Source organism: Halomicrococcus gelatinilyticus, assembly GCA_024227995.1.
GTDB lineage: Archaea > Halobacteriota > Halobacteria > Halobacteriales > Haladaptataceae > Halomicrococcus > Halomicrococcus gelatinilyticus.
Window position 1 is genome coordinate 1,538,043 of record CP100465.1, and the last position, 55,676, is coordinate 1,593,718.

Below are 55,676 nucleotides of genomic sequence, written 5' to 3' on the forward strand. Positions count from 1 at the left end.
GGGCTCTCCGAGAGTGCTAGCTCTTGATTCCTTTATAAGCAAGTATTTTCCTGGTCGTCGATTACGAGGGCTTGAGAGGTTCTACCGCCGGACCTTGCAGCATAATGGGTGTGTGCGCGAGTATATGGGGAGTAATCACGTTCGGCTTGGCTTCTACTGGTTCAATCTCAGCAATCGGGTCTATATGGAGGTCTATTGTGAGAGAGGAGAGGCCGTTCTCCACGAGTCGAGATTGGGACTCTATCGTTAGCATAGCTGTGCGAGAATGCCCGCACTTGCCGCCCGTGCAGGGGCCCGTCGATTGCCTGCGCGCTCAGTTTGCGCCATGGCTTGCTCCTCACAGCCGCGAGACGTACTGGCAGTAGGCGCTGGTAGGAGTGCTGTGCGACAATAAGCAATGAGTGCAACCCTGATTCGAATTGCTCCTCAGAAGCCAGTGAGGGAATATCCCCTCGACTAGCTCAACTCATCCATCATGAGCGATTGCGACCGCAATGGCCGCCGAGGTGTAATCGAGCCCGATATTGAGTGCACGCCTCGGACTCAAGGGCGCTCTATGAAGCGCAGACTGAGCAGATGGAATGAAAAGCACAGGGCCCTCGTGCAGTCGGTGAGAACTCAGGGAACGTCCCGAATTACATCTGGGGCCTATGGTTCTCATTCCGTTTATTTCTATGAGTGTTAAAGTGATAAAAGATGTGCAGAATCCATGAAAAAGAGCCTCGGATTTTGGCCGAAGAGAGAAGAATATTCTGAGTTAGTGATTCTGCTCCCGGAATCCGATTCTGATTTGGCACTTGTTTTCATCAAATTCTGCACAGGTTTTATTCATTTAACTGCGCTATGAAGAAATGCAGCAATGAAGCTCACACAGCTCAAGGGCGTTGGCCCTGAGAAGGCCGAGAAGCTCCGCGACGCGGGCTTCAACATGGTCGAGGATATCGCAGTGGCAAATATCAACGTTCTAGATGAGGTTTCCGGTGTTGATGCGAAGAAAATTCTGATGGAGGCGCACCGCCTCGCTCCGGAGTATAAGGACAGGCAGACAAAGCAGAATATCAAGCGTCCCTATATCTGTAGAGATTGCGGATATCGGTCTCCTACCAAGGCCGGGCTCACTCGCCATCAACAAGAAGGGGATGATGAGTGCATCTACAAGAATTGGGGGCGGTCTCGGGATAGTCGCGAGAAGAAGGCGAAGTACGCCAGGGGCTACTAACTCATGAGTGACGATATCGATAATCTGGATGAGTGGGAGCCGGAGGAAATGCGGCAGAGTGCGGCAGAGTGGAAGGATGAAGGCTGGGACGAATTAGCGGAGAATCTGATGGCGAAGGCCAACCAGGTCGAGGAACTGCAAGAATCTCGCACGGAGACCTCTGAGAAGGAAACGACGGAAATTGAGGAGCTTCGTGAACAGGCTGAGCATCTTGAAGAATTGGGATGGGACACGCAGGCTGAGGAAGTTCGGGCAGCGATTCACGACGCCACTGATGAGAGTGAGGAATCTGAAACTGAAGAGTTAGAATCTCTCAAAGAGCAGGCCGAGCATCTTGACGCACTTGGATGGGAGGATGCAGCGGAAGAGGTTCGTGCAGAGATTGACGAACTCCGAGAATGAAGTCATACGTCATTCCAGGCATCACGAAACGTGAGTACACTAGCCTCAATGTGGAGGGCTTTAGAACCGTTCAGGACGTCGGTGAGGCGGAGTCATGGCAGGAGATTGCCGATGCTCTCCCTGAAGGAGCAAGAGAACGAGAACGGTCTGAACTCGTATATCGGCGGGGTCAGGACCTTCACGAGATACTCCAAGAGGCTGAACGGGAAGTTGAGGAGTTTGACGAATCCGGTGCCATGAAGGAGCGCGTGAAAATAGAACGCGTAGGGGTCCGATTACTAGACGAAGGCTGGGAGGAGGCAGCCTGTTACCTATTCGGGAAAGCGGAGGCCACCGATGGAACTGATTGACCTGCCCTCTCTCGCCGAGCAGGACGTGAGTGTGCTGATGGAAGAGGGATATAACTCGCTTGGCGCACTTGTCGCCGCAGAGCCCGCTATCATGGCTGGCCGGACACACCTGTCAGTCGGAGAGGCAGTGGACATCCGAGAAGATGCGGCGCAACTGCTGAGTGACGGCTACGATATCATGCAGGAACACGGGGTCGATGCTGAAGGCTCGATGTCGACCGAGCAGTTGGAGCTATTCGAGGACGAGCTTCGGGCTCGAGGATGGGAGAGTGCCGCGGATAGAGTACGGGCTGAAATCGAATCTCGAAATGGTCCGCAAGTGAAGTTCTGAAATGCTCACGGACCTTCCGAGCGTGGACGACGAGGACGCAGTCGCTCTCAAAGAAGCCGGCTATGGGGATTTCACTGATATTGTGAGAGCAGAGGCCGAGACGTTCGTTGAAGAGGCCCCATTCCCGCCACAGAAGGCCGCAACCATCGGAATCGAGGCCCGAGAGTACTATGAGGACATCGTGTATCTGCGAGATCTCTACCAGGACTCGGACAGGCTGGAGTCGTTTCCCGCTGATTTGAACGGGATGCAGTCTCAGAGCCCGATGCGACCACAACAGGACGAGACAGAAGATATACCGAGCGCTAAAGAGATGCGGCAGTGGATGTTCTGGCTATATGCGAACGACTGGGAGGATGCAGCCCTCCGATTGCAGGCCGAGCTTGATGCCTATTACGACTATTCGATGAGCAAGTCCATCACGGCGCTCTAACGACTGCCGGTCTCATATTGACGACCCGCCTGATTGGCTGTGCACGGACTGGAGCGACTGTTCAGCGGGCTCCTCATCCAACCATGCTGAATCGCTCACCTCGACCTGACCGAGCGCATAGAGACGACTCCACCGTGCGCCCCATGAGACTCCCAATATCGCATTTCAGAGTCTGAGAGGCCGAAAAATACGAGTCGTTGATTCCACCTATCCGTAGACGGTTTACTAATGATTTTGAGGAATAGAAAGCCTGAGATGGCTATTAGGGGCCTAGGGAAATATATTAAATACCCAGAATCTAGATTTGCCTCTCTTTCTACTATAGGAGAGAATCACCCTCACGAGCGTTTGCAGTCAATCCTTAAGATATTCCAGCATGAATTAAAGATAAATGGAGAGCACTGAGCTAACATTATACGGCCATAATAGGGAAGGAATCATATCCATCATGGGTGACATCTTAGATGATTGCCGGGAACAAGGGGTGGAATTTGATGGGCCAATCACACCACCAACGGTCAAGACGGCAGAAGCTGAGGAATACTATGAAGACCGAAAAGAAGAGATCGACGTCCCAGATTGGATAAGAGACGTAGAATTAGACGAAGACATTCTAGCTGCACTGGGGGACTCACAGCAAACAATCCATGCCCGAATTATACGAATCTACGGCAATTCCAGCATCGTGAAAGAGACCGCTTTCCGTGAGCCTCCGGCTGGAGTTTCTATAGAAATTCACATAGACATACAAACAGGCTATAGTGCAGGCAGTAGTCCCCCGTATACCTACGACCCAAGTAAAGATCACGTCACAGACATTTGATAAAGGTTCTAAACTGCTGACTTTGCTACGGCTGATGTCCTCAACGTACTCTAATGTCAAGTGAGGTAATGGGGAGAAGAGCCATGTGCCACCACGGCTCTGATTACTGTTTGGGTAGACTACAGAACCAGAAATAGACACTCATATTGCAGTAGAAGTCCTATGAACCGGTTTAATCGAGTATCAGCACAAGGCATTAAGGGTGCAAGCGATTATCAATTCTCATGAGTTCGCATTGGTCGAGCATTGGCGTAAAACCAGATACGAAAGAGGAACTCGATGAAGTGAAGCCGCGGGGCGTGAATTGGGATAGATTCGCGCGAGATATGCTTGAGGCCTGGAAGAAAGAACAACAAGAGAGCTAACGAACATGATGCATCGAAAAGCTCGGAATGATGATGTGCGGACCCATGTTGGTGGCATGGGCCTGCCGAGCCCCAATTTCTGCCGAATGACTTCAGTCTATCATGAACCGAAGCCAGCGCAATTCAATATCAGAGTCTCAACCTCATAAAGCCAGTGCAGGGTCTGGAAACGATGATTTCCAAAGGTTCCGCGACCGACTGGAGAGCGTCACGGAAGGAACTCATCCGCTCGTTGATATCGAGAACGGAACGAAAGAGAGCTATCAGCAACATCAATACGAAGAAAATCGACTGACATGGAGCGAGGTCGAGGGGAACTGCGCGATTATGCCCGTAAACAATCTCGCATTCGTTGACGTGGATGAACCGGACGAAGTTCCGGACGTGATTCGGGCTCTGCCAGAAACCCTTCGAGTCGATTCGCCTCACGGTGGATACCACCTATATTTTCGCTGCAACGGTGAGCTTGAGAATAGCAAGTTCGACTGGGGAGAAGTCCGAGTCGATACGTGGTACGTGATGGCGCCAGGGTCAGTGATAGACCACGACGGATACTGCGGGGATGATTGCTCTCACTCCGGTGAGAGTCGTTATGAGCTGTCGCAAGATAGAGAGCCTGCAAGAATCACCCCAGAGCAATTACCAGACCCGACGGCCAGTGAGACAGCCCAGAGCGTACAGCAGGAGGAAGTCGAGTTTGATTCCGTTGATGTAGATTTCCACATCAAAAGCCGGATTGAAAAGGCCAAAAATGCGAAGCACGGCGAACAATTCACGGCGCTCTGGGAAGGTCGATACCGAGATGCCGGTTACAGTGACCGTTCGACCGCTGAAGCAGATCTCCTGTGCCGGCTAGCCTTCTGGTTGGAGAAGGACGAAAAAGCGATGGCCTGCGCGATGGATATCGCGTGCAGTGAGCATCCACGGACCGACGGGATGAGTCCCCGCAAGTGGCTTGAACGAGACGGAGTCTATCGGGAAACCTCCTTAAAATCCGCCACTGCTACCGTAGATAACGAGTATTCAGGGTCCACATCCGGGACCTATCGGCCAACGGTGAGCAAACTCACGAAGGATGCAGTGTTCGAGGCATTGATGGACCTGAAAGCAGCAACCTCAACGGAAATCGCCGAACATGACGCCACGGACCGAAGCAAGCGCCAAATACAGAACGCGCTAAAGGAATACGACGAGCAAGACGTCATCGACTGGACGAAAGATGGCCGCCAAGTCTACTATTATATCGCGGACTGCGAAGAGTTCATCCCAGACGGCCAGCGAGCAGAACTCGGGCTCTGACGTGCAGCAAAAACCGCAAACCAATGCCCCACGTGATTATGGTTTCGTGAATTAATCAAACTGATATATTCTCTGGGTCTGGTGCGTTTCTGTTCTCTACTGGCTTCCCCATCCCTTACGCCCACGTGATTATGATTTCGTGAATTAATCGAACTGATAAGTGGCTCTGGGCATCATTATATTTCGGCCCTAAATGCTGAGAGCAATGAATTTATAATAAGCTATTACTAATCCCTACATATGTCAAACCGGATTGATAGAGTGTCACGACGGCGTTACCTCCTCGGAGCTGGAACAGCCATTGCCACTGGTCTTGCAGGCTGCACAGGAGACAACTCTGAGGGGAAAACAACGGATGGCGACAATACGACGACGCCCTCATCGTCGGGATCTACTGACACAACCAATAATAACTCCTCAAAGAAGGCCAACTTCAAAATAGTATCCATCAATGCTCCAGAAGAAGTGGAAGTCGGGCAAACGTTCGACTACCAGGTCAAGGTGAAAAACACGGGTGGGGCAGACGGAACATGGACAGAAACCCTGAGCGCCAAAATTGGAGACTCCTCGTGGGGCAAGGTTGATGATATCAAGATGGACGTGCCGGCTGGCGAGACCAAGACATGGAAGAGTGACAAAGGTGACATCCCCTACCAGACAGTTGTCACTTATCGGCTAGAAAACGCCCAGAAGGAATTCAAAGTCCAGGCCGTCTCTGCTTCGCTCAACTACGGTGAGGGTTTCAAAGCCCCCAACGGGATGGCAGTTACAGTCAAAGATGTCGAGATGAAGTCGTATTATGAATATAAGGGCTACGACGGCAGTACAAAAGAAAAGCGTGCTAGCGACGACAAACAATGGGCGTTTGTGCAGCTACGTTCAAAGAATAAGGGCGATGAGCCGGTCTTTGCTCCGATGAAGTCGGATATCTCCATCATTGTAGACAACCGGCAATTCGACTACAAAATCATCAATAAAGAGGACGGCATCTACGAAGGCAACGAGATCTCACCAGGCATTGTCCGTGAGGGTTGGATTGCCTATGAGGTCCCCAGCAACCTATCAAAGAGCGATATTGAGGTGGCATGGACAGGCGAAGATTTCAACGGGAGTTGGACAGTTCGCTGGTCGTCTGCATAACTGTAGGCTACTAAGGGCGTTTTCTGGTATCTGATTTTGTCTATAATGTTTTAATAGCACAGCTGTCGAGGAGAAGTCGTACATTCTGACTACGAACCTGCTGATTCTGTTGAAACGCTGTGAGCGGGCTCTGAGGCAGTTGTTGTAGAAAGTGGCACCCATTGCAGATCTCCGCCGAGGAATTAGTAGGCGAGCCCGCTCCAGTCACCTTACGAGACGACCAGGAGACTTCCGGTGCTGAAAATCGAGCTAGCGGTTCAGAAAATGGCTATAGACGGTCTGACTCCAGCAAGTCCTGAACAACCTGTTTTTGGGAGTCATCAATTAGGTATCTGAATGCTCGAAGTGCTTTTTCTCCTTCCTCAGTGGTTATAACAATCTTATTTCGGCCATCTTGCTCTATAGTTATGTAACCACGCTCTTCCATCGGGTCAAGTATCTCATTATCGAGGACACGGTACTTCCCCTTATCATCAATATCCATCTCCGTTACAAAAGGCATATTGAGATGTTCTCCAACATGGATGAGCTTTCCTTTTGAAGATTTCAATCCATGCCATATCATCTGGTCGATAACATACAGCATCTGAATCTGCTGCTGTTCCGGAGCATCAATTGGATACTGAGGTAACTCCTCCACAGACTCAATATCGCTGGGGTGATTACCGTCGTAGTCCCTAGCCCGGACATAATACGGGGTGGCGTCAATCGCCATGCACGCAATCATTCCTGCAATGGCAGTAACTTTGCTTCCAGTCGAGACGTTCACGTAGACCTCATCATCCTCAAATTCCGTGATGAATTCAGCAATGAGCCCCAACGAATCGTAGAGGTCGAAGATATCACAAGAGTCTCGCACGACTTGAATCGAGTGGTTAGCCAACTGTTCGATTATCCTCTCAGCTCTTTCTTCATCTTCTGGTCCATCCTCACTGTGACCGATAAGCACGACTTTGTCTGCCTTGTATTCAATCGCACTCTTGTAGATACGCTCTTCCTCGTATCCGACTGGCATGATATGGACTCGGTCGGGTACGTCTAAATCCATATTCACAGAAATACACTCGATAGTAATAAAATTACACGACTATATGGTAGTGCGCCAGTACCATACTATCCCTCTATCAATTCAGTTCAGTCATTCTCATTAGTCCGTTACCTTTTAGTTCCAGTAGGTACAATACTCTAACAACAAGGGAGGTACTCCGAGCTAAGGCAGGTAGAAAGCGTGAAAATGCGGCCCGCAAACTGTGCTGGAACACTGGTGACGCGGGCCTCGGTCGAACGCCCTACGGACACCCCTTGGCCGCCGGGGATTAGGGGTCCCCGGGAAGGGCGTCTAGGGCTCAGTCGGATATTCTGGGCTACTAGTGAAATAACTTGTCCTTCTTTTCGCGCGGCCACCTCGAACCATATGAGTTCGAAATCTGAGACAACAACTGAACCTGACCATACGCCGTGGGATGAACTCACCGCGGCCCGACAGCGAGTAGCACTGACTATCGCCTACGTCCACGGACCGACGACCTTCAACCGTCCCGATCTCCGGGACGACGTGAAGGACTCCTCTGCCATCGAGGACGTCGTCGACAAGGACCGGGTACTCACATCGCTGAAGTACACCCGACTCCTGAACGCCCTCGAGGAGCACGGTTATCTCATCAAGGAGTTCCAGGGCGGAACGAATCCCGTCATCCTGGACGTCGAGTACGACTCGGACCGCGACACGCGCAATGCGGCTCCGTGGGGTGACGACAGTGCCCTTCACACACTCGTCGACCAGGTGTGTGACCGCGAGGGCATCACGCGTGACCTTCTCGACGAAGTCGACAACGAGTACGACTTCAACGAGGTCAAGGACAAGGTGAACAGCGAAGTCGGCCGATTCGTTCTCCGGCCTTACGCTGACCCCAGCAAGTACCGGTTCACCAAGGAGACGTACAGTCTCGTCCGGGCCAAGGCGGAGAAGAAGGCCGACAGCGACGAGTAGGCTCTCGTAGCCTACTTCGGCAAAGTTCCATTCTACGCGCGTGAGCGGGCTCTCCTACTGATTCTGTTGATGGTGGCACCCGATGCATATCACGACACAGAAATTGGGCTCTCCATACAGGTGGGGCACCCCTCGCGGCTGTGAGTACGGATGGAGAGTCCAGATCCTGCTTGAGCGAATTGGGCTGGAAGAAGTTACTTCACTTTCTCCGTTTCAATGCTATCCCTCAATCTCCCGGTTCGAACTGGCGCGAAGTCTTTCGCTTCATCCCGTACCTCCATTGCTATCTCCTGGATACCATCATCGAGATTATCCGCATCACCGAGTATCCGTTGGATTTCACCGCTCTGCGAAATACGTTGAACGGCAGGCCTCATGTATGGTTGCGGAGGGTGATGGCTCGTTCCAAATTCCTGGTAGATAGCATAGTGTACCTCGGTCTTGACGGCCCAGACGACCTCTCCGTTGGGAAGACTGCTCTCCCACTCCTCCAGCTCATTCTGGAGCCCCTTCATTCCGCGAATCTCTAGGTCGAAATCCATAGTCGAATTAATAGTCCATATTGAGACTGCGAAGCTCTGTGACTAAGCCACGGGCCGCCTCCTGGCCTTCTCGCTGACCATTCGCGTAGACGGTTACACTCCCGACAACTGGAGCATTGCGACCACTGCGACCGCGACCGCCACTCCGGTCAACCTCTGCCTTTGGAACAATCTCCTCGCCAGCGTGCACTTGAGCAAGACCGGTTTCTTCAATCAGGCCACCCGTATCTAGCTGCGGAATATCCAACGTCTGGCCTCCAAGCGTCGCTGATGGGACGTTCATTGTACCGCCACCAATCGTCTGGCCCGCAATGGTTACGGATGGGAGGTCGATGCTCTGCCCGCCAAGCTCGGCCTCCGGGATTTCGAGCTTGTTCGGCATGATTTTGTTGAACTTGTCGATGATGGCGTTGGCCGTATCTGAGGCAAGCTTCTTGCCAGCACTCACCAGGTCGTTGACAGCGTCGTTCTTGATGTAATCGACTACCTCCCCGAACATCTCGGGAATGAACGAATTGCCAATGAGCCAATCGTAGACAGCCTTGAACGGCGCTTTGATGGCCTTAATCACGACGTCGATAGCGCCGCCAATCATCCTGGCCGCGTCGTTCTTCAACCAACTCTCGATTCGGCCGATGGTTCTCTCGACGAACCCAGCGATTCCGTTCCAGGCCTCCTCCCAATCTCCACTGATGAGATCGAGAGTGACATTGATGGCCGTGAGAATGGCATCGAGTGTGGTCGTCAATATCAGCTCGATAGTGCCGAGGACGCCATCGAGGATGCGGATTAGGTCATCACCGAATAGCTTCCATGCTCCCTGCACCGTATCGAGGAACGGCTTGATGATGAAACTCCAAATCGTGTTGAAGGCCTGGCGAGCGGAGGCCACGATGCCATCATTCCCGGTCATGTGCTGCCGCCAAATCTTAGATATCTCTTTGGCGAAGGACCGGATGTTCTTCCCAATCGCTCCAGTGAGCCGGTTGATGATATTCTTGATAGTGGTCCAGGTCTGCTTGGCCTCCGTTTCCATCTGAGCAATATTCGAGGCGAACTTCGTGCTCGCGGTTTTCGACTTATCGATGATTTGGCGCTCAATCGCGCCCATTGCGGTTTTGACGTTCTTCTCCGTCTGATTGAACGCAGTCCGGGCTGTTCGCTTGATGCTGGTGAGCGTCGGTTTGAGGTCCGTTTGTAACTGCTGGAAGCCGCTCGTCACTGCGCCAGTAATCTTGTTGGTGGCTCGCTTGAGCGTGGGCTTGGCCGAGGTGAACGTCTGCCTGACCTTCTGAAACGCTGTCTTCGTCGTGTCCCGGATACCGAACAGATTCTTCTTCCACGCTGTCCCGAGTGACCCAGCGAGCCCGATAAGCGTGGTAATCGTGCCACCGGTGACGAGACCAGCGACAGCAAGCCCGAGAGCCTTGAGCGCAGTCTTGGCATCCTTCATATCCCGCGCGGACATCCCAAACTGCTCACCGAGCTTCTTGATTTTCGCCTTGAACGCCGGCAGTTTCTTATTGAGACGGAGCACCCACTGCACCATCTCATCCAGCAAGCGAACGACGTCAGTGAGGAAGGGGAGCAGTGTCTCTGAAATCTTGGTTCCGAGCTTGACGATTTTCGGAGCGAGATTCACAAGTGACGTCGCTAAATCCTTGATATCGGGATAGAGCGTCTTGACTGTCTGTTTAACGAGCCGGAACGCGCCTGGTGCATTCTTCTCAATCCACCGCACGCCGGCCATGAGTTCTGGGAGGACTTTGCGGCCGATGGTCCCCATTTCGCGGGCGATGGCCGGAATCCACTTCATCGCCTTCTGACCCAGTGTCACCATTGCCTGCTCGAACTTCTGTGTCGGTCCGATAGCGCTCAGTGTTCGCTTCACTAATCGTGGGAAGGCGCGAATGCCAGCCAATAGCTCCGGCACGAATCGCGACCCGAACGCTGCGGCTGCATTCAGAGTCTTGGTCTTGGCTTCAGAGAGAGCCGAATTGAGCTTGCCCTGTCTCTTGGCAGCGAGTGCAGCAGTCGTACCAACGAGCGCCATCGGAGCCACCACTGCTCCTAGTGCGGCGGCCATCCCTCCGAGCGCTACGCCAATCGAGGCGAGACTGGCTCCGAGTGCTCCCGCTCCGATAGCGGCAGCGCCAGCCGCAGTACCAAAGCCTGTGACGCCAGCAGTCGCTGGGCCTGCACTGACACCGATTCTCGTGAAGGCTCGGGAGGTCTGGTCGAGTTCGCTCTCTAACTCATTCACGTCCCGACTCGTGCCACTCACGGAGGCTCCGAACGCCTCCAGTTTCCCGATAGCGCTCCCAGTGCTGATGCCCCGGAGCGTTCTCCCCATGCTCCTGAGCTTGTCCTCCGTCGATTCGACCTTCCGCTGGACTGATTTGAGCGAGGATTTGAGGCTGGTTGCGTTGCCGCCAATCCGGACTTCGAGGCCCTGTGTCGTGCCACCGCCCAAGACTGACGCCATATCACGTCACCTCATGAGTGACTCCCCGGGAGCCATCACCGGGGAGCGTGACTATTCGTTTTTGTTGTTCAATGTGTGCGTGCGTGTCTTCAGCCATACGTGCGCTATTCTCTCGATATTTTTCTTTATCTTTCAGGCCAAATTAAGGATGTGCCGCCTGATGCTCGCGGTTTTCGAGGTCTCGGGGTTCAGGATGAACGAGCTACTCAGGCGTCTGTGAGGTGACCCAGCAGTATCGTGAGTGCGCTCCTCGGTCAGGGATGCTGCATGGCTCGTCTCGAAAGAAAAGCAGTATGAGAACCTGCTAGCGCGTAGTGGTTCGCTACCAGTCTAACGCACTGTTATGGGTTTTAGCAGGTGAGCTTGGGAACACAGGTTTGAAAGGGTCGTTGCGAAGGAATTGACCCTCGTCCTGGTTTGCTTTCAAGTAGCCGCGCGTTTGTTCGGTGAATGCTGCTAACGATTTCCGTTCTGGCGGGTAGGTATAATTCTACTCGTTCTCATCGAAATATTCAGCAGTGAGACTAATTAGATGTTGCGCAGTATTTGCAATTTCGGCCTCGTCACGCTCGTTTGCCGCTCTCATAATCTCACTGAGCACCGACCGCATACAAATCTCGTACTCATCATCGACGGAGTACTTCTCCGGCTGAACAGGCGGAATCCCCGATACGAGGGAATTCGGGTCGATTAGTAGGTCTGGTTCAACCTGCACTTCTATTGTGTCGCTATTGTGGCAGTCCATATTATATTCTTTTCCTGTGCCATCGTTTTTCTCGGGGCTTACGCCCGTATACGGCAAAATCGGATTTAGCCGTTTAAGCATGACGCCCAATTGATATACGATTTCACAAAAGAGAACTACCGTATACCTCAACAGAAAGTGAACACTAGGCCTCAACCCGAGAAAGAATCATTACAGCAGTAGATGTATCAGCGACTACCAGTCACACTCACGACACCGTTCAACACCACTACCACCATGATGCTTTTGCCCACTGATTGCCCGCCTAATCTCGGTTACTCCTTCGAGACGCATGACATGGTATCCCGAATCACTCTCTCTTAGCTTATGACCAATTTTACAGCTTTTTTCGGCGGGCTCAGCAATATGCCACCGTCCATTTCTATCCTGACGCGCTTCAGCATGAGCCATATTGTCATCAATGAGATTCATCTTTGTAAGTGTTAATGCGATAACAGAGTTAGAATATGGGTCAGGATTAGAGGGAGACGGTCCCGGAACGGTCAACAGAAAATTGGGGCTGGGTCTGAGTTGGTCAGTCCCGCGTATTTTTCAGCCCTTCAACAACGATTTTAAAAAATCATCCTCAGCTTCTGAGGAGGCGGAGAGGCGTCGTGAGGAGGCGTGGGGAGGTCGCAACCCGTGCGCACCCAGGCAATCCCTGAGTCCGACGACCGGGAAGAGAGCCCGCTGGCAGCTCAGAACGGACAGTATGCATGATGACTCTCCTTTCACTGCCCCTCTATGGCTGGAAATAGAGGAGATCTCACTATCTCTGCTGTCGCCGTCGAGAGGCCATAGAATATTACTCCTGCTATAGCGCCCCTGATTATAGGAGATAGGGGATATTGCCAGCTACCCTAATATCCTCCTAATAGAGCCCCTATTGAGACGGCCCATATAGAGCCCGACTATAGGGATGAAAGGAAAACCGCGGCCTAGAATTTGGCGTACTCCTGCTTCACGTCCTCATCCACGAGGCGGAGATATTGCTCGGTGACGTCCACCGACTTGTGGCCGAGGTTCTTTGAGAGCACTTTGATATTGATGCCCTGTTTGAGCGCGTGGACGGCATGGCCGTGACGAATCGAATGCGCAGTGACTGCTCGTCGCTCCTCCCCCTTCGCATCCGTATAGAGCGTACTCTGAATGCCTGCGTTGGAGGCGGCCTTGCGCACAATCCGACCGACCTGGCGACCGCGGATATGCGCCACCTTCCGGGAGACGAAGAGGTATTCAGAATCAGCCGCCGTCAGAAATCGGGCTCGCTCTCCCCCATCCAGATACGCGCGAAGGAGTGAATCGAGAGAAGGCTGATAGAACACTGTCCGCCACTCCTGGGTTTTCGGGGCCCAAATTCGGATGCTGCGATTGTCGCGGTCGATATTCTCCAGCTTGATAGTAGCGGCCTCGGAGCGCCGGACGCCTGTCTGCCATAAGAGCCGTATCAGCAACTCATTCCGGACCTTTGGCCCGGGGACATTCGCCGCCATCTCCTCGACCTGCTCTTTCGTGACGTAGCTGATGTCCGCCTTGTCGTGCTTTTTCGTGGACCGCGTGTTCGTATAATCAGAGCGCTCCAGCTCTGCCATCGGATTCGCGTCAATCTCATCCCACTGTTCGAGGAAATCGTAGAGCAGATTGATGGAGGTGATGCGGCGACGCACTGTATTATCGCTCAACTCAGCACTGGCCTGGCGAAGATACCGATGAACATTGCGCGGCGAAGCCTCCAGCACATCGATATCCTGCTCCTGCAGCCACTCCTCGTATTTGCCGAGGTCCGATTTCCGCACTTTGTACGTGTTCGTCGAGTTCGCAGCCTGCACATCTTCCAGAAATTCCTCGATATGGGGATTCATCGCCTCTCACACCTCCTTGTAGAAGCGTTGTTCATCGCCGAATTCGATGACCTGCACGCGATTCATGGACGTTTGAAGGTGCGTGAGGGCGTCGTGAATCCGATACTCCCCCACATCAAGAGCCTGGGCGATATCTGCCACGCGCCCGGACTGCGCCCGCCGTTCCGGCGGAATCTCCTCGCCTTTCAACGACTGGTGTTCGGCTTCGAGAATCTCCTCTTCAGATTCGGGGAGAAGGGCGAACACATCGTTGGCCAACTCTTCCGTCTCCTTATCGACCGCGACTTCCTGTTCGATGGCCTGAAGTCTGGTATCGAGGTCGCTGAGGCGCGTAGTGAGTTCTTGCAGTTGGTCGGTGATATCGCTGAGTTGATTGGCAACATCCTCCTGTCCCGAGCCCGCTGCCGGGTCGTCGTCCCGTGCGATTTCTTTTTCGACGGCGTATCGAATGAGGTCCGAGAGGCTGCGGTGATGATTGTTGGCGTAGCGCTTCCACTTCGACTTTTGGTCCGCACTGGTTTTCAGAATCACTTGCTTCCGATTACCGCTCATCTTGCCCAACCCCATCAAGAGATTAGAGCGTAAGCGATATAAACCTATTATAAGTATGTTTAAGCAGATGGACCGCATCTCCGCGCTTCGGAACGTCGAGGACGCGCTCGCAGACTTCGAGTCGGGCGAGGCGGGACTGGCCGAGACCGAAGAGCGCGTGCTGGCGGTGCTGCGCACATACGCGACCGAGTTCGAGAGCGACGGCGACCTCTCGGCCTACCGCGCGAACGGCGACGAGGCCGCCGACGGCGTCGTCGTCGTCGCCGAGAGCGAGGACGGTGCACGGCGCCGCGTCCGCGAGCTGCTCGACGCCGACGACCTCGAGTTCGAAATCGAGAGTGTGTGAAATCTGTCAGTACGGCCGACATGGAAAAATAAATAAACTTGGTGCCGAAAAAGAGGGAACAGAGAACAGTGCGTAACCGTACCAATGACGGGACCGACGCCCCCGAACCGTCCCCAGGTTATGGTGTCAATAATAATGGTGGAAGGCCGATGACATCCACGGGATGGCCCGGGACGGTACACGCGGCGAGCGAACGCGGACTCATCGAGGACGACCGCCGATGACCGACGTCGCGGACCTCGACGACTCGTCGATACTGCTGCTGTCGCCACCGATGCAGTCAGCGACCGACGAGACGTGTCTCGACCTCCTCGCGCAGGACGACCCCGAGCGCGAGAACGTCCTCTGGGTCACGTTCACCCGCTCGCCCGACAGCTGCATCCAGGACTGGCAGGGACACGTCGGCGACCATCCGGCGAACCTGCGGTTCATCAGCGTCGGCGACACCCTCCGGTCCGCGGCCGGTACCACCACCACGGGGACGTCCGCCAACGCCGTCATCGAGACGCTCTCGAATCCCGGGGACCTGACCGGCCTCGGGATCCAGATCAGCGAGGTCCTCCAGCAGTGGCAGGACAACGACAACAGGACCGTCGCCTGCTTCCACTCCCTCACCTCACTGCTACAGTACGCCGACGTCCAGACGGTGTACAAGTTCCTCCACGTGCTCACGGGGCGGTTCAACACCGCCGGCGTCACCGCCCACTTCCACCTCGACCCCGACGCCCACGACGACCAGACCATCAACACGCTCACGTCGCTGTTCGACGCGGTCGCCGAGTTCGACGACGGCGAGTGGAACGTCCGCACCCGCTGAGTTAATTTTAAATTCTGTACGCGAAGAACTAACGGCGTGCTGCTGGTCATCACCTACTCCCAGTCCGCACGGCAGACGCTGCGGAACGTCTGCAACGCCCACGGGGAGCACGTCGTCCGGCGTCTCGGTCGCGCGGCGCTGCTGGAGTCGACCGAGTTCGGGGCGTTCCTCGCGCTGCGCCTCCGCGCGAAGCACGACGACGTCCAGATAGAGCGCACGGTGCCGTTCAACGAGTTCCGCGACGTCCCGGAGTCGGTCAGGGAAGCCGCGAAGGCCTACGAGAACCGCGAACAGGCTAGCACGCCGTACGCGAGGTTCGCAGCGGGAACCGACCACCCGTCCCCCGACGAGATGCGCGACGTCGAGCTATGAAGGTGCAGCTCGCGGGCGTGCAGTACGACGGCCGGGCCGTAGACCTGACCGACCGCGGCCTGTCCCCGTCCGCCGTCGCCGCAGCGGTGCGGGAGGAGGGGGCAGGCGGCGTAGACCTCACCGTCCGCTGTCCGGACCCGGGCCCGGTCCACGACCGGGTGGGCGTCGTCACGCCGAACGCGACCGTCTCGGTGCGGGCCGCGCTGGCGGCAGCGGCCCGGTCGCGCGGCCTGTCCGCACCCCAGGACGACGAGATAGCGGCGACGGCGAATCGCATCGCAGCCGTCGACGTGCCGGACGTATCGCTGCAGGAGGCCCGGCGGCGCGTCGCGGAGGCAGAGGGGGACGAGACGGAGCTACGCGAGCGCGTCGCGGCGTTACGGGGGCGTGTACAGGCGCTCCGCGAGACGGGGACGGACCCCGCCGACGCGGAGGCGGAACTGGCGACGGCGACCCGGCAGCTCTCGGAGGCGGAGACCGAGCGCATCGCAGCCGAGCAGGCGCTCGAACGGGCGCGCGACCGCGCCGAGACGGCACACGACCGCAGGGAGGAGCGACTGCGCCTCCGGGACCGGAAGGCGAACCTCGAACGCGCAGCGCGCGACCACCTCGCGCGGCAGGTCCACGCCGAGTTCCGCGACGCGGTGGCGGCCGTCCCCGGCGAGGGGAGCGCCGGGACGCGGCCGGGCGAGTTCGAGGGCGACGACGCGACGGCGGCGCTGGCGGTCGCTCGCGTGGCAGACGTCGACGCGCCGCTCGTGCTCGCGGTGGACCGCTTCGCGTCGGCGACCGCGGCCGCCGACCGTCTCGACGTGCCCGTACTCCACGTTTAAGAAGGAAGCCGGGACCACGCCCGGACATGGTGACGCTTCGCTGGTCCGCGGAGTCCAGGAGCGGACCGCACGGGACCGTGACGCTCGTCGAACTGGTCGTCGCAAACCCGGGCGAGACGGCGATCCGGGTGCGGATCGGCAACCGACTCGACGGCCCGGTCTGGCCGCCGCGGACCGACGGCGTGCCCGAGGCTGGCTGGGACGACGGCGGGTTCGAGGGCGTCGTCGACGGCGGCGACCGCCGCTCGCTCGGGTACGCGAGCCCCGGAGACAGCGACGGTCCGCCCGTCGAGGTCGTCTGGACCGAGCGCGCCGGAACGCCACCGGAGGACCGGGCGAGCAGCGACATGCCGGGCGGTGCCGGACTCGACCCGGAGGACGTCGCCATCGACACTGAACCCACCGCACGCGGTGCGATTCGCACGCTCGACGACCCGCGACCGCCCGGCGACGCGGTGCCGCTGCCGACAGACGAACCGTCGGGAGGAGGTTCGAGGGAGGACGACGAGGTGGGCGACCACGACGGCGGGCGGACAGGGCCGGACGACGGTCCGGCCCTACCAGCCGCGGACGAGAACGACGCCGGACGTGTGGACGACGCCGGACGCCTGGACGACGAGAGCGTTCCGGAGACGGGAGAGGACGACCCGACGGCGGCCGAAGCCTTCGACGCGGAAGTCGCTGAGGACGACGACCTGCCGGACCCGGTCGCCGCGTGGCTCGACGCGGTCGAGGAGCGGGTCGAGCGCCGCGAGGCGCTGGCAGACGCGGAATCGCTTGCGGCCGCGACCGAGGCGGTCGCGGGCGAAGGGGGACTGACGGCGACCGAGACGCTGCTCGCCGAAACCGGCGACGACCGCGCCGCGCTCCGCGCGTTCGAAGCGCGCGCCGCCGACCTGCGCGAGCGGGCCGACGCCGAGGTTCCGATCGACGCGTACCGGAGGCTGGCGTGATCGTCGCGGTCGCGGGCGGGAAAGGCGGCGTCGGGAAGTCGACGATGGCGCTGAACCTCGGCGCCGAACTCGACGCCGTCGTCGTTGACGCCGACCTCGCGATGGCGGACCTTCCCGCGGGTCGCGGCCCGGACCTCCACGACGTGCTCGCCGGGCGCGCCGAACCGGTCGAGGCCGTGCAGCAGGTGGGACCGGTCGCGCTGCTCCCTTGCGGCCGGACGCTCGCCGGCGCACGCGCCTGCGACCTCACCGAGTTCGAGTCGACGCTGGCCGCGGTGGCCGCCGAGCACGAACGCGTCGTGGTCGACTGTCCGGCGGGGCTGGCGGCGGACGTGGGGCTCTCCCTCGTCGCGGCGGACGCGTGCGTCCTCGTGACGACGCCGCGCCGGTTCGCGCTGGCCGACGCGGTCCGGACGCGAGCGCTCGCGCGTCGCTTCGACGCGGGACTGGCGTGCGTCGGACTCAACCGCGTCGGCGACGACCCGCCGACGGCCAGCGTTCGACGGACGCTCGGTGCGCCGGTCGTCCCGGTACCGGAGTCGGGGACGGTGGCGCGGGCCCAGCGGAGCGGACGGCCGGTCGCGTCGCTCGCGCCGGAGAGCACGGCGGCAGAACGGTTCGGAGAGCTCGCGCGGACGGTTCAGTCCTGCAGGTCGTAGTAGGTCGAGCGCAGGGTCACGGGCGTGACGTCGGCGACGTCGGCCGCCTCGCGCTGCGTGAGGTCGTGGTTGCGCTCGCGGGCGGCCGCGTAGAGACACGCCGCCGCCACGCCGCCGGGGTTGCGACCGGCGACGACGTTCCGGTCCTCCGCCTCGCCGACGAGTTCGCGCGCACGTCGCTCGGCCGCGACGGGGAGGTCGAGTTCGCTGGCGAACCGCGGGAGGTACTCGCGGGGGTCGATGGGACCGGTCGGCAGCCCGAGGTCGCGGTTCAGCGCGTCGTAGGCGGCCTTCAGTTCGTCACGGTCGGCACGGGAGCGCTCGACCACCTCCGCGAGCGTGCGCGAGACGGCGGCGGTCCGGCAGGTCGCGTACACGGTCGCGGCGGCGAACCCCTCGAGCGAACGCCCGCGGAGCAGGTCCTCCGACTGGGCGGACTCGAACAGCACGCACGCCCGGTCGCGGACGTTCTCCGGCAACTGGAGCGCGCCGACGAGGCGCCGTATCTCGGTGAAGGCGTAGACGCGGTTCCGTTCGGCCTTCGAGGAGATGCGCGCGCGGTCGTGCTGGCGGCGCATTCGAGCCACGCGGCGACGCTTGCGGCCGGTCAGGCGGGTGCTGCGCTTGCCGTACCCGATCTCGGTCGTCAGGCCGCGGTCGTGGCGCGAGCGCGTGAGCGGCGCGCCGGTGCGCTTGCGGTCGGCGTCGTCGCCGTCGAACGACCGCCATTCAGGGCCGCGGTCGATTCGGTCCTCCGCGACGACGAGGCCGCACTCGGTGCAGACGGTCTCGGCGTCGCGCGTCCGCAACTGACCGCGGCATTCGGGGCACGTCTCGGCTGTCGAATGTGTCTGGCTCATCACAGTCGGAACTTCTCCCGATATGGTATTTAAACGAGCGCCGGAACGCCGATGATGACCGCTCTCGACGCCGACTAACGTACCGGTTACCGGTACGTTGGAGACGGCAGCGGGTTATCATTCGCGATACCAATATGTAACGTTAAAGGTAGTCCGGGTGAAATCACCGATATGGCGCTGTCCGACATCGCGGCGGGGCTGGAGGTGACGACCAGCCAGCGCGACCGCGGCGTTGCGACCGTGGACGACACGGCTCGCAGCCTCCGGGAGCGACTGCAACCGTTCGAAGGCGACCTGCCCTGCGACGCCGCGGCCGCTGCGACGGTGCTCGAGTCGTTCACCGCGGGCGCGTCGGTCGGCGACGCCGGCCGGGACGCCGGGGTCGCGGCCGTCACGGCGGCGAAGACGCTCCACCTGCTCGGCGTCGACGGCGTCTCGCCGCTCGGGCCGACGGCGCACGACGTGGTTCGGGACTGGCTCGCGGCCGACCTCTCGCGCTCGGACGCGAAGGCGCTGACCGGTGCCTCCGAGACGGAGTTCGCGCTGGCGACGTTCGTCGAGACCCACGACCCGCTCGACGGCGCGCCGGAGGCGGTCGAGGGCGTGCTCTCGCCGGCCGGCGATGCGACCGTCCGGAAGCGCGACGAACTGGGGGAGACGATGAGCGACGTCAGCGACTTACTGTGAGTCTCGTCTCACAGGCCATCGCTCACGGCGTGACTGAGCGACGTCAGCGACTTGCTGTGAGTCTCGTCTCACAGGCAATGGGCTGGCACCGGGTCGTGAACTTTCAGAACGAAACCGACAGGAGAGGGAGCGTGACGAAGGCGACCTTTTCGCGCGCCGAGGTTTAAGGTCGTGCCGCCGCTACGTACCCCCATGAGAAGCTTCAAGATCGGGAGCGCGTTCGGCATCCCGATAAAACTCGATCTGACGTTTCTGCTCATCCTCCCGGTGTTCGCGTGGATCATCGGCAGCCAGGTCGGCGAGTGGGTGACCATCCTCAACGACCTGTGGGGCGTCGGGCTGACGGTCGGCCCGCTCACGCAGGGGTCGATGCCGTGGGTCCTCGGCGCGGTGGCGGCCGTGGGCCTGTTCGTCGGCGTCGTCCTCCACGAGCTCGGGCACTCGCTCGTGGCGATGCGCTTCGGCTTCCCCATCGACTCCATCACGCTCTGGATCTTCGGCGGCATCGCGAGCCTGTCCGACCAGCCGGAGGACTGGCTCGAGGAGTTCCTCATCGCCATCGCCGGGCCGGCGGTCAGCATCGCCCTCGGCGTGCTGTCGTTCGCCGCGCTGTACGTCGTCCCGGCGGGCATGGAGGCGGTGCGGTTCGTCGTGGGCTATCTCGCGCTGATGAACATCGTGCTGGCGGCGTTCAACCTCCTGCCCGGGTTCCCGATGGACGGCGGCCGGGTCCTGCGGGCGCTGCTGGCGCGCACCCGCCCGTTCGCACAGGCCACCCAGACCGCGGCGGAGGTCGGCAAGCTGTTCGCGCTGCTGCTCGGCCTCTTCGGGCTGCTCCAGTTCAACATCATCCTCATCGGCATCGCCTTCTTCATCTACATCGGCGCGACCAGCGAGGCCCAGCAGACGGTGCTCGCGGCGACGTTCCGCGACGTCCAGGTCCGGGACGTGATGACGTCCGCTGCGGACCTGAAGACGGTAGAGCGCGACGACTCAGTCGCCGACCTGCTCGACCGGATGCTCAAGGAGCGCCACACGGGCTACCCGGTGGTCGAGGACGGCGCCCTCGTCGGCATCGTGACCCTCGACGACGCGCGCGAGGTGCCGACCGTCGAGCGCGACGCCTACCGCGTCGAGGACGTGATGTCGGACGAGGTGACGACCATCCCCGCCGACAGCGCGGCGATGGACGCCTTCGAACGCCTCCAGCAGAACGACATCGGCCGGATGCCGGTCGTCGACGCGAACGGCGACCTGGCGGGCATCATCTCACGGACCGACCTGATGACCGCGTTCAACATCATCCAGAGCAGCGGGCGACTGGAGGAGGAGATCACGACCGACCAACGGCAGCCGATGTGAGCGCGTACGACCGGCCGCGACGCGGCGGCGGTCAGGCTCCGGTTCGAAGGCTGCGTCGCCGTCGCGGGAAGCGAGTTAGGAAGATTCTTCCCGCTCGCTCACGGACGTCACTCCATGAGCACGTTTACTGTTCGCGGAAGCTTCCAGGGCCGAGACGGCTGGGAGCAGTTCGAGAAGGACGTCGAGGCGGAGAACGAGAACGTCGCCGAGGAGCGCACGTTCGCCGACTTCGGCAGCAAGCACGGCCTCAAGCGCACCCAGGTCGAGATCGAGGAGGTCGAGGGACGATGATGGGTGGCGGCAACCAGCAGATGCAGCAGCTCCAGCAGGAACTCCAGGAGCTCGAGGAGCAGAAACAGCAGCTCGAAGAGGAGGTCGAGGAGCTGAAGGCCGAGAAGAGCGACATGGACGACGCCATCGAGGCCATCGAGACGCTCGACACCGGGTCGGTCGTGCAGGTGCCGCTCGGCGGCGGCGCGTACGTCCGCGCGGAAGTGCAGGACATCGACGAGGTCGTCGTCGAACTGGGCGGGGGCTACGCGGCCGAACGCGACCAGCAGGGTGCCGTCGAGTCGATGGAGACCCGCAAGGACGCCGTCGACGAGCGCATCGACGAGCTCCAGTCCGAGATCAGCGACGTCGAGGAGGAGAGCAGCGAACTGGAGCAGGAAGCGCGCCAGATGCAGCAACAGCAGATGCAACAGCAGATGCAGCAGATGCAGCAGCAGGAAGACGACAGCGAGTAATCGCCGATGTTCGACAGTCTGAAGGACAAGATCAGCGGGTTCCGGGAGGACGTCGAGGAGACGACCGAGGAGAAGGCCGAGGAGGCCGCCGACGAGGCGGCCGAGGAGGCCGCCGACGAGGCAGCCGACGCCGAGACTGTCGACGTGGGGGCGTCCGGGACGGCCGAGAGCGAACCGGAACCCGCCGAACCGGAACCCGTCGAAGACGAGGACGACGCCGGGACGTCGAACAACAACGGCTTCACGAGCAAGGCGAAGTCGTTCGTCCGCGGCGAGATCGTCATCGAGGAGCAGGACCTCGAGGACCCGCTCTGGGAACTGGAGATGGCGCTGCTGGAGAGCGACGTCGAGATGAGCGTCGCCGACGAGATTCTCGAGGGCATCCGCGAGGACCTCGTCGGAGCGACGCGGTCGTTCAGCGCCGACACGGCGGACGTCGTCGAGGAGGCGCTGCACGACTCGCTGCTGTCGGTCATCAGCGTCGGCCAGTTCGACTTCGACCAGCGGGTCGCGGCGGCCGACAAGCCGCTGGTCATCATCTTCACCGGCATCAACGGCGTCGGGAAGACGACGACCATCGCGAAGCTCTCGCAGTACCTCGAAGAGCGCGGCTACTCCTCGGTGATGGCCAACGGCGACACCTACCGCGCAGGGGCCAACGAGCAGATCCGCGAGCACGCCGACAACCTCGACCGCAAGCTCATCAGCCACGAGCAGGGCGGCGACCCCGCGGCGGTCATCTACGACGCCGTCGAGTACGCGGAGGCCAACGACGTCGACGTGGTGCTCGGCGACACGGCGGGCCGGCTGCACACCAGCGAGGACCTGATGGACCAGCTGGGGAAGATCGAGCGCGTCGTCGGGCCGGACATGACCCTGTTCGTCGACGAGGCGGTCGCCGGCCAGGACGCCGTCCAGCGCGCCCGGGAGTTCAACGACGCCGCCGAGATCGACGGGGCCGTCCTGACGAAGGCCGACGCCGACTCGCAGGGCGGCGCCGCCATCTCCATCGCGCACGTCACGGGCAAGCCCATCCTCTTCCTCGGCACCGGCCAGGGGTACGACGACATCGAGCGGTTCGACCCCGAGCGCCTCGTCGGACGGCTGGTCGGCGACGAGGAGTGACGGCGGGCGACCGCTCGCGCCGACGACCTTTCTCGTCGTGCAACCCTCGTTCGCGGCGCTCGCTCACCTCGATTTCGACCGGCAGTGGCGACGTCGACTGGAAAAGGGTTTAAACGAGTACGGAGCCAAGAACGGACAACGATGGTACTCGACAATCTCGGCAGTTCTCTTCGCGGGTCGCTCGACAAGCTGAGCGGCAAGTCGCGCGTCAGCGAGGAGGACGTCGAGGAGATCGTCAAGGAGATCCAGCGGTCGCTGCTCCAGGCCGACGTCGACGTCAGCCTGGTGATGGACCTCTCCGACTCCATCGAGGAGCGAGCGCTGGAGGAGGAACCGCCGGGCGGGACGACGGCCCGCGACCACGTCCTGAGCATCGTCTACGAGGAACTGGTCGACCTCGTGGGCGAATCGACCGAACTACCGCTGGAGAGCCAGACCATCCTGCTCGCCGGTCTCCAGGGGTCCGGGAAGACGACCACCGCCGCCAAGATGGCGTGGTGGTTCTCGAAGAAGGGGCTTCGCCCCGCGGTCGTCCAGACCGACACCTTCCGGCCGGGCGCGTACGACCAGGCCAAGGAGATGGCCAGCAGGGCCGAGGTGGAGTTCTACGGCGACCCGGACAACGACGACCCCGTCGACATCGCCCGGAAGGGACTGGCGGAGACCAGCGAGGCCGACGTGCACATCGTCGACACCGCGGGTCGCCACGCGCTCGAGGACGACCTCATCGACGAGATCGAGGAGATAGAGCGCGCCGTCGACCCCGACCGGAACCTGCTCGTGCTCGACGCCGCCATCGGGCAAGGCGCGAAAGACCAGGCCCAGCAGTTCGACGAGTCCATCGGCATCGACGGCGTGGTCATCACGAAGCTCGACGGGACGGCGAAAGGTGGCGGCGCGCTCACCGCCGTCAACGAGACGGACTCGTCCATCGCCTTCCTCGGGAGTGGCGAGACGGTCCAGGACGTCGAGCGCTTCGAGCCGAACGGCTTCATCTCCCGGCTGCTGGGGATGGGCGATCTGAAGCAGCTGACCGAGCGCGTCGAGCGCGCGATGGAGGAGACCCAGGGCGAGGAGGAGGACTGGGACCCCGAGGACATGCTGCAGGGGTCGTTCACCCTGAAGGACATGCGCCACCAGATGAACGCGATGAACAAGATGGGGCCGCTCGACCAGGTGATGGACATGATTCCCGGCATGGGCGGCGGGATGATGGACGAGCTACCGGACGACGCGATGGACGTCACGAAAGACCGGATGCGCTCGTTCGAGGTCATCATGGACTCGATGACGGAAGCCGAACTGGAGAATCCGCGCGCCATCGGCGCGAGCCAGGTCGAGCGCATCGCCCGCGGCAGCGGCACGAGCGAGGAGCGGGTGCGCGAACTGCTCGAACAGCACAAGATGATGGCCCAGACGCTCAAGCAGTTCCAGGGCATGGGCCAGGGCGGCGACATGGAGCGGATGATGAAGAAGATGCAGGGCGGTGGCGGCGGTGGCGGCGGCATGGGCGGCATGGGACCGTTCGGATAGCTGGCCTGCGAACCACCGACGCTGGCTTCGCGGACGACCCCGCCTGCGAACCACCCACACGCGGCTTTTTTGTCCCACGCACGTAACCACCACGGTAGATGTCGGTCCGTGACGTCGCCGTCGAGGCGTACCGCGAGGCGCTGCCCGCACTGGCCGCGAGCGTCGTCGGCGGCCTGTTCGCGGGCGTCGTCCTCGGCGGGATGCGCGCGGAACTGCGGGCGGTGCCGGGGCTGCTGGTCCTGGTTCCCGCCCTGCTAGCCACGCGCGGGAACGTCTACGGGTCGCTCGGCGCGCGACTCGCCTCGGGCCTCCACCAGGGGCTGGTCGAACCCCGAGTCGGCGTGACCGACGAGCGCGTGCGGGCGGCCATCGCCGCCGCCATCGCCAACGGCCTCCTCGCCAGCCTCTTCGCGGCGACGGTCGCCTACCTCGTCCTCCGGACGCTACCGGGAGCGGTCGCACCGCTCCCGACGCTGATCGCGATCGCGCTGCTTGCCGGAATCATGTCGGGCGTCGCACTGTCCATCGCGGTGGTCGTCGTGGTGTTCGTCGGGTACCGGCGCGGCCAGAATCCGGACACCCTGGTCGGGCCGGTGGTGACGACGACGGGCGACGTGTTCGGTATCGCTTTCCTGCTGCTCGCGGTCCGCATCGTACTGACGCTCGGGGGCGGCTGAATGCCGACGCCCTGGACCGTCCGCGACATCACGCGGGCGATGCTCCCCGTCCTGCTCGCGCTCACGGTCGTCGAGATCGGAAGCGGTCTCGTCCTCGGGTCGTTCGAGGCCGAACTGCTGCGGTACCCCTCGTTGCTCGCGCTCGTCCCGGTCACCATCGGCACCGCGGGCAACCTCGGGAGCGTGCTCGCGGCGCGACTCTCGACGGCGTTCCACCTCGGCATCCTGTCGTTCGAGCGCGGCGACGAACTGCTCGCGGGCAACGCCGTCGCGACCGTCGCGCTGTCGCTGACCGTCTTCCCGGTCGTCGGTGCCGGCGCGTGGGCGCTCACGTCGCTGACCGTCGGCACAGTGCTCCCGTTCTCGACGGTCGTGCTCGTCGCGCTCGCCAGCGGCGTCGTACTGGGGTTCGTCGCCATCGCGGTGACGCTGGTCGCGACGTACGCGGCATACCGGTTCGAACTCGACCCGGACGACGTCGTCATCCCGGTCGTGACCAACGTCTGCGACGTGCTGGGCGTGCTCGTCCTCTTCGGTACCGTGCAGGTGGTGGTGTGAGCCGGAGCGCTCGAGACTCGGCGACGTCGCCCGCAGTCGGGGTCAGCGCTCGTCGTCGGTGATCGGCTTGCCCTCCTCGGTCGGCGGGGCGACGTAGTCGACGAACTCCTCGACGCTCGGTTCGGTCACGCGGATGCGGACGTGGATGTCGCCGAGTTCGTCGGGGTTGCCGACCGCGAAGTTGACGACCTCCTGGAAGGCGGCCTGCTTCTTCAGCGAGAACGAGATGGTGTTGCCGCGGCGGTCGCCGAAGAACTCCCCGCGGGCGGTGTCGAGGATCTCCTGGCGGTGGAGCAGTTCCGAGAAGTGCTCGACGGCGTGCGCCTCGGCGACGAGTTCGCCGTGTCCCTCCTCGACGTCGGCGTCGGGGAAGACGTTCGTGATGGCGTCGGCGACGCGGTCGGCGATCTCGGTGTCCCGAACCGGTGCGGTGATCTGGACGTCGATGCTGTATATCATGGTTGCTCGGCCGTCTGGACGCGTTCCAGGCCGTCGACGCCGTTCTCGAACAGCGCCCGGACCTGTTCGCGGAACGATTCGAGCGACCCGGCGTTCTCGATGGTCGCGTCGGCCTTCTCCATCGCACGGTCGAGGCCGAACCCGAGTTCGCGCTCGTCGCGCTCGCGGAGGCGCTCGACGTCGGCGTCGCTGGAGTCGCGGCCGCGCTCGCCGAGGCGTTCGGCACGGAGCTCGAACGGAGCCTCGATGCTGACGAGCGTGAAGTCCTCACCGAACGCCTCCTCGAAGCACTCGACCTCCACGCCGGAGCGGATGCCGTCGACGAGCACGGTGTCGGTCTCCGACAGCGCGGCCTCGATGCGGGGGAGCGACCGCGCGGCGATCGCGTCGAGTCCCTCCTCGTCGCGGAGGGCCTGGGCGATCTCGCCGTGGTGTTTCGCCGGGTCGAGGCCGCGTTCGCGACACTCCTCCCGGATGACGTCGCCCATCGTGACGACGGGGATGTCGTGCTCCGCGGCGACGTTCGCGGCCTCCCCTTTGCCGCTCCCCGGCAAACCGACGGTCCCGATGACTTGCATCGTACGTCAGTTCACGCGAACCGTGCTTAAGGGCTGTGCTATGGGTGGCGGCGACCCGCGAAGCAGCGCCGGCAGTAGCGGAGGGTTTTCGTCCCGTCGGCACGCCCTAGACGACATGACCCAACGTTCGCTGCTGGTCCGGGCGCTCTGGTTCCTCGTCGTCGGCTGGTGGGCGACGCCCGTCGTCGTCAACGTCGCGTGGGCGCTGAACGCGACGATACTCCTGTTGCCGCTGGGCATCAAGCTCATCAACCTCGTACCGACCGTACTCACGCTGAAGGAACCTCGCAGTCGGCTGGACCCCGACGCGGCGACCGGTCAGCGCTCGTTGCTCGTCCGGGCGGTGTATTTCGTCCTCGTCGGCTGGTGGCTGAGCTGGCTCTGGGCGAACCTCGCCGCGCTCCTCGCGGTGACCATCGTCGGGCTGCCCGTCGCCCTCTGGATGTTCAACCGCCTGCCGTACGTGACCTCGCTGTACCGATTCGACGGATAACAGGAATCCCATTCCTTATGACGAATCACGGTCAAGGACGCCACGAGGGCACGTAGCTCAGTCTGGATAGAGCGTCGGACTTCTAATCCGACGGTCGTGGGTTCGAATCCCATCGTGCCCGTGCAGCGAGGAGCGTAGCGACGAGCGAACCGGTGCGAAAGGGGGATTCGAACCCTGCAAGTCGCACGCCCGGAAGCGCAACGCAGTGAGCATCCCGGAACGTCTTGCTCCGGTTCGAATCCCATCGTGCCCGTGAACCCGCCGAACGGCAGTGAGGCGTGGTGAACGTCCTCGATGGATTCGAACTACGGAACGAGGGAGTGAAACGACCGAAGTTCAGGTGGTTCGAATCCCATCGTGCCAGCTGTTCTGTTGCGAACGGACGTGAGCAACGAATAGCTGACCGCGAAGGGATTCGAATCAGGGAGTGAAGCGAAGCGGAACGACCGTGGTTCGAATCCCATCGTGCCCGTCGATTCTGCGACGAGCGGACGCGAGGAGCGAATCGATTTATACTATGGCACGAGAATGTGTTGTTCAATATTGTTGAGTATTACGACCAAGGGTCGTAAAACACTGAGGAGACCAGCCATGCGAGCAGGATGAGTCCTGCTCCAGCCACGCCAGGAGAGAGTAAAGACAGAGCCTCCGAAACCAAATCGAGGGAAAAACCCAGAGACCACTACCGAATCCACTCTCAGGACGTAGAGGACGTAGAACGGTGAACACACGATTAAGAATCCAGGCCAGCAAGATAAATCCAACAATATAACCCCCATACCTCCAGATTTGGCCAATCATCTGTTGTTCGTGAAAGAGAGGATGGTGGGTGTTGCGAGCAATAGTATAATCGCCGCCACCAGACCTCTGGTGAACATCTTCTCGCCACGATAGAGTGGATCCGATGCTGAGAGACCAGGCATAGTGATGCTAAAGGCGTTGATACCGACGAAAACGAGAACAACGAGGGTGATACTAACTAGGAGGAAAGGGACCATGCCAAATCCTCTATCCATATTCTATCTATTATTTCAACAAACAAAAAGAAGATGGGTTAGTTATCTCCAATGTAGTCGTGATAATCTCACCAAAGACGTGTGCTACGTGGTTTGCATCCAACTCATCGTAGCAGCACATTCCACCCATTGTGCCCGTTTCCTACCGACGAAGAGGGGGCGGTTCACTCCTTGAGCGCCCCCGCGGTGAGGCCGCTGACGACGCGCTCTGGGGCGACGACGGCGAACACCGCGACAGGCGGCCGTCGAGAACGTCGTCGACCGTTCGAAATTCTTAATAGGTTGACCAGTGGCGTTCCACGTACGATGACGCCAGTTCGCCGCACCGACCGACTCCCGATGGCGTCCCCCTTCGCCGTACCTGTAGCCCCCTTCTAGGGGCACTATTCTCGCTGCGTTTCCGACGACCGGGGAATCGAGTTACAGTCAACCCACCAGCTATCGACGGAGAATGAGCAACACGCAACCACCGGACCAGGAACGGAGAACCGAACGATTCGAGGGCGAGTACGAGGCGGACGCCGTCGAACCGAAGTGGCAGGAGCACTGGGTCGAAGCGGACACCTACGCGTACGGCGGCACCGAGGACCCCGACACCCTCTTCACCATCGACACGCCGCCGCCGACCGTGTCCGGTAACCTCCACATCGGCCACCTCTACCAGTTCACGCTGCAGGACTTCGTCGCGCGGTTCCACCGGATGGCCGACGGCGACGTCTACTTCCCCCTCGGGTTCGACGACAACGGCATCGCCTCCGAGCGGCTCACCGAGCGTGAGCTGGGCGTCCGCCACCAGGAGTACGAGCGCAGCGAGTTCCAGGAGATGACCCTGGAGGTCTGCGACGAGTACGAGGAGGAGTTCACCGAAGACGTCCAGTCGCTGGCCATCTCCGTCGACTGGAACAACACGTACCAGACCATCGAACCCGACGTCCAGCGGGCCTCCCAGCTGTCGTTCATCGAACTGTACGAGCAGGGGCGAGAGTACCGCCAGAACGCGCCCACCATCTGGTGTCCGGACTGTGAGACCGCCATCTCGCAGGTCGAGACCGAGGACGCCGACCGCGACGCCCACTACACCGACATCCGGTTTCCGCTCGTCGACGGCGGGGACGTCACCATCTCGACCACGCGGCCCGAACTGCTGCCCGCCTGCGTCGCGATGTTCGTCCACCCGGACGACGAAGAGAACGCCGACCTCGTCGGCGAGACGGCGCGCGTTCCGCTGTTCGACCACGAGGTCCCCATCATGGCCGACGAGCGCGTGGACCGGGAGACGGGGACGGGCGTGGTCATGTCCTGCACGTTCGGCGACCAGACCGACATCGAGTGGTACCAGGCGTACGACCTGCCGCTCCGGGTCGCCATCGACGAGTCCGGGACGATGACAGACGTCGCCGGCGAGTACGCCGGGCTGTCCACCCACGAGGCCCGCGAGGCCATCGTCGACGGCCTCGACGACGCGGGGTACGTCGAGGACCGTCGCGAGATAACCCACACCGTCCAGGTCCACGAGCGCTGCGAGACCGACGTCGAGTACCTCGTCACCGACCAGTGGTACGTGAAGCTGCTCGACCGGACCGACGAGTACCTGGAGGCCGGCCGCCGGATGGACTGGTACCCCGAGAAGATGTTCACCCGCTACCGCCACTGGGTCGAGGGGCTGGAGTGGGACTGGTGTATCTCCCGCCAGCGCGACTCCGGCATCCCGTTCCCGGTCTGGTACTGCGCGGACTGCGGCGAGCCGGTCATGGCGGAGAAGGAAGCCCTCCCCGTCGACCCACTCTCGGACGACCCGCCGGTCGACGCCTGTCCGGAGTGCGGCCACGACGAGTTCGAACCCGAGGAGGACGTCTTCGACACGTGGGCGACGTCGTCGCTGACGCCGCTCATCAACGCCGGCTGGGACTACGACGCCGAGACGGACTCGCTGACGATGGAGCGACCCCAGCTCTATCCGATGGACCTCCGGCCCCAGGGCCACGACATCATCAGCTTCTGGCTGTTCCACACCGTCGTCAAGTGCTACGAGCACACGGGCGAGGTGCCGTTCGACGCGGTCATGCTCAACGGGATGGTCCTCGACGAGAACCGCGAGGCGATGTCGAAGTCGAAGGGCAACGTCGTCACGCCCGCGGAGGTCCTCGCGGAGTTCCCCGTCGACGCCACGCGCTACTGGGCAGCGGGGACCGCCATCGGCGACGACTTCCCGTTCAAGGAGAACGACCTCGTCACCGGCGAGAAGCTCCTCCAGAAGATGTGGAACGCCGCGAAGCTGGTCGACTCGCTCACCGACCCCGACCCACCGGAGCCGGCGGAGCTCGACGCCATCGACGAGTGGCTGCTCGCCGAACTCGACGACGCCATCGCGGAGGTCACCGGCCACATGGAGCGCTACGAGTTCTCGAAGGCCCGCGACCGGCTCCGAACCTTCTTCTGGCACACGTTCTGCGACGACTACCTCGAGATCGCCAAGCAGCGCGACTCGGACTCGACCACCTTCACGCTACGCGCCGCCCAGGAGCAGTTCCTGAAGCTGTTCGCACCGTTCCTCCCCCACATCACCGAGGAGCTGTGGGACCTGCTGTACGACGACGCGAGCGTCCACGAGCAGTCGTGGCCCGAGCCCGCCGGCTACGAGGCCGACCGCGATGCCGGCGAGACGGCGATGGCGGTCGTCGGCGCGCTCCGCCGGTACAAGGCCGACCGGGGCCTCCCGCTGAACGCCGACCTCGACCGCGTCGCCGCGTACGGTCCCGTCGACGGGTTCGAGGACGCCATCGCCTCCGCGATGCACGTCCGGGAGTTCGACCGGCTCGACGAGCCGCCGGAGACGGAGACGCGCGTCGTCGGCGTCGACCTCGACTACTCGAAAGTCGGTCCCGAGTACGGTTCGAAGGTCGGCGACATCGACGCGGCGCTCGAACGCGGCGACTTCGAGATCGAAGACGGCACGCTCCACGTCGCCGGCGAACGCCTCGACGGCGAGCTGTTCGAGGCGCACAGGGAGCGCCAGTACGACGGCGAGGGCGACCTCCTCCAGACGGACGACGCCGTCCTCGTCGTCTCCTGAACCGCCGGCGTCGAGAGACGGGCTACCGCTTCCAGTCCCCCGACTGCTCGCCGTGGAACTCGCCGCGGGCCTGCCGCTGGCGCGGCCAGTAGGTGAACGCAGTGACGGCGGCGAAGAAGGCCGCGACAGCGACCACGACGAGTTCGGCCGGGAGGCCCGGGACCGTCGCGGTCTGTCGCCACGTCTCGCCCGGTGTGTATATCGTGATCCGGAACGCCCACGCGGCCCCGAGCAGGAGGTAGAGCGGGAAGTAGACCTGGCGGAGGCGGCGCGCGAGCGCTTCCAGGTACGACACCTTGACCGTCGGCCTGCGGAGGTCGTCGCCGAGTTCGCTCCGCCAGTCTTCGAAGGGCACGCCCTCGGGGTCGAGCGAGTTGGCGAACAGGTTCTCCTCGAGGAGACGGACGCGGGCGCGACTCGCGTCGAAGGTACGGTACCGACGCACGTCGAACAGCAGGAACAGCGACACGGCGACGATGCCGATGAGCAGCAGGTACGCGGTGGCGTCGCTACCCTGGAATGCGAGCGCGAGGACGGCCGTGACGACGACGATGGCCCAGTCGATGGCCAGATCGAGGCGGGACAGGAGGTTGCCGCTCTGAGAGACCTCGCCGCGGTAGTAGTGCGGTATCAACGAGAGGAACGTCTCGTCGTCGGTCGCGGCGACGCTGGCGACCTCCCGCGCCTCGTGATCCGTCGAGTCGAACCCCTCGGGACGGTGGGCCGTCATCGCCGCTCGTCTCCGGACGTCGTCACCGCGTTCGCTCGAACGGAACCGGACAGCAGTGCTGGCTGAGTGGAATGCATACGCTAGCCAACGCTACCAGACGGTATGACGACGTTCCCTGCCCCTGCAAGGCGTGCGCCCCTGCTTCCGAAGACGCCCGCTGCGTCCTGCGGTTCCGTCAGCGACGGGGGAGCGCCACCCTCGACGGTGGGAGCGGGAGAGAGACCGACGGCCACCGCTGGGGTGTGAGTCGGGTGGGAGCGACGACCCGGCGCGGCCTACAGCTGCTCCGCGACGTCGTCGATGTCGCTCCGGCAGAACGGGCAACGGTAGTTCGTCGAGAACCCGCCAGACTGCGCTACGGTCTTCGTTTCCAGCTCGTGAAGCGCGATGTTGCGACCACACTGGGTACAGGCTACCTTCGACACGGGTGGGGCTATGCGATTACTTCCACTTAAATCACCTGGGCCACAAGCATTATAAAAAGGACCGCCGTAACGCGTGTTATCTTTTATACTACGGAATTAATCGCAGACTGGACAGATTCGAACGAATTCCCGGACAGCGTCACAGCCCCGGACGTGGACGCCATCGGCGTCGGCGAGCGCTGGACCCGCGTCGGGTGGAGCGTCCGCGAACCGGCGGTCAGCCCTCGAAGCCGTCCTCGAAGCGGAACGTGCCGTCGCGCTGGACGACTTCCCCGTCGACCTCGATGTAGGAGTCCTCGCTCATGTCGACGATCATGTCCACGTGGACCGCGCTGTCGTTCGGGTCGCGGTCGTCGGGCACGCAGATGTCGTAGGCCCGCCCGATGGCGAGGTGGACGGTGTCGCCCATCTTCTCGTCGAACAGCATGTTGTAGGTGAACCGGTCGATGTCGCGGTTCATCCCGATGCCGAGTTCGCCGATGCGCCGTGCACCGTCGTCGGTGTTCAGCACGCCCGTCAGGACCTCCTCGTTCTTCGCGGCACCGTGTTCGACCACCTCGCCGTCCTCGAACACCAGGTGCACGTCCTCGACGACGCGGCCCTGGTGGACGAGCGGCTTGTCGAAGAGCACCTCGCCCTCGACGGAGTCGGGGACGGGCGCGGTGAACACCTCGCCGGCGGGCAGGTTGTTCTTGCCGTGGTCGTTGATCGTCTTCATCCCCTCGACGCTCATGCGGAGGTCGGTCGTGTCGCCGGAGACGATGCGGACCGCCTCCGCGGAGTCCAGAATCTCCACCATCCCTTCCTGGTGCTCGCGCTGGGCCTCCCAGTCCTTGTTCATCGCGCCGTAGACGAAGTCGGCGTACGACCGCGAACTCATCTCCGCGAGCTGTGCGCTCCCGGGCGAGGGGTGCTGGGTGAGCAGCCACCGCTTCGAGAGGATCTCCTCCTGGATGGGCTGGTAGGCCTGGTTGTAGGCGGCGTGCGTCTCGGCGTCGACGTCGCTCATCTCGGAGGCATTCGCGTGGGCGCGGACGTGGAGGGCGGCGTCGGCTGCCTCGAACAGCGCCTGCTCGTGCTCCGGCGTCTCGAGTTCGTCCGGGTCGGCCGCGGCGAGGAAGGCGGCCTGTTTCTCGTCCTCGCGCCCGGACATGACGACGGGGTAGGCGCCGCGTTCGCCCAGCAGTTCGCTGACCGCGACCGCCAGGTCGTCGGCGACCGACGGTGCGCGAACGACGACTTCGTCGCCTGCGTCGATGTCCAGCGAGTAGTCCACGATGGTCTCGGCGTGCTCTCGTACGCGGTCGTCCATGACGGCAGGTTTTGCCAGCCGACGAAAACCGCTTTCGATGTGCCGCTCGGGGACCGGCCGCCGGACCAACGACTCCCGTCGACGGCGGTCGCTTCCGCTCCCTTCGCCACATCCGATTCGCCGCTGTCCAACGGTTATTTGACGAGTCGCGCGAAAGCACGTGTCATGATAGATCTCCGGAGCGACACGGTGACGACACCGAGCGACGAGATGCGCGAGGCGGCGCGCGACGCCGACGTCGGCGACGACGTGTACGGCGAGGACCCGTCGGTGAACGAACTGGAGGCGCGAGCGGCCGACCTCGTCGGCATGGAGGACGCTCTCTACGTGCCGACCGGGACGATGGGCAACCAGATCGCCGCACGCGTCCACACCGAGCGCGGCCAGGAGGCGCTCGTCGAGCGCAAGAGCCACGTCTTCAAGTACGAACTCGGCGGCTTCGCCCAGCACTCCGAACTCCAGGTTCGCACGCTCGACGGCGGCGAGCGCGGCATCCCCACGCCCGAGCAGGTGCGAGCCGGGTACGTCGAGGAGGACGTCCACCGTCCCGGGACGGGCATCCTGACGCTGGAGAACACGCACAACAGCCGGGGCGGCGTCGCCATCGCGCCGGAGCAGATCGACGCCGCCGCCGACGCGGCCCACGACCTCGGCGTTCCGGTCCACCTCGACGGCGCGCGCGTCTGCAACGCCGCCGTCGCTCGCGACGTCCCCGTTTCCCGGATGACCGAGCAGGTCGACTCCGTGATGTTCTGCCTCTCGAAGGGACTCGGCGCGCCGGTCGGCTCGATGCTCGCCGGCAGCGAGGAGTTCGTCGAGCGCGCGCGCCGCACCCGGAAGCTGTTCGGCGGCGGGATGCGCCAGGTCGGCATGGTCGCCGCGCCCGGTCTGCTCGCGCTCGACAACGTCGACCGCCTCGCCGACGACCACGACAACGCCGCGACGCTCGCGGAGGAACTCGCGGGCGTCGAGGGGCTGGACGTCCAGCCGCCGGAGACGAACATCGTCCTCGTGAACACCGAGGACGCAGGCCTGACCGCCGACGAGTTCCTCGACGCCTGCGAGGACGCGGGCGTCCGCGGCACGCAGTTCGACACCCACGTCGCCCGGTTCTGCACCCACTGGGACGTCGACCGCGCGGACGTCGAGACGGCCGCCGAGCACGTGCGCGACGCGCTCTAACGGAACCAGCAGCGCGCGGCTGTCGATACGAGTCGAGAGAGCAGGGCGCATCGACGACGGTTCCCCAGGAACCACGGGCAGTTCTGCCGGCCATTCCCGGGACGGAAGACCACAGCACGAGCACTCTTCGCTATCCGCCACGGACCCTGCGGAAGAGATAGACAGCAATCCGATACGTATCTGCACCCTGACGTCAAGCAGCGAGCCAGAATCCCGCTACGTCCGTTCTTCGGAGGCACAGTGAAAGTGTGCACCTATAAGAACGACGAGAAAACCTCATTACTACCCCTGCAGAGAATCCTCGTGGGTCCAACATCCGAACATGAGATGGCGTGCGCTCACCGCGTTACTGGTCGTCCTGCTGCAACTGTTCGTCCCCGTCGGGTACGGGATGGCTGACTACTCCGACACACCGTTCAAGACGGCCGACGAGATAGCAGCGAACCAGCAATCGGCCGTGGGTGAGGAGGCAGTCGTGTACGGGCAGGTCGTCGAACTCGACCCCGTCGTCATCAGGGCCGAACTGGACGACGGCCGGGAAGTCGAGTATCGAACCGCCGGCGTGGACCGGCAGGTAGACGTCGGGGAGTATCTCGAGGTGTACGGCGTCGTAGAGACACAGCAGTCCATCCTCGCGAGAGGGACCGTCGTCCGGGGGGAACGCGAGCACTGGTACACCTACGGCGTGTCGTTCGTCGCCGGCCTGGTGGTGCTCGGCCGGATCGTTCGCGACTGGACCGTCGACCTCGATCGACTCGCGCTCGTCCCGGGTGGTCGCGATGCCTGACCTGCTCTCACACGTGCTGTTCGCGTACGCCGGCGCCACGTTCGCGTCGCGGTACCATCCGCTCACCAGCGCGCAGACGACGGCGTGTCTCGTCGGTGCCGTCCTCCCCGACGTCAGCAAACTCGAACTGTTCGTCGACGACAGTTTCGGGAGGGCGCTGTTCGGTACGCCCGTCAACTTCCTCGGGTGGCACACGCTGGCGGGAATCGTCCTGTCGATCGTCCTCACCTCGCTGCTCGTCGACGAGCGGTACCGTCGAACGACCGTCGTCCTCGTGACCGCCGGGGCGATGGGCCACGTGATACTGGACATGTTCCTCCGGACGGCCTCGGGACTGGCGACGTACGCCATCTTCTGGCCGATATCCGGATTCCGGCCGCGGAGCCCCGGCCTCTACCTCTCCGGCGACCCGGCCGTCCTGCTGGTCGCGATACTGGCTGCCGGCGCGGCCACGCTCACCGCAGACAGACAGCCCTCGGTGATCCGTTCGGCAGGACCCGAGGAAGAATAGCGCTGCAGGAGAGGCCGGCAACCGCTGCTGGTTCGTGTCGACGTTCGCCAGACGACGAGCGCGTCGGAACGGTCGAGACGGCGCGAGAACGGACCGAAGAACGCGTCAGCGCTGGCCGCGTTCGACGCCTTCCTGGAATCCGGTGATGGTACGGCGAACGAACAGGTAGACGAAGAAGACGAACCCGAGCAGGGCGACGAGGAGGGCGAGGAACACCGGGTCCTGGAAGAGGCCGTCGAATATTCCGAGGGGGGTCATGCGTCGTAGTATCGGCCCGCGAACCAAAGTCGTTTCGCCGCGACGGACGATGCAGGCGGCCAGGGAAGCCGTTCGCGGATTCGAATCGGAGCCGGTCGGTCCTGCTCGCTCCCGGTGGTCGCTGCGCGGGCTGCGGCCGGCAGGATTCGAATCCGCCACGTCGATTCGCGGCGTCGGAACTGGCTCGCAAACGCTCCGCGGTGCTCGCTATTCGACGCCGCGAATGCGAACAGTTCGCGGATTCGAATCGCTGAAATACCTCCATCGTGTACCGCTCACCGTGTCGAAGCAGGCCCAGCAGGTGGACACGCTGTTCCTTCACGAGACGGACCGGGGCTACCAGGTGGTGGTCCAGCAGGGCGGCGAGCGGCGCTTCCGCGCCGTCCTCGAACTGAAGGAGACGAGCGCGGGGCCGCGTCCGGGGCGGTTCCGGGTGAAGCAGGGCTCCAGTGAGGAACCTCGCAGCCCCGACGAGTTCGTCGAACTCGCGCGCAACGCCGACCGCATCCGCATCTCCCAGCAGACCGGGCGCGAGGCCCGCGAGGAGGTCAAGGAGATGCTGTCGGGCTACCAGCTCGACGCCAAGACCGTCCGGACGTGTCGGTTCTGCGCCAACAGCGGGCGCTACTCGCCCATCAACGGCGAGACCGCCATCGACGCAGGCGACGAGTACATCTGCCCGGACTGCGCGAAGGAGGAGCTGGAGCGAGAACTCGCCTTCCAGGGCGACCTGACCAGCGCCGCGAAGGACCGCCTGGAGGACCTGCTGGTCGAGGTCCAGGACCTCGAACGCATCACGAACCTGCTGAAGGGACGCCTCGACCCGGACCTGACGAAGTTCGACGAGATCAGCGCCAACGTCGAGGACGTCGACCCCGTCCCGGTCGACTCGCTGAACCTCCACCCGGGGGTGCAGGGCCTGCTCGAATCGCGGTTCGAGAACCTGCTACCCGTCCAGAGCCTGGCGGTCCAGAACGGCCTGCTGGACGGCGACGACCAGCTCGTCGTGAGCGCGACGGCGACGGGGAAGACGCTGGTCGGCGAGATGACCGGCATCGACCGCGTGCTGAACGGCCAGGGGAAGCTGCTCTTCCTCGTCCCGCTGGTCGCGCTGGCCAACCAGAAACACGAGGACTTCGAGGAGGAGTACGGCGACCTCGTCGACGTCACCATCCGCGTCGGCGCGAGCCGGGTGCGCGACGACGGCCACGCGTTCGACCCGAGCGCCGACGTCATCGTCGGCACCTACGAGGGCATCGACCACGCGCTCCGGACCGGCCGCGACCTCGGCGACATCGGGACCGTCGTCATCGACGAGGTGCACACGCTCCAGGAGGGCGAGCGCGGCCACCGCCTCGACGGCCTCATCTCGCGGCTGAAGTACTACTGCGAGCGCCGCGAGCGTCGCCGCCAGGCGTACGGCGGCGCGCAGTGGGTGTACCTCTCGGCGACGGTCGGGAACCCCTCCGACCTCGCGAAAGCGCTGGAGGCGAACCTCGTGGAGTTCGAGGAGCGGCCGGTGCCGCTGGAGCGCCACGTCACGTTCGCCGACGGCAAGGAGAAGCCGGACGTCGAGAACAAGCTCGTCCGCCGGGAGTTCGACCGCGAATCCTCGCAGGGGTACCGCGGCCAGACAATCATCTTCACCAACTCCCGGCGTCGCTGCCACGAGATATCGCGGAAGCTGGAGTACTCGTCGGCGCCGTACCACGCCGGCCTCGACTACGGTCGCCGCAAGCAGGTCGAGCGGCAGTTCGCCGACCAGGACCTCGCGGCCGTCGTCACCACGGCGGCGCTCGCGGCCGGCGTCGACTTCCCGGCCTCGCAGGTCATCTTCGACTCGCTGGCGATGGGCATCGAGTGGCTCACCGTCCAGGAGTTCCACCAGATGCTCGGCCGCGCGGGCCGCCCGGACTACCACGACCGGGGGAAGGTGTACGTCCTCGTCGAGCCGGACGGCTCGTACCACAACAGCATGGAGATGAGCGAGGACGAGGTGGCGTTCAAGCTGCTGAAAGGCGAGATGGAGGACGTCCGGACGGTGTACGACGAGAGTGCCGCCATCGAGGAGACGCTCGCGAACGTCACCGTCGGCGGGAAGAACGCGAAGGCGCTGAACGACCGGATGATCGGCGACGTGCCGACCAAGCACGCGCTCGGCAAGCTCCTGGAGTACGAGTTCATCGACGGCTTCCAGCCGACCGACGTCGGCCGGGTCGTCACCACCCACTTCCTCGCGCCCGACGAGGCGTTCAAGATGCTCGACGGCATCCGGAAGGGCCGCGAGCCGTTCGACATCGTCGCCGACATGGAACTGCACGGCGAGGACGAGTAGGGCCCCGCCGGTACCGTGGAACGCGTTCGAATCGCCTGCCGACGGCGGGGTGACCACCTGGGTCAACACCTAGCCACCATACCTAAGCAAGTCCCGGGTGGCAACTTGCCCTGGTGAACAGCAGTGACAGAAGACACTATTAGAAGCCAGATAACCACCGACCACGAGGCAGTACGAGAGTGGGCGACCGAACGAGACCTCGAACCCGTCCGCGACACCGACGCGGAGGCGGGCGAGACGGACGTCCGCCTGGTTCGCGCGTTGGAGGCCGACCACAGTCGGTTCGAAGAGCTCTCCTGGGACGAGTTCTTCCGGACGTTCGACGACCGGGACCTGGCGTTCATGTACCAGGACCAGGAGACGGTCGACGACGAGATCGCGTTCTCCCAGCTCATCGAGCGCTCGGAGATCGAGGGCCAGATCTCCGAGGGCGAGACGATGGAGACGGAGGTCGTCCGAACGAAGATCGTCGAGACGGAGATCGTCGAGACCGAGACGGTCGAGAGCGAGGTCGTCGAGAGCGAACTCGTCGGCAGCGACGTCGTCGAGAGCGAACTCCTCGGACGAGATCTCGTCGACTGCCGGCTCGTCGAGGACGAGACCGAGGCAGGAACGTACGTCGAGAGCGAGGTGCTCGAGACCTACAGCGTCACGAGCGAGGTGTTCGAACGCGACGTCGTCGAGAGCAAGGTCGTCGACACGGACATGACCGCCGACCAGGAGGTCGAGCGCGAGACGGTCGAGAGCGAGCGGACCGCGGGCGAGGAGGAACTCGTCGACGAGGAGACGGTCGAGAGCGAGGTCGCCCAGCGCGACGAGGTGGAGACCGAGACCGTCGCACACGAGCGCGTGACGGACGAACCCATCGAGGGCGAACTCATCGAGAACAAGGTCATCGAGAGCGAGATCGCCGAGACGAAACTCGTCCGGGGCTGGCTCGACGAGGCCGAGACGGTCGAGAGCGAGGTCGTGGAGAGCTTCATCGTCGACAGCGAAGTCGTCGAACGGGAGACCATCGACGCGACCGCCGAACCGGCGCCGGTGACCGAACACACCTCGACGGACCGCATCGTCGAGGAGACGCCCGAAGTCGGGATGGCGACCGAGCGGACGGCCACCGGTTCCATGGACGCCCAGGCCGCGGAGATCGAACGGTTCGCGGTCCAGGACGTGGACGAGGGCGACATCGTCCTCGACTCCCACGGCAATCGCATCGGGGAGGTGACCCAGGTTCGGACCGACGACCTCGTCGTCGCCCCGCGCGAGAGCATCACCGACCGCCTCTCGGCCGCGCTCGACCTGACCGACGAGGAGGACGCCTACACCGTCGACGAGGAGCGGATCGCCGACATCACCGACGACCACGTCCAGATCGAGACTGAGTGATTCCGTAGCGGGTCGAGGACCGGAGGACAGCCGCTATCCGGTTTTCTGCCAACTGCTGTCGTGACGCCGCACTCTGAGTCGTCAGCGTCGCCCTCGCACAAACGAAACGTTTTACACCACATCTACGCTAGCAAAGGATGCGGGATCGTGGGGTAGCTTGGTATCCTTTCGGCCTTGGGTGCCGATAACCCTGGTTCAAATCCGGGCGATCCCATTTCTGCGGCGTCAAACGACGAGCACCGCGAAGCGTGTGCGAACGGAGTCTGCGTCCGAAATCGTCGCCGAGGACTCGAGGTGGACGGACGGTTGTACGAACGGATGGAAGGAGAGAGCCAGGAGGAGCGGTCAGGGAGTCAGCGCCGCGCCAGCACGCCGCGAGTGGCGTGGGGACGGAGGAGGGAGCGTCGTTACTCGTCCAGGCAGAACCACCAGTCCCGGCAGTCGTAGTCCTCCTCCTCGGCCGCCTGGAGACGTGCACGGATGCCCGCCTCGTCGGACGGCGGCGAGAGCAGGCGGCTGTCGCCGAACAGTTCGTTCTCGGGCCAGTCGGCAGGGACCGCGACGTCCTCGTCGTCGGCGGTCTGGAGCGCGCGGAGCGAGCGGAGGATCTCGTCGATGTTGCGCCCGATCTCCATCGGGTAGTAGAGGATGAGGCGCAGGACGCCCTCGGGGTCGACGAGGAACACGGACCGGACCGTGGCGGTCCCGGCACCGGGGTGGAGCATGCCGAGCGTCTCGGCGACGCGGCCGCGCTCGTCGGCGATGATGGGGAAGTCGATGTCGACGTCGAGCTCCTCGTCGATCCACTCGGTCCACTTGAGGTGAGAGTGGACGCGGTCGACCGACAGGCCGACGAGGTTCGCGTCGAGGGCCTCGAACTCGTCGCGACGCTGTTCGAACGCGGTGAACTCGGTCGTACAGACGGGCGTGAAGTCGCCCGGGTGGCTGAACAGGACGAACCACTCGCCCTCGTACTCGTCGGGCAACGACAGCGTTCCGTGGGTCGTCTCGACCTCCAGTTCGGGGAACTGGTCGCCGATCAGTGGCATGCTGCTCGCGTTGCGATCGGATTCCATTTGGTCTGACATCGCACCTGGATACAGGAGCGGTAAAAGTATAGCCCTATTTCAACAGGCATTATTTTCTATTCGAGAACATAGATTCCGGTATACAGGAACTATTTTCTGTATTTCGGTAAACCCATGCTCGTCCTCGTAGAGCGAGAGGACGTGGCCGGAGAAGTCGTTCGCGGGCCCCGATGCCGTGGGAGCGTCACGGTCGTCGAACGGCCACGTCACCTGGGGAGCGACTCGGTCGACCGCGCCCGGAGGTCGAGCTGCGGTGTCGGGCCGTTGCGGTCGCTACTCGGCGGCGTCCTCGGGTCTGGATGAACTCTTGGACCGTCGAGGGGGCACGCCCCATTGCGACTGCTTCGCGACGCAGTGATGAGGGCGGACTGGAGACCGTGGGTCCACGCCATCGAGGCGTCGTCCACGGCCACCGTCCAGACTCCCGGCTCAGGTCACTCGAGGTCGAAGCGGTCGAGGGTCATCACCTTGTGCCACGCGTCCACGAAGTCCTGCACGAACTTCTCCTCGCCGTCCTCGGCACCGTAGACCTCCGCGATGGCGCGAAGCCGGGAGTTCGACCCGAAGATGAGGTCCACGCGCGAGCCCTTCCCCTCGACCTCGCCCGTCTCGCGGTCGCGCACCTCGAAGACCTCCTTCTCGTCCGAGACCGGCTCCCACTCGTGGTCCATGCCGAGCAGGTTCGCGAAGAAGTCGTTGGTCAACGTCCCCGGTCGGTCGGTGAAGACGCCGAGGTCGGACTGCCCGTAGTTCGCGCCCAGCGCGCGCATGCCGCCGACCAGCACGGTCATCTCGTCGGCCGTCAGGTTGAGCAGGTCCGCCTTGTCCACCAGCGACTCCTCCAGCGAGCGGTCGACCTCGTCTCCGAGGTAGTTACGGAACCCGTCCGCCTCCGGTTCGAGCGCCTCGAACGACTCGACGTCGGTCTGTTCCTGCGAGGCGTCGACCCGTCCCGGTTCGAACGGCACGTCCACGTCGTACCCGGCGTCGGCCGCCGCCTGCTCGACGGCCGCGTTGCCGCCCAGGACGATGAGGTCGGCGAGCGAGACCTTCGTCCCGTCGGATCGCGAGGCGTTGAACTCCTCCTGGATCTCCTCCAGGGTCTCCAGCACGGTCGCCAGCTGCTCCGGCTCGTTCACGTCCCAGCTCCGCTGGGGTTCGAGGCGGATGCGGGCGCCGTTGGCGCCGCCGCGCTTGTCGCTGTCGCGGTACGTCGACGCCGACGCCCAGGCGGTCTTGACCAGTTCGGAGACGGACAGCTCCGAATCGAGGATCTCCTCCTCGAGCATGGCTGCCTCCTCCTCCCCGATCAGGCCGTAGTCGGCGTCGGGGAGCGGGTCCTGCCAGAGCATCTCCTCGTCGGGGACCTCAGGGCCGAGGAACCGCTCCGGCGGGCCCATGTCGCGGTGGATCAGCTTGTACCACGCCTTCGCGAAGGTCTCCTGGAACTCCCGGGGGTTCTCCTGGAAGCGCTCGAGGATCTCGCGGTAGTCCGGATCGCGTTTCAGCGCGACGTCCGTCGTCAGCATCATCACGTCCTCTTTCTCCGACGGGTCCTCGACGCCGGGCGCGGCCTCGTCCAGCTCGCCGTTCTGGGTGGTCCACTGCCAGGCACCGCCGGGACCCTTCTCGGGCCACCAGTTGTACTCGAGGAGGTTGTCGATGTAGCCCATGTCCCACTGGGTCGGCGTGGTGTTCCACGGGCCCTCGATTCCGCTCGTGATCGCGTCGGCTCCCTTCCCGGAGCCGTGCTCGCTCTTCCAGCCGAGGCCCTGCTCCTCGATGGGGGCCGCCTCGGGCTCGGGGCCGACGTGCTCGTCGGGGTCGTCGGCACCGTGGACCTTCCCGAACGTGTGTCCACCGGCGATGAGCGCGACCGTCTCCTCGTCGTTCATCGCCATGCGACCGAACGACTCGCGGATGTTCTCCGCCGACGCTTCGGGGTCCGGCTGGCCGTCCGGCCCCTCCGGGTTCACGTAGATCAGTCCCATCACGGTGGCACCGAGGGGGTCCTCGAGTTCGCCGTCCTCGTCGAAGCGGTCGGACGCTTCCATCTCGTCTTCGGGGCCCCAGTCGACGGCCTTGTCGGGCGCGAAGTCGTCCTCGCGGCCGCCGGCGAAGCCGAACGTCTCGAAGCCCATCGATTCGAGTGCGACGTTTCCGGCCAGGACGATCAGGTCGCCCCACGAGAGTTTGCGGCCGTACTTCTGTTTGACCGGCCAGAGCAGCCGACGCGCCTTGTCGAGGTTCGCGTTGTCGGGCCAGCTGTTGAGCGGTGCGAGGCGCTGACGACCGCCGGACGCGCCGCCGCGGCCGTCGGTGGTGCGGTACGTGCCGGCGCTGTGCCACGCCATCCGGATGAACAGCGGACCGTAGTGGCCGTAGTCGGCCGGCCACCAGTCCTGCGACGTCGTCATCACCTCCTCGATGTCCGCCTTCACGGCGTCGAGGTCGAGCGACTCGAACGCCTCTGCGTAGTCGAAGTCCTCGCCTATCGGATCGACTTGGCGAGCGTTCTGGTCGAGAATCTCCAGGTTCAACTGGTTCGGCCACCAGTCATGGTCAGACCCATTCATCACCAGGTAATTGTTGTTCGCCCATATTAATGGTTTTCTAATTCGGTAATGAAGTGTTCGCTGTAGCCCAAGCAATCTTTTTGACTCATAAATTTTTGTCAGTGGAAGACTCGTGGTGAGTGTTCGGCACGACCGCAGCGACCCGTCACCGGTCGAAAGGTCCGACGAGGCCGGTAGCGCACGAACGCGTCGGTCGCTGCGGTCCCGCCGAGGGACGGCCTCACACGCGACGGGTGAGATGGTCGCGAACCGCTCGCTGGCAGTCGTCGCAGACGCCGTCGAGTCGCGCCACCGTCGCCAGCACCGGATGGTCGGTCGGGAATCCGTCGTACAGGGAGGCGACGAGCGCCCGATGGGAGACGCCGGCGGCCGCCTCGTGGCTGGTCGTTCCGTTCAACACCCGCTGGCGGTCCCGGGCGAGTCGTTCACAGCGGGCGCGGTGGCGCGTCAGCGTCTCGTGGCGCTCGCGGAGCGCCTCGAACCCGAGTTCCAGCAACGGGGTCTCGTCCGTCCGCGCGAGCCAGTCGGTGACCTCGTCGAGTTCGGCGGCCGCCGTGCGGAGCGAGTCCGCTTCGGTCGCGAGCGCTCGCTCCATCGCGCGGAGTTCGGTCCGGCGTCGCGTCGCGGCCGCGAGCACCGCCTGCTTCACGTCGGGGGTGAAGACACCGTCGGTCCCCGGGGCCAGTGCCAGCGCCACGTCGTCGCCGAGTTCCGTCCGGAGGGCCGTCGACAGCGACTCCGACTCCTGACCGTCCGCCAGACCGGCGGCGGCGACGGTCTCGGCGAACGCCTCGCACACCCGCCGACACCGGTCCGCCGACGAGTCGCTCCGGCGGTAGGTCGCCATCGCCGACGCGGTGCCGCCGGCAGTCGCGCGCGAGGTCGCCGACGGCTGACGGGGGGAGCCGGCAGGGACCTCCCGAACCCTGTCGCAGAACCGGTCGAGGGCGGACTGCTTCTCCGAGACGTGTTCCTGTTCGCGCTGGACCCGGCCGAGTGCGTCGTTTACGTGCGTCGTGACTGTCATGTTACACCTGCGATTCGATCGGTGCGCTCGCGAGCGCTGTGGGGTCGGCCTCGTCGGTCATCGTGAGGGTCAGCCGCCAGCCGTCGTCGACGTCGACCACTTCGGGCGCGGACGGCGTCCGGCCGGGTCGGCGACGGTAGAGGTCGAGCACGACGGGGAGGACGGGAAGCCGTCCGTCCCGCGGTGCGAGCGCGTACCCGGAGAGCCGGACGGTGACCGAGTGCGTGCCGCCGGCGAGGTCGGCCGACCACGGCGACCGGACGTAGCTCCCGAGCAGCCCCAGTCGCCGCAGTCGGGTGAGCGTCGCCGTCACCGGCTCGCCGGTCGTCGCGGGCGGCGGGAGCTGCGAGGCGGCGCTCGCGAGGACGGTCGCCTGCTCCGCGAGGTCGAGGTGCTCGTCGAGCGCTACCGCCATGCTCTCGAGCAGGCACAGACAGAGGTCGTCGGGGTCGGTGACGGTCTCGGCGAGGTCGAAGTACGCGTCCATGACCGCCGTCTCGACGGCCGTGAATCCGGCGTCGCACAGCGTCTCGAACACGACCGCCGCGAGTTCGTGACAGAACTCGACCAGCCGACGGGACTCCGGTGCGGTCGACGCCCGACCGTTGACGGGCGACGACGGCGGCCCGCCGTCGCGCTCCGGTTCCGCCGTCCCGGTCACCTGGGGGACGTCCTGGCAGACGATCAGGTCGTGACACGGGAGCCGGGGGTCGTAGCGGCGTAGCGCCGCGCGGTACTGCTCGGCCGCCCGTGCAGCGTTGCGGGCGACCGCACGCTCCTCGAAGCGAAGCCCTGCCGTGGGCACCGGCCGATCGCCCGTGCGCCCGCAGACGACGTAGTACGTCCCGTCGCCGCTGGCGAGCGCCTCGACGTGGTCGCGAATCTCGCCGAGTGACGTTCCGAGCATCGGCCTACGGCACCCGCGTGGCCGCCGGCCCGTGCCGGCGCGGGGCACTCGTGCAGCGATGCGTCGCGGGACGTCCGTGCGACTGCCTGACCATACTCTTTAGGCCAGCCTAAAACGATAAATCGCTTTCGGATTTTAGGCAGTCCTAAATAGTGTGTCGGGGACCGGACGCGACGTCAGTCGACGGACAGGATTCGTCCAGCGCGGCGGCGGGAACGTTGGCCTCACGACGTACGGACACGAAACTTATGGTGGATGCGAGTAAATCCAGTCTGCGATGAATCGGCGTTCGAATCCCGACGCGAGTGACGGGGGCGGCACCGTGCGCAGACTCCGACGCGCGTGCGCCCGCCTCTGGACCAGCACGAGGCGGGTCGCGTTCGGTTGCGAAGCGGACGCGCCGCCGGAGTCGGACGGCGAGACCACCGACTGGGAGTCGATGGCCGACTTCACGCTGGAGACGGGGTACACGCCGGAGCGGTACGTGCTGGAACTGCTCGACGAGCGCGGCGGCGAGGTGCGCCAGCAGACGGTGCTCGAGGAGACCGGGTGGGCGCGCTCGACGACCAGTCGCGTCCTCTCTCGACTCGAGGAACGCGGCGAGGTGGTCCGCGTCCGGGTCGGGGCCGAGAACGTCGTCTACCTGCCGGCGGACGCCCCCGACGCGGCGACGCCCGCCGACGGGACGCCGATGATGACCACCTGACCGGATCGGCGAGCGGCTTTATGTCGACCGACGCCGAACGGCCTCCCATGACGGACGATCCAGATCCCCGCGAGGACGACGTGCCACAGGTCAAGATGGGCGCGAGCGTGTACAACGAGGACGGCGAGGAGCTCGGCGAGGTGCGAGGCTTCGACGGCAACGGCTTCTACGTCACGATGCGCGAGGGGTACGAGGCGCTGTCGGTCGAACACTCCCGCGCTGGCCACGAGTTCGGCGAGGCGGAGCTGATGTGGCGCTGTGACGAGTGCGGCGAGATGGGCGAGATCGACCACGGCGTCCCCGACGAGTGTCCGAACTGCGCCGCGCCGAAGGAAGACATCTACTACTGGACGGAAGACTGAGTTTTTCACCCCCCAGTTCGTCGGTCCGGTATGGACATCGTCGTGTTCGGCGCGGGGAGCCTCGGAAGTCTCGTCGGCGGCCTGCTCGCCCGCGAGCACGCGGTCACGCTGGTCGGACGGGACTCGCACGTCACCGCCGTCCGTGAGTCAGGCCTGCAGGTGCGGGGCGTTGGCCTCGACGCAACCAGCGACGGCGAACCCGGCGTCGCGGTCGCGCCGGCGGCGACCACCGACGGCACCGACCTGCGCGCCGACCTCGCGGTCGTGACGGTGAAGGCGTTCGACACCGGAGCGGCGGCGCGCGACCTGGCGAGCGGCGAGTTCGACGCCGTGCTGTCGCTGCAGAACGGGATGGGCAACGAGGCGACGCTCGCGGAGCACCTCGACTGCCCCGTGCTCGCCGGGACGGCGACGTACGGCGCGATACTGCTCGACCCGGGCGTGGTCGAGTGCACCGGCGTCGGCGAGGTGGTGCTCGGTGCGCGCGACGGCGGACCGTCCGAGCGGGCCGAACGGGTGGGCGAGGCGTTCCGCGCCGGCGGCATCGAGACGACCGTCGCCGAGGACATGCCGCGGCGGCTCTGGGAGAAGCTCGCGGTGAACGCGGGCATCAACGCGACGACGGCGCTCGCACGGGCGGACAACGGCGCGCTGCGGACGGGCGCGGCGCAGACGGTTGCGACCGACGCCGCCCGGGAGACCGCTCGCGTCGCCCGCGCCGAGGGCGTGCCACTCGCCGACGAGCAGGCCGTCGCGGCGGTCGAGGCGGTCGCGTCGGCGACCGCGGCGAACGTCTCCTCGATGCGACAGGACGTCGAGGGCGGACGCCGAACGGAGGTCGACGCCATCAACGGCTACGTCGTCGCCCGCGGGCGCGAGCACGACCGCCCCACGCCGGTGAACCGGACGCTGGCGGGGCTGGTCCGGACGTGGGAGCGCGAGAACGTCGAGAGCGTCAGGAGCGACGGATGACCCACAGCGACGCGACGCCGCCGACGACGAGCACGACCCAGTAGCTCGCGAACCGGTAGACGATGGCTGCGGCGACGGCGGAGCTCCAGGAGATAGGAGGGACGAGTCCCGCGATGAGGACGGCGATGGCCGTCTCGACGCCGGCGAGGCCGCCCGGAAGCGGCGTCAGGCCGGCGAGCGTGCTCGCGGGGACGACGAACAGGACGAGCGTCAGGCCGATGGGGAGGTCGAGCGCGAGGCCCGAGAAGTACAGCGGGAGCGCGAAGAACACCCATCCGGTGTAGGAGAACACGAGCGCGAAGAGGAGCGAACGGGGTTCGTCGGCGATGCGCTCCAGGGCGTGGTAGAACCGGTCGATGCGGTTGCGGACGCCGTCGACGCTGACGCGGTCCGTTCGACCGGCGAGCGGGGCGACGAGGCGGAGGACGAACGCCTCCACGCCGTCGCGGTGTCGCCAGCCGACGTACGCGAGGGCGGGCACGGCGAACGCGAGCACGACCAGCCCCTGCGCGAGCGTCTCGGCGTTCTCCGGCAGCGTGGCGTTCAGCAGGAGGTAGGCCATGCCGACCGCGGCGAAGTTGAAGAACGGGAGCAGGTTCAGCAGGTCGGCGGTGACGACGCTCGCGAGGCTGTCCTCGTAGCTGGCCTCGGTGTCCTGGGAGAGCACGTACGCGATGAACGGTTCGCCGCCGGCCTGCCCGAGCGGCGTGATGTAGTTGGCGAACGTCGCCGCGAAGTAGGTGACGACGATGCGCCGGAGTCGCACCTCGATGTCCAGCATCGCGAGGACGACCTGCCAGGCCTTCCCCCAGAACGCGAGGCCGACGACGGTGGAGACGCAGGCGACCCAGACCCACCGATACCTGGCGCCTTCGAGGGCGTCGAGGACGCGCCCCCAGCCGGCGACGGCACCCAGCAGGTAGATGAGGACGCCGGCGACGAGGAATCCGAGCAGCAGCTTCCCCTTGCCGATGCGCTCGCCGAGGCCGGCCGAAAGCGCCTCACCCCCGTTTCCCGTCTCCGTTCCGGACGCGGACAGCGACGGTCCGCCGTCCGGTTCCGTCTCGTCGGTCACGTCAGTCGATGTAGCCCAGGTCCTGCAATCTGTCCTTCGCGCTGTCGCTCATGTCGTCCAGCACGTCGTCGTCGTCCACTTCCTTCCACTCGCCGCCGACGCGCTCCTCGAACGTCGACAGCGTCTCGTCGAGTTCGGCCTCCGCCTCGCTGCCGTCGCCGCTGGCGTCGTGGCGCTCGCCGGGGTCGTCGTCGAGGTGGTAGAACTCGTCCGCGATGCGCTCGTTGCGGATGTACTTGGCGTCGGGACGGCGCGCGGCGCGCATCCGCGAGTAGAACCGCGAGTCGCGCTCGAGATCGATGTTCGCGGCGGCCGCCTTCTCCTCCAGCTGCTTCAGTTCGACCACGGGCCGGTAGTACTCGACGAAGGCGGCGTCGCCGCCGCCCGCGAGTTCGCCCTCGGCGAACTCGCGGTAGTCCGCAGACAGCAGCGACCGGGTGCGGTCGAGGGAAACGGTCGCGTCGGCCGCCTCGACGCCCGCGTGGTCGAGGACGGTGTGGTAGAGGTCGATGAGTTCGACCTGCTCGTCGGACTCGTCGTCGTCCAGTTCGGGGTGTTTGACCAGCAGCGGGACGTTGACGAGCGGGTCGTAGATGCAGAACTCGTGGCCGTAGAGGTCGTGCTCGCCGAACAGTTCGCCGTGGTCGGCGCAGACGACGACCATGGTCTCGTCCCACTCGTCGTTCTCCTTGAGCCACGAGAACAGCCGCTGGAGCTCGGCGTCGATGTGGCGGATCTCCGCGTCGTACAGTCCCTGGATGTCTTCCCACTCGTCGTCGTCGATGTCGCGGGCGCCGCAGTTGTACTCCTTGGAGTTCTGGCACACCTCGGTGGAGTCGACGCCGGGCGCGAACTCCTCGCGGTACTCCTTCGGCGGGTGGTAGGGCAGGTGGGCGTCCATCAGGTTGATGAACGCGAAGTAGGGGTCGTCGGAGTCGTCGATGAACTCCATCGTCCGGTCGACGACCTGCGGCGTCTTCGAGTCGGCACCCTCGCCGCTGGCGAGGTACTCGTGGGCGGTGTTGCCCAGGCTGACGAGCTTGTCCGCGACGGCGCGCAGGCGCTCGTTGTCGTTCATCATCTTCCAGGCCTTCGCCATCGGGCCGGAGAGGAAGTCGCCGGGCATCACCTCGAAGAAGTTGTCCTGGTCGTCGAAGCCGTCCGTGAGGTGGGTGTACGGCGTTATCCAGGCGTTCGAGGAGTAACACGCGGTGTCGAAGCCCGCCGCCGAGAGCGACTCGGCGAGCGTCGTCGCATCTTCGAGGTAGGGGTTCTCCTGGCTCGCACCGTGCTCGCTCGGGTACATACCCGTGAACATGGAGGCGTGGACCGGCAGGGTCCAGGGGGCGGGCGCAACTGCCTGCTCGAAGACGGTCGCTTCCTCGGCGAACCGTTCGAGCCCCGGCGTCGTCGGGCGGTCGTATCCGTAGACGGAGAGGTGGCTCTTGCGCACCGTGTCCATGACCACGAATACGACGTTTCGCGCCGCGGCGTCGTCGTTGGTCATACTGTGGCTCCCTACACCGTCCGGTGGGATAAATATCGTGATGTGCCGCAACGCCGACGCCTAAATTTAACGGCCGGACGGGGGGAGCACTCCCCGCGCGGCGGTGGCTGGCACGCCGTCGTGGTCGAAAATCAATCGGGCGTTGAAGCGGGCGGAAGTGCGGGCGTCGGTCGAGGGCCGGGGAGCCGCGGGCGGACGGCGGCGGCGGACGGCGTCCGCAGGTAGAACGGGGCACGCGCACCGCTCGGGGACGTGAGCCGGACGCCTCGAAGAACGGTCGAAACTGATCGTCGACGGTAACGAACGGTTGCTACGGGCGGGAGGACGACGTTAGAACGGAGCCTGCGGACCCTCGTCGTCGTCGCCGTCGTCGGAGGTCTCGCCGGGGAACGACGGGCTCATGCCGCCGCCGCGGCCGCCACCGCCGTCCATGCCGGTCTCGGCGTGGACCTGCTCGATCTCGGGGATCTCCTTGACCATCCGGCTCTTGATCGCCTGGATGGTCATCGGGGAGATGCCACAGCCGCTGCAGGCGCCGCCGAGCATGATGGTCACCTCGCCGGTCTCCCGGTCGAGGTCCTGGATGGCCGCACTGCCGCCGTGCATCTGGATCTGCGGGAAGTTACGACGCAGGAAGTTGCTGACGCGCTCCTTGAGGTCGTCGTCCTCGCCCTGGGTTTCGGTACTCATGTACCGTGAGGTAGGGAACCAGCGTCCTTAGACCTTTGGTTAGGGGTGGTGGCGGACGTCGACGGATCGGACGACCGTCGGTGCTCCCGGTCCGAACTCGCCGCAACCGCCCGTTCGGATACGCTCGCTCGCCGGTCGAGCCCCGTTCCCGGTCGAACAGCCCGCTCCCCGGGCGAACGGCCCCGCTCGCACGAGGGCAGGCCCGGAGTTCCGGCGGCCCCCGTCTCTGCAGGCCAGCACGCCGAACCGCCCGTTCCGGCGACGGGCGACGACGAAACCGCGCGTTGAATCCGCCAGCGAACCGTCGTTCGACGCTTCCGTCACAAGGGTTCCGCGACGGCGAACCGCAACGATGCGTTACGGGCGGTATTTCGAAACGAAAGCCTATTCTGGATTCGCTACGAGCGACGGTGTATGGAGACAGTTCGTGCTAACGATTACCACGACATCGTCGGCGTCGACGACCCGCGCGTGTCGCCGGACGGGGAGCGCGTCGCGTTCGTGCGGTCCGTGCCCGACGGCGAACAGGAGTACGAGGCGACGGTGTACGTCGTCCCGGTCGGCGGTGGCGAACCGACCAGGTACACCATCGCGGAAGGCGTCGACAGCGAACCGCGCTGGAGCCCGAGCGGCGACCGTCTGGCGTTCGTGAGCACCCGCGGAGCGGACGACGACCGCCCGCAGCTCTGGGTGCTGCCGACCGAGGGCGGCGAGGCCCGCCGGGTGACGGACGTCGCCGGCGGCGTCTCGCAACTCGCGTGGTCGCCGGACGGCACCCGCATCGCGTTCGTCCAGTCCACCACGGAGGAGGAGCGCGACGAGGGGCTCGACACCGGCCTCGACGGCGAGGAGTACGAGCCCGAGGAGCCGGACCCGCGCGTCATCGACCGGATGATCTACCGCGCCGGGCAGCGCTACTTCGACGGACGGCGCAGCCACGTCTACCTCGCCCACCTCGACGGCGACGGGGACGCGACCGTCGAGCGCGTCACCGACGGCGACCACGACTTCGTGGGCCCGGACTGGGGCGACGCGACGACGCTGTACTACGGGGCACGGCGCGAGGGCGACCCGGACGACAACATCGTCGTCGACGTCGTCGCCTACGACACCGACGACGAGGAGTCGGAGACGCTCTTCCAGACGACCGGCGCAGCGGGGCGCATCGCCGCAACTGCCGACGGTCGCATCGCGTACGCCTACACGCCCGAGGAGCAGGCGACGCTCCGCCAGACGGAGGTGAAGGTGTACGACCGCGCGAGCGAGGAGACGGTGACGCTCACCGCGTCGCTGGACCGGACCCTCGCCCGGGAGTGTACGCCGCAGTGGGACCCCGACGAGGAGACGGTGTACTTCCGAACCCCGGACGAGGGGAGCGTCGTCGTCTGGCGCGTGCCGGGCGACGGCGGCGACGACCCCGAGCGGGTGGTCGACGACGGCCACGTCGACGCCGTCACGGTCGGGAGCGACGCCGTCGCGTACGTGAAATCGGAGTGGGACCACCCCGGCGACGTGTTCGTCGCGACGCGCGGCGGCGCGGAGACGCGGCGGCTCACCCGGGTCAACAGCGACTACCTCGACGAGCGCGCGGTCGCCCAGCCCGAGGAGCTCTGGTTCGAGAGCGACGACGGCGTCGAACTGCAGGGCTGGGTGCTGACGCCGCCGGACTTCGACGAGGACGGCGAGTACCCCCTCGCGGTCGAGATCCACGGCGGTCCCCACGTGATGTGGTCGACGAGCGACACGATGTGGCACGAGTTCCAGACGCTCGCCGCGAACGGCTACGTCGTCTTCTGGTCGAACCCGCGCGGGTCGACCGGGTACGGCGAGTCCCACGCCGCGGCCATCGAGCGCGACTGGGGCGACGTGACGATGACCGACGTGATGGCCGGCGTCGAGGCGGTCGCGGACCGGCCGTCCGTCGACGCGGAGAACATGTTCGTCACGGGCGGGAGCTTCGGCGGGTTCATGACCTCGTGGATCGTCGGCCACACCGACCGGTTCGCGGGCGCGGTCGCCCAGCGCGGCGTCTACGACCTGAGCAGCTTCTACGGCTCGACGGACGCGTTCAAGCTGGTCGAGTGGGACTTCGACACGACGCCGTGGGAGGAACCGGAGTTCCTCTGGGAGCACTCGCCGGTGGCCGCGGCCGACGACGTGACGACGCCGACGCTGGTCGTCCACAGCGACGACGACTACCGCGTCCCGGTGAACAACGCCGAGATGCTGTACCTCTTCCTGAAGAAGAACGACGTCGACACCCGCCTCGTCCGCTACCCGCGCGAGGGGCACGAGCTCTCCCGAAGCGGCGAGCCGGCGCACGTCGTCGACCGCCTCGAACGCATCGTCCGCTGGTTCGACGGCTACTCCGACCACCACGACGTCCCGCGCGCGCTGGAGCGCGGCGACGAGGGACTCTCGGCTGCCGAGGGCGAGGAAAGCGGCGAAGACGAGGACGACGAGGAGGACGGAGACGGGAGCGACGAGTGACCGACGGCCAGTGCCTGACGGCCGGCGACGGACGTCCGGCGACGAGGAGGACGGAGACGGGAGCGACGACCGACGACGAGTGACTGACGACGGTCGAGGGTGACGTCCGGCCGTGGCTCACGACCGTCGCTCCGGACCGCTCTATAGGTCTCCGTTCCCGTCCCGGGGTCGGTTTCGATCGGGGTCGAACGTCCGCAGAATCGACAGCGGGCGGTCGAACGTACACTCGAAACGAGGGGGTTCGCGTCGGACGGAGGTCGAACGTCGATTTCGACCAGGACGGCAGGCGCTGAACGTGGTACTGGACCCGGGACTGTCGCGGAGGATGCCGGAACGACGGCGGCGACGACGCGCCGCGCGATTCTCGACCGGAAAGAAGGGGTCAGTCGACGATGATGTCGGTCTGTTCCTCGATGGGGTTCGACTCGTCCTCCGGCGTCATCTCGGTCTCGTACCGGTCGATCCAGTCGGCGAAACAGGCCGGACAGAGCCGCTGGCTGTCGATCTGCGAACGGTCCACGGTCAGTCGGACGGTCCGGGCCAGCGCGTCCGTGAGGGGGTCGCCACAGTCGTCGCACGGGTCTGGGTCGTCCTCGCTCATGCCCGGTAGATGTGACGGGGGCCATATAAAGTGGGGAGTCGTTCGACCACCTCGCCGGCTCGCGACGGTGAAACCGCCATCGAGCGCCCGAACGAGTCGTGGCTCCGGAGCTCCCCGACCGGTGCGACGTCGCGGAGCGCCGTCGACGGCCGGGCGTTCGGTTCTCGATACAAACAAGACGCGCGAGTACGAAGCCGCCGGACATGAACCACGAGCGCTCGCGCGACCTGTACGACCGCGCGCTGTCGGCGATCCCCGGCGGCGTCAACTCCCCGGTGCGGGCCGTCCGACCGTACCCCTTCTTCGTGGAGAGCGGCGACGGCGCACACGTCGTCGACGCGGACGGGAACCGCTACGTCGACTACGTGATGGGCTACGGCCCGCTGCTGCTGGGTCACGACCTGCCCCAGCAGGTCGAGGCCGCCATCCAGTCGCAACTCTCGGACGGCCCGATGTACGGCGCGCCGACGGAGGTCGAGGTCGAACTCGCCGAGTTCGTCGCACGCCACGTCCCGAGCGTCGAGATGACGCGGTTCGTCAACAGCGGCACCGAGGCGACCGTCTCGGCCATCCGCCTCGCGCGCGGCCACACCGGCCGCGACAAGATCGTCGCCATGCAGGGCGGCTACCACGGCGCGGGCGAGTCGACGCTCGTCCAGGGCGAGACGGGCGTCCCCGCCCGGCCGAGTTCGACCGGCGTCCCCGAGGCGTTCGCGAAGGAGACCATCACCGTGCCGTTCAACGACGAGGAGGCCGTCCGCGAGGTCTTCGAGGAGCGCGGCGACGAGATCGCCTGCGTCATCGTCGAGCCGATCCTCGGCAACTGCGCCAGCGTCCCGCCGGTCGAGGGGTACCTGGAGACGCTCCGCGAGGTGACCGACGTGCACGGATCGCTGCTGATCTTCGACGAGGTGATGACCGGCTTCCGCATCGGCGGACTGCAGTGCGCGCAGGGCAAGTTCGGCGTGACCCCCGACCTGACGACGCTCGCGAAGGTCGTCGGCGGCGGGTTCCCCGTGGGCGCAGTCGGCGGCCCCGCCGACATCATGGAGGGGTTCACCCCG

At 64.2% G+C, this 55,676-nt stretch carries 56 protein-coding genes and 2 tRNA genes (2 of these 58 cut by a window edge); 38 read left to right on the forward strand and 20 right to left on the reverse strand.

Annotated elements, in window-relative coordinates:
* The 9 genes from NKT36_RS08155 to NKT36_RS08195 form a co-directional block, all read left to right on the forward strand.
* Window positions 1–20, forward strand: partial view of a hypothetical protein gene (locus tag NKT36_RS08155; protein ID WP_327050549.1) — the final stretch only. The gene continues 163 nt to the left of window position 1, outside the view; 20 of the gene's 183 nt are visible here — the last part of the coding sequence; its start codon lies beyond the left edge, outside the window; the stop codon is at window positions 18–20.
* A gap of 839 nt (window positions 21–859) precedes the next feature.
* Window positions 860–1,219: a helix-hairpin-helix domain-containing protein gene (locus NKT36_RS08160; RefSeq protein ID WP_327050550.1), complete on the forward strand. Its 360-nt coding sequence runs from the start codon at window positions 860–862 to the stop codon at window positions 1,217–1,219.
* 3 nt (window positions 1,220–1,222) lie between these two features.
* Window positions 1,223–1,621 carry a hypothetical protein gene (locus NKT36_RS08165; RefSeq protein WP_327050551.1) on the forward strand — a complete coding sequence of 133 codons (399 nt, stop codon included), beginning with the start codon at window positions 1,223–1,225 and terminating at the stop codon, window positions 1,619–1,621.
* Window positions 1,618–1,971 carry a hypothetical protein gene (locus tag NKT36_RS08170; RefSeq protein WP_327050552.1) on the forward strand — a complete coding sequence of 118 codons (354 nt, stop codon included), beginning with the start codon at window positions 1,618–1,620 and terminating at the stop codon, window positions 1,969–1,971. Before NKT36_RS08165 ends, NKT36_RS08170 begins: the two co-directional genes overlap by 4 nt.
* Window positions 1,958–2,302, forward strand: a complete 345-nt coding sequence (locus NKT36_RS08175) for a hypothetical protein (RefSeq protein ID WP_327050553.1) — start codon at window positions 1,958–1,960, stop codon at window positions 2,300–2,302. The genes NKT36_RS08170 and NKT36_RS08175 overlap by 14 nt, the downstream gene beginning before the upstream one ends.
* A gap of 22 nt (window positions 2,303–2,324) precedes the next feature.
* Window positions 2,325–2,735 carry a hypothetical protein gene (locus NKT36_RS08180; protein WP_327050554.1) on the forward strand — a complete coding sequence of 137 codons (411 nt, stop codon included), beginning with the start codon at window positions 2,325–2,327 and terminating at the stop codon, window positions 2,733–2,735.
* A gap of 391 nt (window positions 2,736–3,126) precedes the next feature.
* Complete coding sequence (locus tag NKT36_RS08185; protein ID WP_327050555.1) at window positions 3,127–3,558, forward strand: hypothetical protein; 432 nt, start codon at window positions 3,127–3,129, stop codon at window positions 3,556–3,558.
* Window positions 3,559–4,025: 467 nt separating this feature from the next.
* Window positions 4,026–5,222 carry a bifunctional DNA primase/polymerase gene (locus tag NKT36_RS08190; RefSeq protein WP_327050556.1) on the forward strand — a complete coding sequence of 399 codons (1,197 nt, stop codon included), beginning with the start codon at window positions 4,026–4,028 and terminating at the stop codon, window positions 5,220–5,222.
* A gap of 240 nt (window positions 5,223–5,462) precedes the next feature.
* Window positions 5,463–6,362 carry a DUF4352 domain-containing protein gene (locus tag NKT36_RS08195; RefSeq protein ID WP_327050557.1) on the forward strand — a complete coding sequence of 300 codons (900 nt, stop codon included), beginning with the start codon at window positions 5,463–5,465 and terminating at the stop codon, window positions 6,360–6,362.
* 268 nt (window positions 6,363–6,630) lie between these two features.
* Here the strand turns inward: NKT36_RS08195 and NKT36_RS08200 are convergent, their stop codons facing one another.
* Entirely contained in the window at window positions 6,631–7,377 is a 747-nt protein-coding gene (locus tag NKT36_RS08200) for an HFX_2341 family transcriptional regulator domain-containing protein (protein ID WP_327050558.1), read from the reverse strand.
* Between the two features lie 540 nt (window positions 7,378–7,917).
* Here NKT36_RS08200 and NKT36_RS08205 point away from each other — a divergent pair.
* On the forward strand, window positions 7,918–8,352 hold the full coding sequence (locus tag NKT36_RS08205; protein WP_327050559.1) for a hypothetical protein: 435 nt from the start codon (window positions 7,918–7,920) through the stop codon (window positions 8,350–8,352).
* 194 nt (window positions 8,353–8,546) lie between these two features.
* Here the strand turns inward: NKT36_RS08205 and NKT36_RS08210 are convergent, their stop codons facing one another.
* The 5 genes from NKT36_RS08210 to NKT36_RS08230 all read right to left on the reverse strand — a co-directional run bounded on the left by NKT36_RS08210 (window position 8,547) and on the right by NKT36_RS08230 (window position 14,553).
* On the reverse strand, window positions 8,547–8,894 hold the full coding sequence (locus tag NKT36_RS08210) for an HK97-gp10 family putative phage morphogenesis protein (RefSeq protein ID WP_327050560.1): 348 nt from the start codon (window positions 8,892–8,894) through the stop codon (window positions 8,547–8,549).
* A 7-nt stretch (window positions 8,895–8,901) separates the two neighbouring features.
* A complete protein-coding gene (locus tag NKT36_RS08215) occupies window positions 8,902–11,379 on the reverse strand; it encodes a phage tail protein (protein WP_327050561.1) in 2,478 nt (825 codons plus the stop codon).
* 490 nt (window positions 11,380–11,869) lie between these two features.
* Entirely contained in the window at window positions 11,870–12,205 is a 336-nt protein-coding gene (locus tag NKT36_RS08220; protein ID WP_327050562.1) for a hypothetical protein, read from the reverse strand.
* Between the two features lie 857 nt (window positions 12,206–13,062).
* Complete coding sequence (locus NKT36_RS08225) at window positions 13,063–13,986, reverse strand: tyrosine-type recombinase/integrase (protein ID WP_327050563.1); 924 nt, start codon at window positions 13,984–13,986, stop codon at window positions 13,063–13,065.
* A 6-nt stretch (window positions 13,987–13,992) separates the two neighbouring features.
* Window positions 13,993–14,553: a hypothetical protein gene (locus tag NKT36_RS08230; RefSeq protein ID WP_327050564.1), complete on the reverse strand. Its 561-nt coding sequence runs from the start codon at window positions 14,551–14,553 to the stop codon at window positions 13,993–13,995.
* Window positions 14,554–14,605: 52 nt separating this feature from the next.
* Here NKT36_RS08230 and NKT36_RS08235 point away from each other — a divergent pair, with 52 nt between their 5' ends.
* From NKT36_RS08235 to NKT36_RS08260, 6 genes are all read left to right on the forward strand, one after another.
* A complete protein-coding gene (locus NKT36_RS08235; RefSeq protein ID WP_327050565.1) occupies window positions 14,606–14,884 on the forward strand; it encodes a DUF7854 family protein in 279 nt (92 codons plus the stop codon).
* Window positions 14,885–15,104: 220 nt separating this feature from the next.
* Window positions 15,105–15,701: a DUF7504 family protein gene (locus tag NKT36_RS08240; protein ID WP_327050566.1), complete on the forward strand. Its 597-nt coding sequence runs from the start codon at window positions 15,105–15,107 to the stop codon at window positions 15,699–15,701.
* A gap of 36 nt (window positions 15,702–15,737) precedes the next feature.
* Window positions 15,738–16,073, forward strand: coding sequence for a DUF7855 family protein (locus tag NKT36_RS08245; RefSeq protein ID WP_327050567.1), 336 nt, complete (start codon window positions 15,738–15,740; stop codon window positions 16,071–16,073).
* Complete coding sequence (locus tag NKT36_RS08250; RefSeq protein ID WP_327050568.1) at window positions 16,070–16,906, forward strand: DUF7856 family protein; 837 nt, start codon at window positions 16,070–16,072, stop codon at window positions 16,904–16,906. Before NKT36_RS08245 ends, NKT36_RS08250 begins: the two co-directional genes overlap by 4 nt.
* A 26-nt stretch (window positions 16,907–16,932) precedes the next feature.
* Complete coding sequence (locus NKT36_RS08255) at window positions 16,933–17,859, forward strand: DUF7857 domain-containing protein (protein WP_327050569.1); 927 nt, start codon at window positions 16,933–16,935, stop codon at window positions 17,857–17,859.
* Window positions 17,856–18,518, forward strand: coding sequence for a MinD/ParA family ATP-binding protein (locus NKT36_RS08260; RefSeq protein WP_327050570.1), 663 nt, complete (start codon window positions 17,856–17,858; stop codon window positions 18,516–18,518). Before NKT36_RS08255 ends, NKT36_RS08260 begins: the two co-directional genes overlap by 4 nt.
* Here NKT36_RS08260 and NKT36_RS08265 read toward each other — a convergent pair.
* Window positions 18,500–19,378, reverse strand: coding sequence for a transcription initiation factor IIB (locus tag NKT36_RS08265; protein ID WP_327050571.1), 879 nt, complete (start codon window positions 19,376–19,378; stop codon window positions 18,500–18,502). The genes NKT36_RS08260 and NKT36_RS08265 overlap by 19 nt on opposite strands.
* Window positions 19,379–19,549: 171 nt before the next feature.
* Here NKT36_RS08265 and NKT36_RS08270 point away from each other — a divergent pair, with 171 nt between their 5' ends.
* From NKT36_RS08270 to NKT36_RS08305, 8 genes are all read left to right on the forward strand, one after another.
* Window positions 19,550–20,065 (forward strand): DUF7858 family protein, encoded by a 516-nt coding sequence (locus NKT36_RS08270; RefSeq protein ID WP_327050572.1) that lies wholly within the window; start codon window positions 19,550–19,552, stop codon window positions 20,063–20,065.
* A gap of 192 nt (window positions 20,066–20,257) precedes the next feature.
* Window positions 20,258–21,427, forward strand: coding sequence for a CBS domain-containing protein (locus NKT36_RS08275; RefSeq protein WP_327050573.1), 1,170 nt, complete (start codon window positions 20,258–20,260; stop codon window positions 21,425–21,427).
* Between the two features lie 114 nt (window positions 21,428–21,541).
* Window positions 21,542–21,718, forward strand: coding sequence for a 50S ribosomal protein L18Ae (rpl18a, locus tag NKT36_RS08280; protein ID WP_327050574.1), 177 nt, complete (start codon window positions 21,542–21,544; stop codon window positions 21,716–21,718).
* Complete coding sequence (gene pfdA, locus NKT36_RS08285; RefSeq protein ID WP_407652213.1) at window positions 21,718–22,173, forward strand: prefoldin subunit alpha; 456 nt, start codon at window positions 21,718–21,720, stop codon at window positions 22,171–22,173. Before rpl18a ends, pfdA begins: the two co-directional genes overlap by 1 nt.
* A 6-nt stretch (window positions 22,174–22,179) precedes the next feature.
* Window positions 22,180–23,298 carry a signal recognition particle-docking protein FtsY gene (ftsY, locus tag NKT36_RS08290; RefSeq protein ID WP_327050576.1) on the forward strand — a complete coding sequence of 373 codons (1,119 nt, stop codon included), beginning with the start codon at window positions 22,180–22,182 and terminating at the stop codon, window positions 23,296–23,298.
* 141 nt (window positions 23,299–23,439) lie between these two features.
* Window positions 23,440–24,831 (forward strand): signal recognition particle protein Srp54, encoded by a 1,392-nt coding sequence (locus NKT36_RS08295; RefSeq protein WP_327050577.1) that lies wholly within the window; start codon window positions 23,440–23,442, stop codon window positions 24,829–24,831.
* 98 nt (window positions 24,832–24,929) lie between these two features.
* Entirely contained in the window at window positions 24,930–25,508 is a 579-nt protein-coding gene (locus tag NKT36_RS08300) for a magnesium transporter (protein WP_327050578.1), read from the forward strand.
* A complete protein-coding gene (locus NKT36_RS08305) occupies window positions 25,509–26,066 on the forward strand; it encodes a magnesium transporter (protein ID WP_327050579.1) in 558 nt (185 codons plus the stop codon). It begins immediately after the preceding gene.
* 42 nt (window positions 26,067–26,108) lie between these two features.
* Here the strand turns inward: NKT36_RS08305 and NKT36_RS08310 are convergent, their stop codons facing one another.
* Both NKT36_RS08310 and NKT36_RS08315 read right to left on the reverse strand, forming a co-directional pair.
* On the reverse strand, window positions 26,109–26,525 hold the full coding sequence (locus NKT36_RS08310; protein ID WP_327050580.1) for an RNA-binding domain-containing protein: 417 nt from the start codon (window positions 26,523–26,525) through the stop codon (window positions 26,109–26,111).
* Window positions 26,522–27,103 carry an AAA family ATPase gene (locus tag NKT36_RS08315; RefSeq protein WP_327050581.1) on the reverse strand — a complete coding sequence of 194 codons (582 nt, stop codon included), beginning with the start codon at window positions 27,101–27,103 and terminating at the stop codon, window positions 26,522–26,524. The genes NKT36_RS08310 and NKT36_RS08315 overlap by 4 nt, the downstream gene beginning before the upstream one ends.
* Before the next feature lie 115 nt (window positions 27,104–27,218).
* Between NKT36_RS08315 and NKT36_RS08320 the strand changes: the two genes are divergently transcribed.
* The 3 genes from NKT36_RS08320 to NKT36_RS08330 all read left to right on the forward strand — a co-directional run bounded on the left by NKT36_RS08320 (window position 27,219) and on the right by NKT36_RS08330 (window position 31,685).
* A complete protein-coding gene (locus NKT36_RS08320; RefSeq protein WP_327050582.1) occupies window positions 27,219–27,596 on the forward strand; it encodes a YccF domain-containing protein in 378 nt (125 codons plus the stop codon).
* 46 nt (window positions 27,597–27,642) lie between these two features.
* Window positions 27,643–27,717 (forward strand) — tRNA-Arg (locus NKT36_RS08325).
* A 1,346-nt stretch (window positions 27,718–29,063) separates the two neighbouring features.
* Entirely contained in the window at window positions 29,064–31,685 is a 2,622-nt protein-coding gene (locus NKT36_RS08330; RefSeq protein WP_327050583.1) for a valine--tRNA ligase, read from the forward strand.
* Between the two features lie 22 nt (window positions 31,686–31,707).
* On the opposite strand, the gene NKT36_RS08335 is transcribed toward NKT36_RS08330, so the two are convergent.
* Window positions 31,708–32,415, reverse strand: a complete 708-nt coding sequence (locus tag NKT36_RS08335) for a DUF2270 domain-containing protein (protein WP_327050584.1) — start codon at window positions 32,413–32,415, stop codon at window positions 31,708–31,710.
* A gap of 642 nt (window positions 32,416–33,057) precedes the next feature.
* Window positions 33,058–34,152, reverse strand: a complete 1,095-nt coding sequence (locus NKT36_RS08340) for an aminopeptidase (protein ID WP_327050585.1) — start codon at window positions 34,150–34,152, stop codon at window positions 33,058–33,060.
* A 165-nt stretch (window positions 34,153–34,317) separates the two neighbouring features.
* On the opposite strand from NKT36_RS08340, the gene NKT36_RS08345 reads away from it, so the two are divergent.
* From NKT36_RS08345 to NKT36_RS08355, 3 genes are all read left to right on the forward strand, one after another.
* Entirely contained in the window at window positions 34,318–35,334 is a 1,017-nt protein-coding gene (locus tag NKT36_RS08345) for a threonine aldolase family protein (protein WP_327050586.1), read from the forward strand.
* 322 nt (window positions 35,335–35,656) lie between these two features.
* A complete protein-coding gene (locus NKT36_RS08350) occupies window positions 35,657–36,121 on the forward strand; it encodes a hypothetical protein (RefSeq protein WP_327050587.1) in 465 nt (154 codons plus the stop codon).
* Window positions 36,114–36,632: a metal-dependent hydrolase gene (locus tag NKT36_RS08355; protein WP_327050588.1), complete on the forward strand. Its 519-nt coding sequence runs from the start codon at window positions 36,114–36,116 to the stop codon at window positions 36,630–36,632. Before NKT36_RS08350 ends, NKT36_RS08355 begins: the two co-directional genes overlap by 8 nt.
* A 105-nt stretch (window positions 36,633–36,737) precedes the next feature.
* On the opposite strand, the gene NKT36_RS08360 is transcribed toward NKT36_RS08355, so the two are convergent.
* On the reverse strand, window positions 36,738–36,890 hold the full coding sequence (locus NKT36_RS08360; RefSeq protein ID WP_327050589.1) for a DUF7859 family protein: 153 nt from the start codon (window positions 36,888–36,890) through the stop codon (window positions 36,738–36,740).
* Between the two features lie 280 nt (window positions 36,891–37,170).
* On the opposite strand from NKT36_RS08360, the gene NKT36_RS08365 reads away from it, so the two are divergent.
* The 3 genes from NKT36_RS08365 to NKT36_RS08375 all read left to right on the forward strand — a co-directional run bounded on the left by NKT36_RS08365 (window position 37,171) and on the right by NKT36_RS08375 (window position 40,825).
* Window positions 37,171–39,225 (forward strand): DEAD/DEAH box helicase, encoded by a 2,055-nt coding sequence (locus NKT36_RS08365; protein ID WP_327050590.1) that lies wholly within the window; start codon window positions 37,171–37,173, stop codon window positions 39,223–39,225.
* A gap of 123 nt (window positions 39,226–39,348) precedes the next feature.
* Window positions 39,349–40,611 (forward strand): hypothetical protein, encoded by a 1,263-nt coding sequence (locus NKT36_RS08370; RefSeq protein WP_327050591.1) that lies wholly within the window; start codon window positions 39,349–39,351, stop codon window positions 40,609–40,611.
* Window positions 40,612–40,752: 141 nt separating this feature from the next.
* Window positions 40,753–40,825, forward strand: a tRNA-Pro gene (locus NKT36_RS08375).
* A gap of 193 nt (window positions 40,826–41,018) precedes the next feature.
* On the opposite strand, the gene NKT36_RS08380 is transcribed toward NKT36_RS08375, so the two are convergent.
* The 4 genes from NKT36_RS08380 to NKT36_RS08395 form a co-directional block, all read right to left on the reverse strand.
* Entirely contained in the window at window positions 41,019–41,699 is a 681-nt protein-coding gene (locus tag NKT36_RS08380; protein ID WP_327050592.1) for a peroxiredoxin, read from the reverse strand.
* A gap of 434 nt (window positions 41,700–42,133) precedes the next feature.
* Window positions 42,134–44,275 carry a catalase/peroxidase HPI gene (katG, locus tag NKT36_RS08385; RefSeq protein ID WP_327050594.1) on the reverse strand — a complete coding sequence of 714 codons (2,142 nt, stop codon included), beginning with the start codon at window positions 44,273–44,275 and terminating at the stop codon, window positions 42,134–42,136.
* A gap of 220 nt (window positions 44,276–44,495) precedes the next feature.
* Complete coding sequence (locus NKT36_RS08390) at window positions 44,496–45,302, reverse strand: DUF7260 family protein (protein ID WP_327050595.1); 807 nt, start codon at window positions 45,300–45,302, stop codon at window positions 44,496–44,498.
* Between the two features lies 1 nt (window position 45,303).
* On the reverse strand, window positions 45,304–46,209 hold the full coding sequence (locus tag NKT36_RS08395; RefSeq protein ID WP_327050596.1) for a DUF7551 domain-containing protein: 906 nt from the start codon (window positions 46,207–46,209) through the stop codon (window positions 45,304–45,306).
* 277 nt (window positions 46,210–46,486) lie between these two features.
* Between NKT36_RS08395 and NKT36_RS08400 the strand changes: the two genes are divergently transcribed.
* The 3 genes from NKT36_RS08400 to NKT36_RS08410 are packed head-to-tail and all read left to right on the forward strand — an operon-like array spanning window position 46,487 to window position 48,249.
* Window positions 46,487–46,915 (forward strand): helix-turn-helix transcriptional regulator, encoded by a 429-nt coding sequence (locus NKT36_RS08400; protein ID WP_327050597.1) that lies wholly within the window; start codon window positions 46,487–46,489, stop codon window positions 46,913–46,915.
* A 47-nt stretch (window positions 46,916–46,962) separates the two neighbouring features.
* The gene (locus NKT36_RS08405) at window positions 46,963–47,277 is read left to right on the forward strand and encodes a DUF7130 family rubredoxin-like protein (protein WP_327050598.1); all 315 of its coding nucleotides are present in this window, start codon (window positions 46,963–46,965) and stop codon (window positions 47,275–47,277) included.
* Between the two features lie 30 nt (window positions 47,278–47,307).
* Window positions 47,308–48,249 (forward strand): ketopantoate reductase family protein, encoded by a 942-nt coding sequence (locus NKT36_RS08410; RefSeq protein ID WP_327050599.1) that lies wholly within the window; start codon window positions 47,308–47,310, stop codon window positions 48,247–48,249.
* Here NKT36_RS08410 and NKT36_RS08415 read toward each other — a convergent pair.
* The 3 genes from NKT36_RS08415 to NKT36_RS08425 all read right to left on the reverse strand — a co-directional run bounded on the left by NKT36_RS08415 (window position 48,233) and on the right by NKT36_RS08425 (window position 51,521).
* Window positions 48,233–49,324, reverse strand: coding sequence for a lysylphosphatidylglycerol synthase transmembrane domain-containing protein (locus NKT36_RS08415; RefSeq protein WP_327050600.1), 1,092 nt, complete (start codon window positions 49,322–49,324; stop codon window positions 48,233–48,235). The two genes, NKT36_RS08410 and NKT36_RS08415, sit on opposite strands and share 17 nt — an antisense overlap.
* 1 nt (window position 49,325) lies before the next feature.
* Entirely contained in the window at window positions 49,326–50,831 is a 1,506-nt protein-coding gene (locus tag NKT36_RS08420; RefSeq protein WP_327050601.1) for a sulfatase, read from the reverse strand.
* A gap of 330 nt (window positions 50,832–51,161) precedes the next feature.
* Window positions 51,162–51,521, reverse strand: a complete 360-nt coding sequence (locus NKT36_RS08425; protein ID WP_327050602.1) for a NifU family protein — start codon at window positions 51,519–51,521, stop codon at window positions 51,162–51,164.
* A gap of 414 nt (window positions 51,522–51,935) precedes the next feature.
* Here NKT36_RS08425 and NKT36_RS08430 point away from each other — a divergent pair, with 414 nt between their 5' ends.
* Window positions 51,936–54,011 (forward strand): S9 family peptidase, encoded by a 2,076-nt coding sequence (locus NKT36_RS08430; protein WP_327050603.1) that lies wholly within the window; start codon window positions 51,936–51,938, stop codon window positions 54,009–54,011.
* A 382-nt stretch (window positions 54,012–54,393) separates the two neighbouring features.
* Here NKT36_RS08430 and NKT36_RS08435 read toward each other — a convergent pair whose 3' ends face one another.
* Window positions 54,394–54,612: a DUF7569 family protein gene (locus NKT36_RS08435; RefSeq protein ID WP_327050604.1), complete on the reverse strand. Its 219-nt coding sequence runs from the start codon at window positions 54,610–54,612 to the stop codon at window positions 54,394–54,396.
* A 203-nt stretch (window positions 54,613–54,815) separates the two neighbouring features.
* On the opposite strand from NKT36_RS08435, the gene hemL reads away from it, so the two are divergent.
* Window positions 54,816–55,676, forward strand: partial view of a glutamate-1-semialdehyde 2,1-aminomutase gene (gene hemL, locus NKT36_RS08440; RefSeq protein WP_327050605.1) — the 5' portion only. It continues 480 nt past the right edge of the window; 861 of the gene's 1,341 nt are visible here — the first part of the coding sequence; it begins with the start codon at window positions 54,816–54,818; its stop codon lies beyond the right edge, outside the window.

Coding starts and splice junctions, on each gene's coding strand:
- katG (WP_327050594.1), bottom strand. CDS start 44,275: ATGAATGGGTCTGACCATGACTGGTGGCCGAACCAGTTGAACCTGGAG.
- NKT36_RS08340 (WP_327050585.1), bottom strand. CDS start 34,152: ATGGACGACCGCGTACGAGAGCACGCCGAGACCATCGTGGACTACTCG.
- NKT36_RS08330 (WP_327050583.1), top strand. CDS start 29,064: ATGAGCAACACGCAACCACCGGACCAGGAACGGAGAACCGAACGATTC.
- NKT36_RS08430 (WP_327050603.1), top strand. CDS start 51,936: ATGGAGACAGTTCGTGCTAACGATTACCACGACATCGTCGGCGTCGAC.
- NKT36_RS08170 (WP_327050552.1), top strand. CDS start 1,618: ATGAAGTCATACGTCATTCCAGGCATCACGAAACGTGAGTACACTAGC.
- NKT36_RS08165 (WP_327050551.1), top strand. CDS start 1,223: ATGAGTGACGATATCGATAATCTGGATGAGTGGGAGCCGGAGGAAATG.
- NKT36_RS08300 (WP_327050578.1), top strand. CDS start 24,930: ATGTCGGTCCGTGACGTCGCCGTCGAGGCGTACCGCGAGGCGCTGCCC.
- NKT36_RS08360 (WP_327050589.1), bottom strand. CDS start 36,890: ATGACCCCCCTCGGAATATTCGACGGCCTCTTCCAGGACCCGGTGTTC.
- NKT36_RS08345 (WP_327050586.1), top strand. CDS start 34,318: ATGATAGATCTCCGGAGCGACACGGTGACGACACCGAGCGACGAGATG.
- NKT36_RS08190 (WP_327050556.1), top strand. CDS start 4,026: ATGAACCGAAGCCAGCGCAATTCAATATCAGAGTCTCAACCTCATAAA.
- NKT36_RS08395 (WP_327050596.1), bottom strand. CDS start 46,209: ATGCTCGGAACGTCACTCGGCGAGATTCGCGACCACGTCGAGGCGCTC.
- ftsY (WP_327050576.1), top strand. CDS start 22,180: ATGTTCGACAGTCTGAAGGACAAGATCAGCGGGTTCCGGGAGGACGTC.
- NKT36_RS08405 (WP_327050598.1), top strand. CDS start 46,963: ATGACGGACGATCCAGATCCCCGCGAGGACGACGTGCCACAGGTCAAG.
- NKT36_RS08200 (WP_327050558.1), bottom strand. CDS start 7,377: ATGCCAGTCGGATACGAGGAAGAGCGTATCTACAAGAGTGCGATTGAA.
- NKT36_RS08410 (WP_327050599.1), top strand. CDS start 47,308: ATGGACATCGTCGTGTTCGGCGCGGGGAGCCTCGGAAGTCTCGTCGGC.
- NKT36_RS08250 (WP_327050568.1), top strand. CDS start 16,070: ATGAAGGTGCAGCTCGCGGGCGTGCAGTACGACGGCCGGGCCGTAGAC.
- NKT36_RS08275 (WP_327050573.1), top strand. CDS start 20,258: ATGAGAAGCTTCAAGATCGGGAGCGCGTTCGGCATCCCGATAAAACTC.
- NKT36_RS08295 (WP_327050577.1), top strand. CDS start 23,440: ATGGTACTCGACAATCTCGGCAGTTCTCTTCGCGGGTCGCTCGACAAG.
- NKT36_RS08420 (WP_327050601.1), bottom strand. CDS start 50,831: ATGACCAACGACGACGCCGCGGCGCGAAACGTCGTATTCGTGGTCATG.
- NKT36_RS08310 (WP_327050580.1), bottom strand. CDS start 26,525: ATGATATACAGCATCGACGTCCAGATCACCGCACCGGTTCGGGACACC.
- NKT36_RS08220 (WP_327050562.1), bottom strand. CDS start 12,205: ATGCTTAAACGGCTAAATCCGATTTTGCCGTATACGGGCGTAAGCCCC.
- NKT36_RS08320 (WP_327050582.1), top strand. CDS start 27,219: ATGACCCAACGTTCGCTGCTGGTCCGGGCGCTCTGGTTCCTCGTCGTC.
- NKT36_RS08315 (WP_327050581.1), bottom strand. CDS start 27,103: ATGCAAGTCATCGGGACCGTCGGTTTGCCGGGGAGCGGCAAAGGGGAG.
- NKT36_RS08225 (WP_327050563.1), bottom strand. CDS start 13,986: ATGAATCCCCATATCGAGGAATTTCTGGAAGATGTGCAGGCTGCGAAC.
- NKT36_RS08390 (WP_327050595.1), bottom strand. CDS start 45,302: ATGACAGTCACGACGCACGTAAACGACGCACTCGGCCGGGTCCAGCGC.
- NKT36_RS08270 (WP_327050572.1), top strand. CDS start 19,550: ATGGCGCTGTCCGACATCGCGGCGGGGCTGGAGGTGACGACCAGCCAG.
- NKT36_RS08350 (WP_327050587.1), top strand. CDS start 35,657: ATGAGATGGCGTGCGCTCACCGCGTTACTGGTCGTCCTGCTGCAACTG.
- NKT36_RS08425 (WP_327050602.1), bottom strand. CDS start 51,521: ATGAGTACCGAAACCCAGGGCGAGGACGACGACCTCAAGGAGCGCGTC.
- NKT36_RS08240 (WP_327050566.1), top strand. CDS start 15,105: ATGACCGACGTCGCGGACCTCGACGACTCGTCGATACTGCTGCTGTCG.
- NKT36_RS08235 (WP_327050565.1), top strand. CDS start 14,606: ATGGACCGCATCTCCGCGCTTCGGAACGTCGAGGACGCGCTCGCAGAC.
- NKT36_RS08435 (WP_327050604.1), bottom strand. CDS start 54,612: ATGAGCGAGGACGACCCAGACCCGTGCGACGACTGTGGCGACCCCCTC.
- NKT36_RS08265 (WP_327050571.1), bottom strand. CDS start 19,378: ATGAGCCAGACACATTCGACAGCCGAGACGTGCCCCGAATGCCGCGGT.
- NKT36_RS08160 (WP_327050550.1), top strand. CDS start 860: ATGAAGCTCACACAGCTCAAGGGCGTTGGCCCTGAGAAGGCCGAGAAG.
- pfdA (WP_407652213.1), top strand. CDS start 21,718: ATGGGTGGCGGCAACCAGCAGATGCAGCAGCTCCAGCAGGAACTCCAG.
- NKT36_RS08380 (WP_327050592.1), bottom strand. CDS start 41,699: ATGTCAGACCAAATGGAATCCGATCGCAACGCGAGCAGCATGCCACTG.
- NKT36_RS08335 (WP_327050584.1), bottom strand. CDS start 32,415: ATGACGGCCCACCGTCCCGAGGGGTTCGACTCGACGGATCACGAGGCG.
- NKT36_RS08215 (WP_327050561.1), bottom strand. CDS start 11,379: ATGGCGTCAGTCTTGGGCGGTGGCACGACACAGGGCCTCGAAGTCCGG.
- NKT36_RS08185 (WP_327050555.1), top strand. CDS start 3,127: ATGGAGAGCACTGAGCTAACATTATACGGCCATAATAGGGAAGGAATC.
- NKT36_RS08210 (WP_327050560.1), bottom strand. CDS start 8,894: ATGGATTTCGACCTAGAGATTCGCGGAATGAAGGGGCTCCAGAATGAG.
- rpl18a (WP_327050574.1), top strand. CDS start 21,542: ATGAGCACGTTTACTGTTCGCGGAAGCTTCCAGGGCCGAGACGGCTGG.
- NKT36_RS08230 (WP_327050564.1), bottom strand. CDS start 14,553: ATGGGGTTGGGCAAGATGAGCGGTAATCGGAAGCAAGTGATTCTGAAA.
- NKT36_RS08255 (WP_327050569.1), top strand. CDS start 16,933: ATGGTGACGCTTCGCTGGTCCGCGGAGTCCAGGAGCGGACCGCACGGG.
- NKT36_RS08400 (WP_327050597.1), top strand. CDS start 46,487: ATGAATCGGCGTTCGAATCCCGACGCGAGTGACGGGGGCGGCACCGTG.
- NKT36_RS08175 (WP_327050553.1), top strand. CDS start 1,958: ATGGAACTGATTGACCTGCCCTCTCTCGCCGAGCAGGACGTGAGTGTG.
- NKT36_RS08305 (WP_327050579.1), top strand. CDS start 25,509: ATGCCGACGCCCTGGACCGTCCGCGACATCACGCGGGCGATGCTCCCC.
- NKT36_RS08195 (WP_327050557.1), top strand. CDS start 5,463: ATGTCAAACCGGATTGATAGAGTGTCACGACGGCGTTACCTCCTCGGA.
- NKT36_RS08355 (WP_327050588.1), top strand. CDS start 36,114: ATGCCTGACCTGCTCTCACACGTGCTGTTCGCGTACGCCGGCGCCACG.